Annotated in this window: 55 protein-coding genes (1 of these 55 running past the window's edge); 42 read left to right on the top strand and 13 right to left on the bottom strand. The window is 59.6% G+C overall.

Annotated features, from left to right (window positions below):
- Nucleotides 1–16 precede the first annotated feature (16 nt).
- Nucleotides 17–1,039 carry an aldehyde reductase gene (locus tag ASD36_RS16740; RefSeq protein WP_060505139.1) on the top strand — a complete coding sequence of 341 codons (1,023 nt, stop codon included), beginning with the start codon at nucleotides 17–19 and terminating at the stop codon, nucleotides 1,037–1,039.
- Nucleotides 1,040–1,042: 3 nt separating this feature from the next.
- Here the strand turns inward: ASD36_RS16740 and ASD36_RS16735 are convergent, their stop codons facing one another.
- Nucleotides 1,043–1,489, bottom strand: coding sequence for a hypothetical protein (locus ASD36_RS16735; protein ID WP_060505140.1), 447 nt, complete (start codon nucleotides 1,487–1,489; stop codon nucleotides 1,043–1,045).
- Nucleotides 1,490–1,739: 250 nt separating this feature from the next.
- Here ASD36_RS16735 and ASD36_RS16730 point away from each other — a divergent pair, with 250 nt between their 5' ends.
- Nucleotides 1,740–2,198, top strand: a complete 459-nt coding sequence (locus ASD36_RS16730) for a GNAT family N-acetyltransferase (protein WP_244489846.1) — start codon at nucleotides 1,740–1,742, stop codon at nucleotides 2,196–2,198.
- 105 nt (nucleotides 2,199–2,303) lie between these two features.
- On the opposite strand, the gene parE is transcribed toward ASD36_RS16730, so the two are convergent.
- A complete protein-coding gene (gene parE / locus ASD36_RS16725; RefSeq protein ID WP_060505142.1) occupies nucleotides 2,304–4,382 on the bottom strand; it encodes a DNA topoisomerase IV subunit B in 2,079 nt (692 codons plus the stop codon).
- A 241-nt stretch (nucleotides 4,383–4,623) separates the two neighbouring features.
- On the opposite strand from parE, the gene ASD36_RS16720 reads away from it, so the two are divergent.
- The 6 genes from ASD36_RS16720 (at nucleotide 4,624) to ASD36_RS16695 (ending at nucleotide 11,443) form a co-directional block, all read left to right on the top strand.
- Nucleotides 4,624–5,508, top strand: a complete 885-nt coding sequence (locus ASD36_RS16720) for a phospholipase (RefSeq protein ID WP_060505143.1) — start codon at nucleotides 4,624–4,626, stop codon at nucleotides 5,506–5,508.
- A 126-nt stretch (nucleotides 5,509–5,634) separates the two neighbouring features.
- Complete coding sequence (locus tag ASD36_RS16715; protein ID WP_060505144.1) at nucleotides 5,635–7,077, top strand: UbiA family prenyltransferase; 1,443 nt, start codon at nucleotides 5,635–5,637, stop codon at nucleotides 7,075–7,077.
- The gene (locus ASD36_RS16710; protein ID WP_060505145.1) at nucleotides 7,074–8,396 is read left to right on the top strand and encodes an FAD-binding oxidoreductase; all 1,323 of its coding nucleotides are present in this window, start codon (nucleotides 7,074–7,076) and stop codon (nucleotides 8,394–8,396) included. Before ASD36_RS16715 ends, ASD36_RS16710 begins: the two co-directional genes overlap by 4 nt.
- A 115-nt stretch (nucleotides 8,397–8,511) precedes the next feature.
- Complete coding sequence (locus tag ASD36_RS16705; RefSeq protein ID WP_037100781.1) at nucleotides 8,512–8,967, top strand: transporter; 456 nt, start codon at nucleotides 8,512–8,514, stop codon at nucleotides 8,965–8,967.
- Complete coding sequence (locus tag ASD36_RS16700) at nucleotides 8,964–9,974, top strand: NAD(P)-dependent oxidoreductase (RefSeq protein WP_060505146.1); 1,011 nt, start codon at nucleotides 8,964–8,966, stop codon at nucleotides 9,972–9,974. The genes ASD36_RS16705 and ASD36_RS16700 overlap by 4 nt, the downstream gene beginning before the upstream one ends.
- A 17-nt stretch (nucleotides 9,975–9,991) precedes the next feature.
- Nucleotides 9,992–11,443: an aspartate aminotransferase family protein gene (locus tag ASD36_RS16695; RefSeq protein ID WP_112834734.1), complete on the top strand. Its 1,452-nt coding sequence runs from the start codon at nucleotides 9,992–9,994 to the stop codon at nucleotides 11,441–11,443.
- A gap of 94 nt (nucleotides 11,444–11,537) precedes the next feature.
- Here the strand turns inward: ASD36_RS16695 and ASD36_RS16690 are convergent, their stop codons facing one another.
- Nucleotides 11,538–12,026, bottom strand: coding sequence for a RidA family protein (locus tag ASD36_RS16690; protein WP_060505148.1), 489 nt, complete (start codon nucleotides 12,024–12,026; stop codon nucleotides 11,538–11,540).
- A gap of 191 nt (nucleotides 12,027–12,217) precedes the next feature.
- Here ASD36_RS16690 and ASD36_RS16685 point away from each other — a divergent pair, with 191 nt between their 5' ends.
- Nucleotides 12,218–12,910 (top strand): TetR/AcrR family transcriptional regulator C-terminal domain-containing protein, encoded by a 693-nt coding sequence (locus tag ASD36_RS16685; RefSeq protein WP_060505149.1) that lies wholly within the window; start codon nucleotides 12,218–12,220, stop codon nucleotides 12,908–12,910.
- Nucleotides 12,911–12,937: 27 nt separating this feature from the next.
- On the opposite strand, the gene ASD36_RS16680 is transcribed toward ASD36_RS16685, so the two are convergent.
- From ASD36_RS16680 to ASD36_RS16670, 3 genes are all read right to left on the bottom strand, one after another.
- Complete coding sequence (locus ASD36_RS16680; protein WP_060505150.1) at nucleotides 12,938–13,486, bottom strand: OmpA family protein; 549 nt, start codon at nucleotides 13,484–13,486, stop codon at nucleotides 12,938–12,940.
- Between the two features lie 204 nt (nucleotides 13,487–13,690).
- A complete protein-coding gene (locus ASD36_RS16675) occupies nucleotides 13,691–14,269 on the bottom strand; it encodes a YceI family protein (RefSeq protein ID WP_244482291.1) in 579 nt (192 codons plus the stop codon).
- 80 nt (nucleotides 14,270–14,349) lie between these two features.
- Nucleotides 14,350–14,910: a cytochrome b gene (locus tag ASD36_RS16670; protein ID WP_060505152.1), complete on the bottom strand. Its 561-nt coding sequence runs from the start codon at nucleotides 14,908–14,910 to the stop codon at nucleotides 14,350–14,352.
- 205 nt (nucleotides 14,911–15,115) lie between these two features.
- Here ASD36_RS16670 and tpiA point away from each other — a divergent pair, with 205 nt between their 5' ends.
- From tpiA to ASD36_RS16655, 3 genes are all read left to right on the top strand, one after another.
- Nucleotides 15,116–15,886 (top strand): triose-phosphate isomerase, encoded by a 771-nt coding sequence (tpiA, locus tag ASD36_RS16665; protein WP_060505153.1) that lies wholly within the window; start codon nucleotides 15,116–15,118, stop codon nucleotides 15,884–15,886.
- 255 nt (nucleotides 15,887–16,141) lie between these two features.
- On the top strand, nucleotides 16,142–16,618 hold the full coding sequence (secG, locus tag ASD36_RS16660; protein ID WP_060505154.1) for a preprotein translocase subunit SecG: 477 nt from the start codon (nucleotides 16,142–16,144) through the stop codon (nucleotides 16,616–16,618).
- Nucleotides 16,619–16,762: 144 nt separating this feature from the next.
- The gene (locus tag ASD36_RS16655) at nucleotides 16,763–18,400 is read left to right on the top strand and encodes a CTP synthase (RefSeq protein ID WP_060505617.1); all 1,638 of its coding nucleotides are present in this window, start codon (nucleotides 16,763–16,765) and stop codon (nucleotides 18,398–18,400) included.
- A gap of 88 nt (nucleotides 18,401–18,488) precedes the next feature.
- Here ASD36_RS16655 and ASD36_RS16650 read toward each other — a convergent pair whose 3' ends face one another.
- Together ASD36_RS16650 and ASD36_RS16645 are read right to left on the bottom strand one after the other, a co-directional pair.
- Nucleotides 18,489–19,493, bottom strand: coding sequence for a methyltransferase (locus ASD36_RS16650; protein WP_060505155.1), 1,005 nt, complete (start codon nucleotides 19,491–19,493; stop codon nucleotides 18,489–18,491).
- Nucleotides 19,494–19,751: 258 nt separating this feature from the next.
- Nucleotides 19,752–20,150 carry a RidA family protein gene (locus ASD36_RS16645; RefSeq protein ID WP_060505156.1) on the bottom strand — a complete coding sequence of 133 codons (399 nt, stop codon included), beginning with the start codon at nucleotides 20,148–20,150 and terminating at the stop codon, nucleotides 19,752–19,754.
- A 154-nt stretch (nucleotides 20,151–20,304) separates the two neighbouring features.
- Between ASD36_RS16645 and ASD36_RS16640 the strand changes: the two genes are divergently transcribed.
- The 3 genes from ASD36_RS16640 (at nucleotide 20,305) to ASD36_RS16630 (ending at nucleotide 24,040) form a co-directional block, all read left to right on the top strand.
- Nucleotides 20,305–20,898 (top strand): TetR/AcrR family transcriptional regulator, encoded by a 594-nt coding sequence (locus ASD36_RS16640; RefSeq protein WP_060505157.1) that lies wholly within the window; start codon nucleotides 20,305–20,307, stop codon nucleotides 20,896–20,898.
- A gap of 750 nt (nucleotides 20,899–21,648) precedes the next feature.
- Entirely contained in the window at nucleotides 21,649–23,352 is a 1,704-nt protein-coding gene (locus ASD36_RS16635; RefSeq protein WP_060505158.1) for a GH32 C-terminal domain-containing protein, read from the top strand.
- 115 nt (nucleotides 23,353–23,467) lie between these two features.
- Nucleotides 23,468–24,040 carry a transglycosylase SLT domain-containing protein gene (locus tag ASD36_RS16630; protein WP_060505159.1) on the top strand — a complete coding sequence of 191 codons (573 nt, stop codon included), beginning with the start codon at nucleotides 23,468–23,470 and terminating at the stop codon, nucleotides 24,038–24,040.
- A 9-nt stretch (nucleotides 24,041–24,049) separates the two neighbouring features.
- On the opposite strand, the gene ASD36_RS16625 is transcribed toward ASD36_RS16630, so the two are convergent.
- Nucleotides 24,050–24,961, bottom strand: coding sequence for a LysR family transcriptional regulator (locus ASD36_RS16625; protein ID WP_060505160.1), 912 nt, complete (start codon nucleotides 24,959–24,961; stop codon nucleotides 24,050–24,052).
- Between the two features lie 139 nt (nucleotides 24,962–25,100).
- Between ASD36_RS16625 and ASD36_RS16620 the strand changes: the two genes are divergently transcribed.
- The 16 genes from ASD36_RS16620 to ASD36_RS16545 all read left to right on the top strand — a co-directional run bounded on the left by ASD36_RS16620 (nucleotide 25,101) and on the right by ASD36_RS16545 (nucleotide 39,954).
- Nucleotides 25,101–25,865 (top strand): SDR family oxidoreductase, encoded by a 765-nt coding sequence (locus tag ASD36_RS16620; RefSeq protein WP_060505161.1) that lies wholly within the window; start codon nucleotides 25,101–25,103, stop codon nucleotides 25,863–25,865.
- A gap of 36 nt (nucleotides 25,866–25,901) precedes the next feature.
- On the top strand, nucleotides 25,902–26,642 hold the full coding sequence (locus ASD36_RS16615; RefSeq protein WP_060505162.1) for an SDR family oxidoreductase: 741 nt from the start codon (nucleotides 25,902–25,904) through the stop codon (nucleotides 26,640–26,642).
- Nucleotides 26,643–26,780: 138 nt separating this feature from the next.
- Nucleotides 26,781–27,674 (top strand): VOC family protein, encoded by an 894-nt coding sequence (locus tag ASD36_RS16610; RefSeq protein WP_060505163.1) that lies wholly within the window; start codon nucleotides 26,781–26,783, stop codon nucleotides 27,672–27,674.
- Nucleotides 27,674–28,516, top strand: a complete 843-nt coding sequence (kdsA, locus tag ASD36_RS16605) for a 3-deoxy-8-phosphooctulonate synthase (protein WP_200954908.1) — start codon at nucleotides 27,674–27,676, stop codon at nucleotides 28,514–28,516. The genes ASD36_RS16610 and kdsA overlap by 1 nt, the downstream gene beginning before the upstream one ends.
- Nucleotides 28,517–28,649: 133 nt before the next feature.
- Entirely contained in the window at nucleotides 28,650–29,924 is a 1,275-nt protein-coding gene (eno, locus tag ASD36_RS16600; RefSeq protein WP_060505165.1) for a phosphopyruvate hydratase, read from the top strand.
- 134 nt (nucleotides 29,925–30,058) lie between these two features.
- Complete coding sequence (locus ASD36_RS16595) at nucleotides 30,059–30,367, top strand: septum formation initiator family protein (RefSeq protein WP_060505166.1); 309 nt, start codon at nucleotides 30,059–30,061, stop codon at nucleotides 30,365–30,367.
- Nucleotides 30,368–30,514: 147 nt separating this feature from the next.
- Nucleotides 30,515–31,561 (top strand): pyruvate dehydrogenase (acetyl-transferring) E1 component subunit alpha, encoded by a 1,047-nt coding sequence (pdhA, locus tag ASD36_RS16590; RefSeq protein ID WP_060505167.1) that lies wholly within the window; start codon nucleotides 30,515–30,517, stop codon nucleotides 31,559–31,561.
- Nucleotides 31,562–31,582: 21 nt separating this feature from the next.
- Nucleotides 31,583–32,965: a pyruvate dehydrogenase complex E1 component subunit beta gene (locus tag ASD36_RS16585; protein ID WP_060505168.1), complete on the top strand. Its 1,383-nt coding sequence runs from the start codon at nucleotides 31,583–31,585 to the stop codon at nucleotides 32,963–32,965.
- Between the two features lie 14 nt (nucleotides 32,966–32,979).
- Nucleotides 32,980–34,323, top strand: a complete 1,344-nt coding sequence (locus tag ASD36_RS16580; protein ID WP_060505169.1) for a pyruvate dehydrogenase complex dihydrolipoamide acetyltransferase — start codon at nucleotides 32,980–32,982, stop codon at nucleotides 34,321–34,323.
- A gap of 151 nt (nucleotides 34,324–34,474) precedes the next feature.
- On the top strand, nucleotides 34,475–35,116 hold the full coding sequence (locus tag ASD36_RS16575; RefSeq protein WP_112834678.1) for an SGNH/GDSL hydrolase family protein: 642 nt from the start codon (nucleotides 34,475–34,477) through the stop codon (nucleotides 35,114–35,116).
- Complete coding sequence (locus tag ASD36_RS16570; protein WP_060505171.1) at nucleotides 35,117–35,698, top strand: GNAT family N-acetyltransferase; 582 nt, start codon at nucleotides 35,117–35,119, stop codon at nucleotides 35,696–35,698.
- Between the two features lie 20 nt (nucleotides 35,699–35,718).
- Nucleotides 35,719–37,164 (top strand): dihydrolipoyl dehydrogenase, encoded by a 1,446-nt coding sequence (gene lpdA, locus ASD36_RS16565; protein ID WP_060505172.1) that lies wholly within the window; start codon nucleotides 35,719–35,721, stop codon nucleotides 37,162–37,164.
- Between the two features lie 90 nt (nucleotides 37,165–37,254).
- A complete protein-coding gene (gene lipA, locus ASD36_RS16560; protein WP_060505618.1) occupies nucleotides 37,255–38,232 on the top strand; it encodes a lipoyl synthase in 978 nt (325 codons plus the stop codon).
- Between the two features lie 65 nt (nucleotides 38,233–38,297).
- Entirely contained in the window at nucleotides 38,298–38,879 is a 582-nt protein-coding gene (locus ASD36_RS16555) for an AAA family ATPase (protein WP_060505619.1), read from the top strand.
- A complete protein-coding gene (locus ASD36_RS16550; protein ID WP_060505173.1) occupies nucleotides 38,869–39,453 on the top strand; it encodes an AAA family ATPase in 585 nt (194 codons plus the stop codon). Before ASD36_RS16555 ends, ASD36_RS16550 begins: the two co-directional genes overlap by 11 nt.
- Nucleotides 39,454–39,501: 48 nt before the next feature.
- Nucleotides 39,502–39,954 carry a type II toxin-antitoxin system RatA family toxin gene (locus ASD36_RS16545; protein WP_060505174.1) on the top strand — a complete coding sequence of 151 codons (453 nt, stop codon included), beginning with the start codon at nucleotides 39,502–39,504 and terminating at the stop codon, nucleotides 39,952–39,954.
- Between the two features lie 8 nt (nucleotides 39,955–39,962).
- Here the strand turns inward: ASD36_RS16545 and ASD36_RS16540 are convergent, their stop codons facing one another.
- Together ASD36_RS16540 and ASD36_RS16535 are read right to left on the bottom strand one after the other, a co-directional pair.
- Complete coding sequence (locus tag ASD36_RS16540) at nucleotides 39,963–40,463, bottom strand: CinA family protein (RefSeq protein ID WP_060505175.1); 501 nt, start codon at nucleotides 40,461–40,463, stop codon at nucleotides 39,963–39,965.
- Entirely contained in the window at nucleotides 40,460–41,674 is a 1,215-nt protein-coding gene (locus tag ASD36_RS16535; RefSeq protein WP_060505176.1) for a bifunctional 2-C-methyl-D-erythritol 4-phosphate cytidylyltransferase/2-C-methyl-D-erythritol 2,4-cyclodiphosphate synthase, read from the bottom strand. The genes ASD36_RS16540 and ASD36_RS16535 overlap by 4 nt, the downstream gene beginning before the upstream one ends.
- Before the next feature lie 245 nt (nucleotides 41,675–41,919).
- On the opposite strand from ASD36_RS16535, the gene dusB reads away from it, so the two are divergent.
- The 8 genes from dusB to hflX all read left to right on the top strand — a co-directional run bounded on the left by dusB (nucleotide 41,920) and on the right by hflX (nucleotide 52,059).
- A complete protein-coding gene (dusB, locus tag ASD36_RS16530; protein WP_060505177.1) occupies nucleotides 41,920–42,945 on the top strand; it encodes a tRNA dihydrouridine synthase DusB in 1,026 nt (341 codons plus the stop codon).
- A complete protein-coding gene (locus ASD36_RS16525; protein ID WP_060505178.1) occupies nucleotides 42,942–44,099 on the top strand; it encodes a nitrogen regulation protein NR(II) in 1,158 nt (385 codons plus the stop codon). The genes dusB and ASD36_RS16525 overlap by 4 nt, the downstream gene beginning before the upstream one ends.
- Entirely contained in the window at nucleotides 44,096–45,550 is a 1,455-nt protein-coding gene (gene ntrC / locus ASD36_RS16520; RefSeq protein ID WP_060505179.1) for a nitrogen regulation protein NR(I), read from the top strand. Before ASD36_RS16525 ends, ntrC begins: the two co-directional genes overlap by 4 nt.
- Nucleotides 45,551–45,772: 222 nt before the next feature.
- A complete protein-coding gene (locus tag ASD36_RS16515) occupies nucleotides 45,773–48,046 on the top strand; it encodes a PAS domain-containing sensor histidine kinase (protein ID WP_060505180.1) in 2,274 nt (757 codons plus the stop codon).
- Nucleotides 48,036–49,400: a sigma-54 dependent transcriptional regulator gene (locus tag ASD36_RS16510; protein WP_060505181.1), complete on the top strand. Its 1,365-nt coding sequence runs from the start codon at nucleotides 48,036–48,038 to the stop codon at nucleotides 49,398–49,400. Before ASD36_RS16515 ends, ASD36_RS16510 begins: the two co-directional genes overlap by 11 nt.
- 37 nt (nucleotides 49,401–49,437) lie before the next feature.
- Complete coding sequence (locus tag ASD36_RS16505) at nucleotides 49,438–50,301, top strand: D-amino-acid transaminase (protein ID WP_060505182.1); 864 nt, start codon at nucleotides 49,438–49,440, stop codon at nucleotides 50,299–50,301.
- A gap of 111 nt (nucleotides 50,302–50,412) precedes the next feature.
- Entirely contained in the window at nucleotides 50,413–50,655 is a 243-nt protein-coding gene (gene hfq / locus ASD36_RS16500) for an RNA chaperone Hfq (protein ID WP_018325164.1), read from the top strand.
- A gap of 78 nt (nucleotides 50,656–50,733) precedes the next feature.
- The gene (hflX, locus tag ASD36_RS16495) at nucleotides 50,734–52,059 is read left to right on the top strand and encodes a GTPase HflX (protein ID WP_060505183.1); all 1,326 of its coding nucleotides are present in this window, start codon (nucleotides 50,734–50,736) and stop codon (nucleotides 52,057–52,059) included.
- 62 nt (nucleotides 52,060–52,121) lie between these two features.
- Here the strand turns inward: hflX and mazG are convergent, their stop codons facing one another.
- Together mazG and ASD36_RS16485 are read right to left on the bottom strand one after the other, a co-directional pair.
- Nucleotides 52,122–52,955, bottom strand: coding sequence for a nucleoside triphosphate pyrophosphohydrolase (gene mazG / locus ASD36_RS16490; protein WP_060505184.1), 834 nt, complete (start codon nucleotides 52,953–52,955; stop codon nucleotides 52,122–52,124).
- Between the two features lie 5 nt (nucleotides 52,956–52,960).
- Nucleotides 52,961–53,548 (bottom strand): nucleoside deaminase, encoded by a 588-nt coding sequence (locus ASD36_RS16485; RefSeq protein WP_060505185.1) that lies wholly within the window; start codon nucleotides 53,546–53,548, stop codon nucleotides 52,961–52,963.
- A 244-nt stretch (nucleotides 53,549–53,792) separates the two neighbouring features.
- On the opposite strand from ASD36_RS16485, the gene cysG reads away from it, so the two are divergent.
- The 3 genes in view from cysG to ASD36_RS16470 are tightly spaced (at most 14 nt apart) and all read left to right on the top strand, a layout consistent with a single transcriptional unit that may run on beyond the window.
- Nucleotides 53,793–55,247, top strand: a complete 1,455-nt coding sequence (cysG, locus tag ASD36_RS16480) for a siroheme synthase CysG (protein ID WP_060505186.1) — start codon at nucleotides 53,793–53,795, stop codon at nucleotides 55,245–55,247.
- A gap of 1 nt (nucleotide 55,248) precedes the next feature.
- Nucleotides 55,249–55,563, top strand: a complete 315-nt coding sequence (locus ASD36_RS16475; protein ID WP_060505187.1) for a DUF2849 domain-containing protein — start codon at nucleotides 55,249–55,251, stop codon at nucleotides 55,561–55,563.
- A gap of 14 nt (nucleotides 55,564–55,577) precedes the next feature.
- Nucleotides 55,578–56,409 carry the start of a nitrite/sulfite reductase gene (locus ASD36_RS16470; protein ID WP_060505188.1) on the top strand. 842 nt of this gene lie beyond the right edge of the window, so 832 of the gene's 1,674 nt are visible here — the first part of the coding sequence; it begins with the start codon at nucleotides 55,578–55,580; the stop codon falls past the right edge of the window.

The following is a 56,409-nucleotide window of genomic DNA, read 5'->3' as shown; positions in this document are numbered from 1 at the left end:
GGTGCGGAGTGTGGCAATGAAGAACGATACGACAAGGCCGGTCGTTGTGACGGGCATAGGCGGTTTCCTCGGGGGTCACGTCGCCGCGTCTTTGCTGCGTGCAGGCTACGAGGTTCGCGGAACCCTGCGGTCGATGAAAAAGGCGCAGGCCATCGAGGCGGCGATCCGCTCGGTTGACGGCGCAATTCAGGGAAAGCTCTCCTTCGTTGTCGCGGATCTCACGGTAGACGCCGGATGGGATGATGCCCTTACAGGAGCTGGGCACGTCATCCATACCGCGTCACCTTTTCCCTCACGCGTTCCCAGGCATGAAAATGACCTCATTCTGCCGGCGCGGGAGGGAACGTTGCGCGTGCTGCGCGCTGCAAAGAACGCCGGTGTCAGCCGCGTGGTTCTGACATCCTCCATTGCCGCCATCAGCTATGGGGCGGGCAGGGCGCCTTTTTCGGAGACGGACTGGACCGATGTCGATGGCGTGCTTGCAACGCCCTACTACAAGTCGAAAACGCTGGCCGAACGCGCCGCCTGGGCCTTTGCACACGAACAAGGCCTTGAACTCGCCGTCGTCAATCCGGGCATGATCCTTGGACCCATCCTAGGCTCGGAGACAGGAACGTCGGTCGGTGTGGTAAAAAGCCTGTTGAAAGGCCGCTATCCCGCCATGCCGGATTTCAGCGTGCCTGTCGTCGACGTGCGCGATACCGCAGAGGCGCATGTTCTTGCCATGACGATACCAAAGGCTGCGGGCGAGCGCTTCATCATTGCGGGCGAGGCGCTGTCGATCAAGCATATTGCCCGGGTCTTGAAACGGGACTTTCCAGCCTACGGGAAAAAACTGCCGAAATTCGTTTTGCCCAACTGGTTGGCGGGCGTTGCCTCGCGCTTCGATCCCGGCCTGAAACTGATCGTCGCCGAACTCGGCCGCGACCAGCGCGTGTCGCATGAAAAGGCAAAGCGTCTGCTCGGCTGGAGGCCGCGTTCAGGGGACGAGGCAATCCGCGCCAGCGCTGAAAGCCTGATCGCTGCCGGGCTGGTATAGGGTTTACTTTGTAAACTTCCGGGCCACCCAGGAATAGCCGTCCTCGATATAGTGGACGGGTTTGGTCACCGCATTGCGCAGGTCCGAGGCGTCGGGCAGAGCTCCTGTCACCATCGCCAATGTCCGGCGCGGCAAGCTAGGCTGTTTCTGTTCGGTCGTGGGTGGTGTCGGGACGGCATCCTTCGTAACGGCATGCGCCTGATCGAGAGCAGGCTGCGTTGCGGGCACAGGCGCGGGATCCTTGGCGTCTGCCATCGTGTTGCCGGATGTTTCGCAGACCGCGACGATCACCGGATAATTGGCGTTGGAGAATTTCGGCAATTGTTTCTGTGATTCCGCATCGCAGACGGCAATGCTCTGCCACGTGCCGCTGACGGTCGAGACGTAGTGGCACTGGCTGACGCTATCGTCGCAGCCGAGAATTGTCATGACGATCAGGGCAGGAACCATCGTGGATATCTCTCCAATTCGGTGAAAAATCGTTCTGTAAGGAGCGATTCTGACTTCGCTGAACTAAGGGCCCGTTTGCTCCGGAAGTAAGGCAAAGTGGGGAAGGCTTGGAAACAATTTGTTTCTGCCGGTTGCTCTGAGTGAGGTTAGCCGCCGTACATGGCCAGATTTTCCGTCTGTCGTTTTCACTACCGTACTTTTAGGATTGACTGGAAACGGGATGAATCGATCTGCGAAGGAACAACGCCAAGTGACTCTGACCATTGAAAAAGAATCGCCGCGCCAGCCGGGCGTCCAGAACTTGCTTGATCAATCCGATGCCTACGCGCAATCGCTTTATCCGGCCGAAAGCAATCACCTTGTCGATGTCTCGACGCTGGAAAAACCGTCCGTCTCCTTTTTCGTCGCCCGCCATGAGGGAGAGGTCGTCGGCTGTTGTGCGCTGGTGGATGCTGGTGATGGCAGCGCCGAGATCAAGCGCATGTTCGTCGATCCGCAGGCACGTGGCCTGAAGATCGGCCGCAAGCTGCTCGAGCATCTCGAAGGCCATGGCCGCGGCGCCGGACTGTCGGCCATCCGGCTTGAGACCGGCATCTATCAGCCGGAGGCGATCGGCCTCTACAAGACCGCCGGCTATGTCGAGATTGGACCGTTCGGTTCCTATCAACCGGACCCGTTCAGCCTGTTCATGGAAAAGGCCATCGCCTGACGCAGAGCGAGGTTACTTCAGGGAAAACCGTTTCCGCTCCGTGAGTTGGAGCGGAAAGCTGAATCAATTCCACAATGTGTTGAATCGATCTGCGAAGGCTTTGAGCTAGATATCCAGGTTGTCGGCAAACACGGCACGTTCCTGGATGAAGCGGAAGCGGGCATCGGCCTTGGTGCCCATCAGGTTGTCGACGGCTTCGCGCGTGCCTTCGAAATCCACCTCGTCGATGGCGACTTTCAAGAGCGTGCGCTTGGAAGGATCCATCGTGGTTTCCTTCAACTGCGCCGGCATCATTTCGCCAAGACCCTTGAAGCGGCCGATCTCGATCTTGCCGCGGCCATTGAATTCCGTCTCGACCAGTTCCACCCGATGCGCGTCGTCGCGGGCGTAGAGCGTCTTTGCCCCTTGGGTGATGCGGTAAAGCGGCGGTACGGCCAGATAGAGATGTCCGCCGCGAACGAGTTCCGGCATTTCCTGATAAAAGAACGTGATCAGCAGCGAGGCGATGTGGGCACCGTCGACGTCGGCATCGGTCATGACGATGACGCGCTCATAGCGCAGGTCTTCCTCACGGTACTTGCTGCGCGTGCCGCAGCCGAGCGCCTGGACGAGATCGCTGATCTGCTGGTTGGCGCCGAGTTTTTCGCGGCCAGCACTGGCAACGTTGAGGATTTTTCCGCGCAAAGGCAGGATCGCCTGGTTGGAGCGGTTGCGCGCCTGTTTTGCCGAGCCACCAGCCGAATCGCCTTCGACAATGAAAAGTTCGGCCCCTTCGGCCGAATTCTGCGAGCAGTCGGCAAGCTTGCCCGGCAGGCGCAGCTTGCGCACCGCCGATTTGCGGGTGACTTCCTTTTCCTTGCGGCGGCGCACACGCTCGTCGGCGCGCTCGATGACCCATTCCAGCAGCTTGTGGGCTTCTTGCGGGTTATCGGCAAGGAAATGGTCGAAGGGATCGCGAAGCGCGTTCTCGACGATGCGCTGCGCTTCGACGGTCGCCAGCTTGTCCTTGGTCTGGCCGACGAATTCCGGTTCGCGGATGAACACCGACAGCATACCGGCGGCCGAGATCATCACGTCTTCGGTGGTCACAATCGCCGCGCGCTTGTTCTGCGTCAGTTCCGCATAGGCTTTGAGGCCCTTGGTGAGCGCGATGCGGAAGCCGGCTTCGTGCGTGCCGCCTTCCGGTGTCGGAATGGTGTTGCAATAGGAATGTACGATGCTGTCGCCACCATACCAGGTGACGGCCCATTCGAGCGCGCCATGGCCGCCGGTCTTTTCGGTCTTGCCGGCAAAGATTTCGCGGGTGACGGTGAATTCCTTGCCCATCGTTGCCTGCAGGTAATCCTTCAGGCCTCCGGGGAAGTGGAACACCGCCTTGTCCGGCGTATCCGTACCTTCGATCAGCGAGGGATCGCAGGACCAGCGGATTTCGACGCCGCCGAACAGATAGGCCTTCGACCGCGCCATGCGGAACAGCCGGGCGGGATCGAATTTGGCATGCGATCCGAAGATCTCCGGATCCGGATGGAACTTGACCTTCGTGCCGCGCCGGTTCTGCACGTCGCCCAGTTCTTCGAGCCCGCCTTGCGGAATGCCGCGCGAAAAGCGCTGACGATAGAGTTTGCGATTACGGGCAACCTCAACTTCGAGAATGTCCGACAGCGCGTTGACGACCGAGACGCCGACGCCGTGCAGACCACCGGAGGTCTCGTAGACCTTGCTGTCGAATTTGCCGCCCGCATGCAGGATGGTCATGATCACTTCGAGCGTCGACTTGCCCGGAAATTTCGGATGGTTCTCGACCGGAATACCACGGCCGTTATCGGTCACCGACAGGCAGCCTTCGGCGTCGAGATGGACGTCGATGAAATTGGCGTGTCCGGCAACAGCTTCGTCCATCGAGTTGTCGATGACTTCGGCAAACAGATGGTGCAGAGCCTTTTCGTCGGTGCCGCCGATATACATGCCGGGACGGCGGCGCACAGGTTCCAGCCCCTCCAGCACCTCGATTGCCGAGGCGTTGTAATCGCCGGCATCGGCCTTCAGCGCCGCCGGGGTACTGCTGCGCTGTTCCGCCACCGGCGCGGCGGCGGGCGTGGCAACAACCGGCTTTGGCACGACGGGATCCGTCGCAGGCTTCGGTACCAGGGGCATTGCTGAAAAGAGATCGTTGCTGTCGGTCATAGTCTGTTTTGATGTCTTTCCGTGGTGGCGGCTTCAGGCCCGGCCCAAGGTTCGGACTGAGCCGTCAGGAATGTCTGCACGAATCGCTGGAATTCTGCCAAATTCCCAGCGCGAGAGCGACCAGGCCAGCCCAATCACTCAGCCGCGCGCGTCAACACGCCGATCGTGCCTTCAATAGCCCCAACTGTTGCTTTGCGGAAGGTCCGATGGCAAGGCTTGGATCAAAAGAGGAACATTCCGGATGCACCTGTCCACAACTCATTTGACCTTTCGTGCCTTTTTTGCCGCAATCGTCATGGCCGCCCTGGTTTTGCCGGCACAGGCCGCGCCGCTGAAGCCCTTTAAGGACGAGCTGTTTTCCTATGGAACGGTGCTGGAAACGGAGGATGGCGGCGATTACCGCGTCGTCGATTACGACAAGATGCGCGATATCCACGCTCGTGACACCGAGCCGGAACGCCGGGTAAGGCGAACCTATGTGTCGCTCGGCGTCAAGAGCGCGCAGGTCAACGAGACGCTCGATCTCGCCACCCGGCCGCTGGATGTGCTGCGGGTGGGTGCTGCGAGGGGCGCGACATTCACCGTCATCTTCATCCATGGCCGAGGCGGCGACCGGCGGCTCGGCGCCAATGACTGGTCGTTCGGCGGCAATTTCAACCGGCTAAAGAACCTCGCTGTCGAAAATGGCGGCGTCTACTATGCCCCGAGCATGCGCTCCTTCGATGATGCGGGCGTCGCCGATGTCGCTGGATTGATTGCCTATGCCCGGCAGCAATCCCCTGGCCGACCGGTCGTGCTCTCATGCGCCTCGATGGGCAGTTTCATCTGCTGGGGCCTCACCCGCAATCCGCAGGCTGTTGCAGACCTCAAGGGCATGATGATCATGGGCGGTCCCTCTGATGCGGCTTTCAGCAAGAGTGCCGCCTACAAGAAGAAACTGCCGATATTCTTCAGCCATGGCGGCGCCGATACTGTCTATCCCGTGTCCGGCCAGATCGCGTTCTACCGCTCGCTGAGGAAAGCGAACTATCCCGCCCGCATCGTCCTTTTCCAGACAGGGTCGCACGGCACCCCCGTCCGTATGACGGACTGGCGCGATGCACTGAACTGGATCGGGCTGGATTGAAACACCGAATATATCCGGGATTCATTAACCAACGCAGCAGTTTGAAACCTTAAGGCGAGCGCTGTTTGCACTTTCGAAAGCTGAACATGGGACTGTCCCGGGTATATTTTATCGGGGTTTGATCTTATGGATGCTCGGACAGAAACGCGGCATATTCCGCTATGCGTCGATCTTGACGGCACATTGCTTGCTGCCGACACGCTCTGGGAGGGCGTGGCGATCATTCTGTTGCGCAATCCGCTGATGCTATTTGCAGTTCTTATCTGGATGACGAAGGGCAAGGCGCGGCTGAAATACGAGGTTGCCGCACGCTCCGGACGCCAGGCGGCCGACTGGCCCTATCGCGAGGCGGTGCTCAAGCGTCTGGCGCGCGAGCGCGAAACCGGCCGGCAGGTCATTCTGGTCACCGGTGCCGCCGAAAGCGTGGCGCTTGGGGTTGCAGCTCATACCGGCGCTTTTTCCTCCGTCCTGCACAGCACCACGGACGTCAACCTCACCAGCCGCCGCAAGCGGGAAAAACTGATCGAACAGTTCGGCGAGGGCGGTTTCGACTATATGGGCAACAGCCGCGATGACGTGCCGGTGTTTGATGCCGCCCGCAAGGCGATTGTCGTGGCGCCGGATGCCGCCGCCGAAAAATGGCGCCGGGCACATGATGCCGAAAAGCTCGATCTCGGCAAGGCGAGCCCGTTGGCAGCCCTGAAATCGATCCGCGTGCATCAATGGGCAAAGAATGTGCTGATCGGCGTTCCGATGGTCCTCAACCACGACATCTTGCACATGGATGCGGTGGTCAACGTCATCCTGGCGTTCTTCGCCTTCAGCTTCCTTGCCTCTGCTGTCTATGTGGTCAACGATCTGTCGGATCTCACCAGCGACCGCCGTCATCCGAAGAAGCGCAACCGGCCGCTGGCAAGCGGCCAGATGTCGGTGCCGATGGGGCTGATGATAGCGCTGTGCCTGCTCCTTGCCTCGCTCTCGCTGACGGCTGTGCTGCCGTACGATTTCGCCCTCGTACTCGGTTTTTATGCCTTGGCGACGACTGCCTACACGTTTGTGCTCAAGCGCAAGCTCTTGGTCGATGTCTTCACACTGGCCGGGCTCTATACAGTTCGCATCATCGCCGGTGCTGCTGCCACAGGCACGGATCTGTCCTTCTGGCTCCTGTCGTTCTCGATCTTCTTTTTCCTCAGCCTGGCGCTGGTCAAGCGCTATGTCGAGCTCGATGAATATGACGGCCGCGACGGCAACCAGGTGCCGGGGCGCGGCTATATGGCGGTCGATTTCGAAATGGTCGGACAGGCCGGTGTTTCTTCGGCCTTTGCCTCTGCACTGGTTCTGGCGCTCTATATTCACAGCAAGGAAATGCAGGAAATGTACAGGCTGGATTGGGCGCTGTGGCCGCTCTGCCCGCTGGTGCTCTATATGCTGCTGCGCATCTGGATGCTGGCCCGCCGCGGCATGCTGCATGAGGATCCTGTGGTGTTCATCATGCGCGACTGGCGCAGCCTCGTCACCATGGCGCTCGGCGCCATGTTTGTGCTCGCCGGTGCTTTGGGAACGCCATGACCCCCGCCGAATTTGACAGCTGGGGCCGGATCGATTGCCGCGCCCGGCAGTCCGTATCGCCCGATGCCTATGAGAACCTGCGTGAAACTGCGGCGCCCGGCGCTTTCCTGCCATTCGGCAACGGCCGGTCCTATGGCGACAGTTGCCATAACGACGCGGGCAGGCTGATCGAGAGCCGGGTACGCACCCGCATCCTCGGTTTCGATCCGGGAACCGGCATCATTTCCTGCGATGCCGGCGTCACGCTTCGCTCCATTCTCGAAACAGCGATCCCGCACCGGTTTTTCTTGCCGGTGACGCCGGGAACCGCGTCGGTCACGGTTGCAGGGGCCGTCGCCAATGATGTGCACGGCAAGAACCATCACGCCCGCGGTACTTTCGGCAAGCATGTGCTTGGCCTGACATTGTTGCGGTCGAGCGGCGAGGTACTGACCTGCTCGGCAACGGAAAATCGCGACCTGTTTTTTGCCACCATCGCCGGCATGGGCCTGACGGGGCTGATCCTGTCGGTCGACCTGCAGCTGATGAAGGTGCCATCCGCCCACATCCAGCAACACGCCATCCGCTTCGATAGCCTGAATGAATATTTCGGCATGGTCGAAACCGTTGATGGCGAGCACGAATATTCCGTCGCCTGGATCGACCAGTTGGCCACCGGAAAGAGGACGGGCAGGGGTGTGCTTCTGGCCGGTGATCATGCCGATGCCTCCTGCGAATTTCCGGACATGCCGAAGGCGAGACGATTGTCGGTTCCGTTCGCGCCGCCGTTCAATCTCTTGAACACGCTGACGCTGAAGGCATTCAACGAACTTTACTTCCGCAAGGAAAAGCCGGGCGAAACGGTCAAGACGGTGAAATGGCCGGGTTATTTCCACCCGCTGGATGCCATCGGCAACTGGAATCGGCTTTATGGCCCCAAGGGCCTTTACCAGCACCAGAGCGTCTATCCAGCGGGCAATGCGCCTGAGCTGACGGCACGGTTGCTGGAGACTGCCCGCGCGGCCGGCCACGCCTCTTTCCTCACAGTGTTGAAGAAGTTCGGCGAGCAGATTTCAGGCGGATTTTTGTCCTTCCCGAGGCCGGGTTTTACGCTGACTTTGGATTTCGCCAATCAGGGTGAAGAGACCCTTAAGCTTCTCAACCGGCTGGACGCCATGGTTGTCGAGGCCGGTGGTGCCATCAATCCCTACAAGGATGCGCGGATGAGCCCGCAAACCTTTGACTTCTCGTTCCCGCGCTGGCGGCAGCTGGAAGCTTTGCGCGATCCGGCAATGGTTTCGAATTTCTGGAAGCGGACGGCCCTTTCTTTGCCGAAATGAGAATGGGCTTTGCCAAAATGAGAATAGGAACAATTTGAATTAAATAAACGCCCGATTTTCACGGAATATACCGCTCTTGCGTGTAGGTATCGCGACGGGAACAGGGAGCATCGACATGAAGTATATCGTATTCATTCTCTTCACCGTGATTACCAACGCTGCGGCACAAGTCATGCTAAAACAGGGTATGCTTTCGCTCGGTCCGTTGAGCTTCACGGCTGATACTTTCATTGCCCGTATTTTCCAGGTGGTTTTCAACCCCTGGGTCTTCGCCGGACTAGCCACCTTCGTCATTTCGATGGTGTCGCACCTTTACGTACTATCGAAGGTGGAACTCTCCTTCGCCTATCCATTTCTGAGCCTTGCCTATGTGGCCGTGGCCGTCTTTGCCTATTTCGTCTTCCACGAGGATCTGAACGCCTGGCGCATCGCCGGCATCGGCTTCATCTGCGTCGGAACCATTCTCATCGCCCAGTCCGGCCTGTCAGGGGCTGGCATGTCCTCGCACGAGGACCAGCCATCGCTTGAAGCTGCGGGCACAAAAACAGTAAAAATCGGGAGCGCATCATGAAACATATCATTTTTGGCGGTGACGGCTTCGTCGGGCGCCATCTGGCGGAACGCCTGGTTCACGAGGGGCAAGAGGTTCTCGTTGCCGATATCGTCAAGTCCGACCTGCCGCATTATGCCCGCGTCCGTTTCGTCCATTGCGATGTCACCAATGCAGAAGATGTCATGAAGGTCGAGATCGGACCGGACGACATGGTCTACAACATGGCGGCGAAGATGCTGTCGCCGCTGCAGGTGCGCTCCAAGCGCTGGCAGTTCTTCTGGCCGGTCAATTATTACGGTGCTGAGAACATCATGAAGGCGACGGCAAAGTCCGGCGCCAACCGGCTGGTGCAGTTCACCACCGACATGATCTATGGCCACACGGTGATGTCGCCGCAGACCGAGGCGCATCCGGCCAAGCCGCTGGGTGAATACGGCAAGTCGAAATGGGCAACAGAGCAGCTTGCCGCCGAATGGCGCAAGCAGGGCATGAACATCTCGATCTTCCGCCCACGCCTGATCATTGGCCCCGGCCGTCTGGGTATCCTGGAAAAGCTGTTCAAGCTGATCGACGCCAACCTGCCGGTGCCGATGATCGGTTCGGGCAAGAACCCCTACCAGTTCATCTCGGTGTTCGATTGCGCCGAAGCCGCCCGTCTCGCCTGGAAGGGCGGCGTGCCGAACGAGGCCTATAATCTTGGTTCCGACAATCCGCCATCGGTGAAGAAGCTGCTCGGCGACCTGATCGTTCATGCCGGTTCGAAATCGTTCCTGTTGCCGACGCCTGCCTTTGCGGTGAAGGCAACGCTCGCTGCCTTCGATTTCGCCAATCTGCCGATCATGGATCCGGAACAGTATCTGATCGCCGACGAGATGTGCATCCGCGAAACCGGCAAGCTCAAGAAGGAGCTTGGCTGGAAGGCCGAGTACAATGACGGCGCCATGCTGATCGCCGCCTATGACGAATACCGCGCCAAGAAAGCCGGCAAGACCTTCGCGCACGCAGCCGCCGTACCGGCCGAATGAATCAGGAAACAACGACCATGCTCGACAAAACGCACCGCGTCGCCGTTGACGCCCCCGCCCTCGATGGCGGCATCAAGAAGCCCAACCTGATGACGGTCGAACAGGCCAAGGACATGAGCGTCGCCGACATGACGACGCTGTTCAAGGATCATCTGAATCCGGGGCAGCTTCATTTCATGAAGCTGCTCGGCTTCAACAAGATCAAGATCGAGACCGCCGAGGGCATGTATTATGTCGACCAGAATGGCCGGAAGATCCTCGACTTTTTCGGCGGCTTCGGTTCGCTGGCGCTCGGCCATAACCACCAGCGCCTGATCGCTGCGCGAAAACAGTTCCAGGACGAAAACCGCCACGAGATCGCCATTGCCTTCATGTCGCAATATGCGGCGGCGCTCGCCAAGAACCTCGCCGAAATCGCGCCGGGTGACCTCGACATGGTGTTCCTCGGCTCCTCCGGCTCGGAGGCCATGGAAGCCGCCATCAAGCTTGCCGAGCGCGTCGCTGGCCCGAAGCGGCCACGTATCGTCTATGCCGAGAACTCATTCCACGGCAAGACACGCGGCGTTCTGTCGATCACTGACGGCCCGCTCTATCGGGGTGATTTCCAGCTGCTCGACAACAACGTCAAGGTGCCGTTCGGCGACATCGAGGCGATCCGCCGCGCTTTCGAGAGCGATCCGACGATCGGCGTGCTTGTGCTGGAAACCATTCAGGGCGGTGGCGGCATCAATATCGCACCGCCGGAGTTCTGGCAGGAGGTTCGCGCGCTTTGCAACAAGCATGGCGTCATCTGGGTGGCCGATGAGGTGCAGTGCGGTGTCGGCCGTTCCGGACGTTTCTTTGCCTTCGAATATGCAAACGTCGTGCCCGATATCACCGCGGTCGCCAAGTCTCTTGGCGGTGGCAAGACGGCGATGGCTGCCATGATCGCCCGCCGCGAAATCTACATGAAAGCCTATGGTACGCCGAAGACGGCGATGATCCATGCCCATGCCACGTTCGGCGGTATTGGCGAGGCATCCATCACGGCGATCGAGACCTTGAACGTCCTCTATGACGAGGACCTGATCGAGAATGCCGCCGTACAGGGTGAATACCTGCTGGAACGCCTGACTGCGCTGAAGGACAAGTATCCGAAGATCATCAAGGACGTGCGCGGGCAGGGCCTGATGATCGGGCTGGAGTTCCAGGATTTCAGCCAGACGCTGCCGCTCGTGCTGCGGCCGGTGGTTGCCGTGCTGGACGACAAGCTGAAGGGCTCGCTGTCGGGTTTCATCGGCGCGCTTCTGCTGCGTGATTACGATACGCTGGTGGCTTTCACCGAGTATAACCGTAACGTCATCCGGCTCTTGCCGCCGCTGATCTGCGAACGCCAGCATGTCGATCAACTCTGCGACGCCCTCGACGACCTGCTCGGCCGCGGCATCATCCGCATCGTCAAGGATTTCGTCGGCAGCCAGTTCGGCTGATCGTCCGGGACAGGATTGAAATTGCATTGCGGGCGCGCGGCTGGCAGCTGCGCGCCCGCTTCACTTTCGGTTCGAGCGACCGGTCGGAAGTGCTTTAGTCAAGCAAAACGACGGCCTCGACCTCAAAGAGCATCGGGTCAATTGCAAGTTTGGGGACCGGAATCAGCGTCTGCGCCGGCAGCGTTTCGCCGAACATCTCCTTGATGTTCCGGGTCAAGACCTCAAGCTTGGACATATCGTGATCGACCACGAAGACCGTCAGCTTTGCGACCTGATCCGGCTTTGCGCCGAGTGCATCAAGGGCGGCGCGCAGATTCGCATAGGCCTGCTTAACCTGAACGGCAAAGTCAGGCGACAAGGCTCCCGTACTGTCCTGCCCTCCCTGTCCGGAAATATAGGCGACCCGGCCTTCGCGGGGCACGATCACCGCCGTGCTGTAGCCATTTGGCGTCGGGTCGTAGAGGTTCTTAGGATTGACGATGGTCAACCTGCGATCGCTGTCGTTTGCTGCCGCCGCAGTCGAAATTCCCGCAGTCATGATGATGAGCCCTCCGATAAGCAGATGCTGGATTGCGCGTGACATGATTTTCTCTTGGTTGCGCTGACCACGAGCAACGTACCCTCGCGTCTGCAGGATTGGATTTTAACGCATTGCGAACTGACTCGTACGTTGTACGATAAAATCGCATCGTACAACGTACGAGTCAATCCGTCAGAATAGACATGCGCTGTATTGTCGGCTTACATCGGCATTCTGATCGGTGAGGAAGACGGATGGCAGGCAAAGGCAGCGGCGCGCAGAGCAAACGGCCTCAACAGACAGATATGTCGATCCAGCCTGCGGCTGAGCGCGGCGAGCCGTCTCTCTCCCTGGAGCGGATCGTCGCCACTGCGGTAGAACTGCTGGACGCTGAAGGCATCGGCGGATTGAAGATGCGCCGGCTGGCCGACCGGCTCGGAGCGGGCGCCATGAGCCTCTATTGGCACGTCGCCAACAAGGAGGAACTCGTTGATCTGGCCCTCAACGCGGTGTTCGAATATCGCGGATCGTCGGCAACGGGCAAGGCTGAAGATTGGCGCCAGGAAGCCATTCACATGCTCGAAGACTGGCGCGCCAGCATGTTGCGCCACCCTTGGTCAGCATCGTTGTTGCCGCAACGAGCCCTTGGCGCAAACATCCTCGGCCGGTTGGAGTTGCTGAGCAAGACCTTGGCCAGAGCCGGTGTCGCCGACGCAGATCTGAACGCGGCGATATGGTCGCTCTGGAACTATGTGATCGGCGCGACCATCACTCGGGCGAGCTTCGACCTCTCGGAAGAGGACAGGACGGCAGGGCATCAGCGACTGACACGTCTCAGCGAACACTACCCGACAATCGAACGCTCGCGTCTGCTGCTGGACAACGATTGGGATGGCGTTTTCAGGAAAGGTCTCGACTTCCTGCTGGATGGCCTCGTTCAAAAATGAGGCTGGTAGTTGTCGAATCTCCACGCACTATTTGAGCGTCGAAATTTCGACCCGGCGATTGCGCCCGTCTTCGGGATCGGCCGGAAAGAGCAGGGCGGTTTCGCCAAATGCCCGCAGAACCAGCCGTCTCGTATCGATCTTGTAATGCGTCAACAGATACCGCGTCGCTGATGCGGCCCGCGCCCGGCTGAGGTCGAGATTGTCAGCGTCGGTGCCGGCCGCATCCGTATGACCGCCGATCACGAACCGGTAGGAAGCAAGCTCGCTGGATTGCAGCGCTGTGCCGGCAGTGTCGAGAAGGCGCTCTGCCTGTGGTGTCAGTTCAGCCGAACCGAAGTGAAAATTGACCGCGAGATTGACCGTCGCCAAAAGCCTGTCGCCGTAGCTGTTGACTGTTTCCAGATCCTTGGCGCCAACGATCTTCAATCCCCGGGTTTTCTCCTTCTGCGCCAGGGCCGGGTTGAGCGAGCGGATCAGCAGATCCGGTGTTGCCGTGGTCAGCACGTCCTGCGCCGAAGCCACCGCCGGAAACAGGCCGAGACTGAACACAAGAGATTGGAAAAAAGCATACCGCATGTGACCGCCCCGGATTTCCAGGCCATGAAATAACTGAAGAATAAGCAATGCTGCAAAGAGTAGAATTGCGCCTAATACGCCGTCAATTCCCAAACAGGGAGCGGCGGCTTCAATGCATCTTGGGCCGCAAGCGGCTGGCTCACATGTTCCCGCAGGAACAGTTTACGGGCAGTATAACGGCGCAGCCTGGCGGCATCGGAAAGGCTAGTGTTTTTGCCCGTTCACCATCATGTCGAACTCGACGATATTGGAATAGATCGGTATTCCGACCGACATGTCGTAGCGGGTACGGAAGACCCCGCCCTGGATGTGAAATCCGATGACGCGCCGGTTCCATTTGGTCAGTGTCGCATCGAAATGTTCGGTTCGGGTCGTTCCCTTGGCCGTCAGGTTGCCTTCGATCTGTGCCGTGTCCTCGCCGGTACGGGTGATCCTGGTCGAGCGGAAGACGATTTTCGGGTAGGCTGCGGTATCGAACACGGCGGTGGAGCGCAGGAAGTTCTCGATGCGCGGTTCGCCGGTCTGAACGGTTTCCGGATAGAGCGAGAATTCCACCACGGATTTGCCGATGTCGCCGCTATCCAGCTGGAAGGTGCCGGAGAATTTGGTGAATTTGCCGGAAATGCCGCCGCCGCCGACCTGTCCGACCTTGAAGTTGATCTGTGACGATCCGTCGATATCGTAGCGGCCGGCCGCGTCATCCAGCGTCGGCGCCTTGGCTTGAGACAAGGCCGGATGAGCCACGAGACCCGCAAGTGTCATCAATGCGGCGGTGATTACCATTGAATGCGCAGACATTTTTATGGTCCTTCCCAATTGCCCGGTTTTCGCCGTGTAAGACGCACGATGCAGCGGAAATATTCCTAGCTGCGGCGGCTGCGCAGCATGCGGACAAGCACCGCGTCGTGGCGGATGAAGTGATGGTGGAGGGCCGCCGCCGCATGCAGCAACACAAGTGCTGCAAGGCCGTAGGCGAGAATGGCGTGGGCGGTTGTCCACACGGTTTCGGCAACGGCGGATTTCTCCAGCGGCAGATGCGGGATGACGACGAGATTGAAATAGAAGCTCGGAATATCGAGCGTCGAGACTGATGCGAGTGCCCAGCCGGTTATTGGCACCGCCAGGGTCAGGCAGAGAAGCAGGCTGTGGACGGCAAAACTCGCCTGTCTTTCCCGGATCGAGAGCCCCGCAACGGCCGCCGGATGCCGGCCCGCCAGCCACCAGAGAACGCGGATGATACAAAGGCCAAGGGCTGTGAACCCGAAGGACTTGTGCCACTGGAAAAGGTCGAACTGCAACACCGGGTCAATGCTTGGCAGGGTCATGGCGTAACCAAGCACCAGCAACCCGGCGATCAGGACGGCAATCGTCCAGTGAAGCAGAATGGTCACCCACCCGAACGTATCCGGCCCGTTGCGCAGCATCACCGATCTCCGGCTGTCAAAAGCACTGGCCGAATCATCGCTCTTTCGCGCGGTGCGGACAAGCCGGTCAGCCTTCACGGTTTCGATACCGGCGCTTGGAAAACCGGCCGCAGCGTGGCTACCAGGTTGCCGGTAAGCTTTTCTTTGCCCGGCTTATTTGCTAGGGCCTTTGCCGGGAAAAGGACAATGCCCTTAAGGAGACGACATGACGCCCGAGGTAAAACCGCTTGTTGCCGGAAACTGGAAAATGAATGGTCTGCGGGCGTCGCTCGATCAGATCAAGGCGATGGCGGAAGGCGTCAAGGGCGATCTGTCTGCAAAAGTCGAGACGCTGATCTGCCCGCCCGCGACGCTGCTCTATGTGGCAACGGCGCTGTGCGACGACAGCCCGCTGCTGATCGGCGCGCAGGATTGCCACGAAAAGGTGTCCGGCGCCCATACCGGTGACATCTCCGCCGAAATGATCGCCGATTGCTTCGGCACTCATGTCATCGTCGGCCATTCCGAACGCCGCACCGACCATAAGGAAACGGATGCTCTCGTTCGCGCCAAGGCCGAGGCTGCCTATGCTGCCGACTTGATTGCCATCATCTGCATCGGCGAGACCGGTGATGAGCGCAAGGGCGGCCAGACGCTGGACGTCCTGAAGCGCCAGCTCGCAGGCTCCATTCCGGACAGCGCCACCGCTGAAAACACCGTGATTGCCTATGAACCGGTCTGGGCGATCGGCACCGGCCTGACGCCGACGGCAGCTGACGTCGAGGAAGCCCACGCCTTCCAGCGCGCAGAGCTCGTCGCGCGCTTCGGCCCGGCCGGCGCCAAGATGCGCATCCTCTATGGCGGCTCCGTCAAGCCGGGCAATGCTAGGGAATTGATGGGCGTTGCCAATGTCGATGGCGCACTGATCGGCGGGGCAAGCTTGAAAGCCGACGACTTCCTCGCCATCTACCGGGCGTATGACGAACTCACGGCCTGATCCCGGCGACCATTCCTGAAATTTCTGTCCGTCTATCTCTGGTATTAAGTCCATGGAGAGACGGGCAGGGGCTTTTAATGCGCGGTGGCTTGGTATATGCAGCCGCAACACTAATCTTTGCCGCCTGGAGCGGACGCAGAAACTTGCGTTGCAATTTCGATGCGTCTCCCATGCCGGACGATCACTCGATCGCGTTTCAGATCAGGCTTTCTCATGAAGCCGGGCGAGGCGTGATCTAAGGCAGGACTGGACAAAATGCAGACCGTATTGCTTGTCATCTATCTCATGGTTGTGCTGGCGCTGATCGGCGTCGTGCTCATTCAGCGCTCCGAAGGCGGCGGCCTTGGCATCGGCGGCGGCTCGGGCTTCATGTCCGCACGCGGCACCGCCAACGCGCTGACCCGCACCACGGCGATCCTTGCAGCTTTGTTCTTCGTGCTGGCGCTCGGCATGGGCATTCTCGCCCGCTACCAGCCGAACGCCACCGACGTTCTCGACCGCATCCCGGGCACGACCAACAACGGCAACGGCGTGCTTGATTCGCTCGGCGGCGGCACAACACCGCCAGCTGGCGAGACGCCTGCCCAGACACCGACGCAGACACCCGCACAGTCCGGCGCCGCCACCCAGACGCCTGCGACCACTACGCAGACGCCGGCAGCAACCCAGACACCTGCGACGACCGAAACAAAGCCGGCAACGTCCGGTTCGGAAGTCCCAAGCGGCCAGTAAGGCTCAATGCAGATATAATCGCCGGCGGAAGCCAGTCTTCCGCCGGTTTTCTTTTGTTTGAATTTTGCCACCCGAACCTTTTGAACGAAAAAATTCTGAAAGATGAATTTTTCGGTGGCGGAATCATTTTTGAAACGGTATCCGGTGAAGCCCATGGCGCGATATGTATTCATCACTGGCGGCGTGGTTTCTTCCCTTGGCAAAGGGATAGCCGCAGCTGCTCTCGGAGCGTTGCTGCAGGCCCGGGGTTACCGGGTGCGGCTTCGCAAACTTGACCCCTATCTCAACGTCGACCCGGGCACCATGAGCCCGACGCAGCACGGCGAAGTGTTCGTGACTGACGATGGCGCGGAGACGGATCTCGATCTCGGTCACTACGAGCGCTTTACCGGCCGCTCGGCGACCAAGACCGACAACATCACCACCGGCCGCATCTACAAGAACATCATCGACAAGGAACGCCGCGGCGATTATCTCGGCGCCACTGTCCAGGTCATCCCGCACGTCACCAACGAGATCAAGAACTTCGTCACCGAAGGCAATGACGAGTTCGATTTCGTCATCTGCGAAATCGGCGGCACTGTCGGCGATATCGAGGCGATGCCGTTCATGGAGGCGATCCGCCAGCTGAAGAACGATCTTCCGCGCGGCACCGCGATCTATCTCCACCTGACGCTGATGCCTTACATCGCAGCTGCAGGCGAATTGAAGACGAAGCCCACCCAGCATTCCGTCAAGGAACTGCAGGCGCTCGGCATCCACCCCGATATCCTGCTGGTGCGCGCCGACCGCGAAATCCCGGAGGCAGAGCGCCGCAAGCTGTCGCTGTTCTGCAACGTCCGTCCGTCCGCCGTCATCCAGGCGCTCGACGTCGCGTCGATCTATGACGTTCCGATCGCCTATCACAAGGAAGGCCTCGACAACGAGGTCCTGGCCGCCTTCGGCATCGAGCCGGCACCGGCGCCGCGCATCGAAAACTGGCTCGAAGTCGCCAACCGCATCCGCACGCCGGAAGGCGAGGTGACCATCGCCATCGTTGGCAAGTACACCGGCCTGAAAGATGCCTACAAGTCGCTGATCGAGGCGCTGTATCACGGCGGAATCGCCAACCGGATCAAGGTCAAGCTTGAGTGGATCGAGTCGGAAGTCTTCGAAAAGGAAGATCCGTCGCCCTATCTCGAGAAGGTCAACGGCATCCTCGTGCCCGGCGGTTTTGGCGAGCGCGGCTCCGAAGGCAAGATCCAGGCGGTTCGTTTTGCCCGTGAGCGCAAGGTGCCATATTTCGGCATCTGCTTCGGCATGCAGATGGCAGTCGTTGAAGCGGCCCGCAATCTCGCTGGCATCGAAAAGGCGTCCTCGACTGAATTCGGCAAGACCGAAGAGCCAGTCGTCGGCCTGATGACCGAATGGGTCAAGGGCAACGCGCTGGAGAAGCGCGCAGCCTCCGGTGATCTCGGTGGCACCATGCGTCTCGGTGCCTACAAGGCCAGCCTCAAGAAGGGCACCAAGATCGCCGATATCTACGGCTCGACCGATATTTCCGAGCGTCACCGCCATCGCTACGAAGTGAATGTCGATTACAAGGATCGGCTGGAAGCCTGCGGCCTGGAATTCTCCGGCATGTCACCGGACGGCGTGCTGCCGGAAACTGTCGAGTACCCTGATCACCCATGGTTCATCGGCGTCCAGTACCACCCGGAACTGAAAAGCCGCCCGCTCGATCCGCACCCGCTGTTCGCGAGCTTCATCGAAGCGGCGGTGGAGCAGAGCCGGTTGGTCTGACAAGATTCGGCGTTAGCCAGTAACTCACCATGAGTTCAGATACATAAACCGCTCGCAACAAACCGTTGCGGGCGGTTTTTGTTCGTAGCTACGGTTTTCTCGCCGAGATCAACTGGCTTCCCGATGGCATGGTATCGAATGCAATGTCGACGAAGCCCGCTTCCGACAGCCAGTAACGGTATTCGCGTCGGGTATACGACGCGCCTTCCGGATAAAGATTCATGAAGGTCAAATCGTAGAAGACGGCCTCCAACGGTGACACCCGGTCATCGTTGAGAATGCCGACACCGCTGATCACTATTCTTCCGCCTGACTTGAGGCTGGCATGGGTGTTGCGAATGGCTTTGGCCGCCTCGTCGCGTGATAGCACCTGGATCACCGCCTTTAGAATGGCAAGGTCGTGGGGAGTGCTCGACGGTGTCTCCACGATATTGCCGGCCTCGAATCTCAATCCATGGGCGAGTGGTTCTCCTGCCAGAAGTTTCTTCGCAAGTATTATATTCGCCGGAAATTCGAGCAGGGTAACTTGAAGGCCAGGCTTGGTCTCACGCAGTCCGATGAGGGAATGGCCAGGCCCGCCACCGATATCGATGGCCGAGTGCACGCCTTCGAAGTCGATCATGTCCGCCAGCCGGCGTCCGAAGGCCAATGCACTTGGCGCCGTTCCACGGAAGAATGCCAGTGCTTCCTCGGGATCTGACGTGGCGAAATCATGTTTCGCGGCGGGACGTGCCTCGCGAATAGATGTGGCGGTCATCAGATCTGCACGCCAGAGTTCATCGAGAAGTTGGTGCTCCTCGCCGATATAGCCGGGTTCTCCCTGGACAAGGTACGCGGCCGCCTCCGGACCATTGCAAAAACCTGTGTCGTGGATTTCCAGAAGGCCAGCCGAAACCAAGGCATACAGCAATCGCTCGAGGCGGCGCGGATCGACATTCAGAGCGCGCGCCACATCTGCTGCCGTGAGGGTAGTGTCGCCAAGTACAGTAAACACGCCGAGTATCACGCCGGCATGCAGGGCGAATGCCGGAGCAATGGATGCTTGAAGAGATTGGATGAGAGTGGGTTGCGGAATTGCATTCTTCAACGTCATCGCAAACGCCCTCGACAGAAGAAAACTCCGGTAACTTTATTGTCGTGCAATGGCTCTGTCGAGCGCTTGTTCGGTGGACGGTGAGACCGGGGGAATGGTGCAGAAGATAACTGTGGCAGCAGCTATGCCGGTCTTTCGTTGAGTGCAATCCATGCGCCGATTGGGTAATCCGAGGGCCGATATCGGCCCTCGCCGGGAATGTTGAGCACACTATAGTGCGTGAGTTTTCAATTGGATCGAGTTTGCCACGGCGGGAAATCACGCGTCGGTTGGAATGCGCGCGATAACCTTGATCTCGAAATCGAAACCGGCGAGCCAATTGACACCGATTGCGGTCCAGTTAGGGTAAGGCGGCTTGCTGAAAACCTGTTGCTTGACGGTCATGATGGATGGGAACTGGTTTTCGGGGTCAGTGTGAAACGACATCACATCCACGATATCATCGAATGTGCATCCGGCTGCGCCCAGCGTGGCCTCAAGATTTTTAAAGGCTAGTCTGACTTGCTGTTCAAAATCAGGTTCAGGCGTTCCATCGGTGCGGCTGCCGACCTGCCCGGATACGAACAGAAGGTCACCGGATCGAATGGCAGCAGAATAACCATGCTCCTCATAGAGAGCATGTTTGTTCGGGGGGAAGATTGCTTGGCGTTGTGTCATTTTCATCTCTCGTAATGGGATGGGACCGCATTTGGTGAGCGGCGCTTTGTACTTCACAGGTCATGCTATTTCATATACGGTGCGTATACGAAATAGCAGCATGCGCCTCGCATGTCAATTTCGTATACGAAGCGTATATGAATTTGAGGATAAGATGGCCAACCGGCGCCTCGAGATGATGGAAGAAAACCGCGTCAAGCTGATTGCGGCCGCACGCAGGGCCTTTGCCGAAAAAGGATATTCAGCCGCGTCAATGGACGATTTGACCGCTGAAGTTGGTCTGACGCGTGGCGCCCTCTATCATAATTTCGGGGACAAACGGGGGCTTCTGGCGGCAGTTGTCGAGCAGATCGATTCTGAAATGGCTTCGCGCGCGCAACAGATCGGGGCAGGGGCGGGAGGCGATTGGCAGTGTCTGCTGGCCGAAGGTGCGGCCTATATCGAGATGGCGCTGGATCCTGAAGTGCAACGCATCGTCTTGCGCGATGGTCCTGCCGTCTTGGGTGACCCGTCGCAATGGCCGAGCCAAAGCAGTTGTCTACAGGCGACCCGGCAAACGGTAGAGCGATTGATTTTACAAGGAGTTCTTAAACCTGTGGATGCCGAAGCCGCCGCCCGCCTTCTCAGTGGGGCAGCACTCAATGCTGCGCTTTGGATCGCTGCCAGTGACGATCCGCAGGACGTCCTGCCGAAGGCTGTCGAGGCATTCCAGTCCCTGGCCACGGGTCTTCTGGTGAGGCTCGCATAAACGGCCCTTGCTCGCGCCAATTCCAAACCAGCGCGCCATCTCAAAGAAAAATTATCCCCGCAAATCCCCGCCCTGAAAAACCGTGTGATGATCATGGGGTTCTGTCACGGATACACCGCAAGACGTTTGCGGCGAGGCAGGGCTGGCGCTCCACGTGAAGCCTCACCGTCTCCTGCAAGGAGGCTGCGAACGTCAGGCGGACCGGAAGGAGAGCCCCCGGAAAATGGATTCCCCCTGTCCTTCTGGGGCGGGTGTGCCTGTGTGGCACGCATGCCGGGNGAACGTCAGGCGGACCGGAAGGAGAGCCCCCGGAAAATGGATTCCCCCTGTCCTTCTGGGGCGGGTGTGCCTGTGTGGCACGCATGCCGGGATGAGGATCGTGACGTACCGGAACCGTGATGCTGAACGCCGGAACCGGAAATCTATGTCGCGTCGATCGTCCCGGGTCAGAGGATCCGCAGTCGGGGTCTGTAGGGAGGAGAGCTCCCGAGAGAACGCCAAACGGGGCGCTGGAAGGCGTCAATTAAATTTACTCATTAGAGGCGGTTTCCAGTGCCCCGTCCGATTGAGTGCATGTTTTTTCAAAACCACGGCGGACACCGCGCGGGGATGCTTTTGCTGTCCGCTACGCCGGATCGTTGTCTTTACATCCAGCAGTTTGGCACTAGGTCGCTTGAATGGCTTTTGGGAAAAGCCTGCATCGTTTCTTCATTCGGGAGGCCGCTGCGGGCCGGAAGAAGGAGCGCGGGAATGGCGGATGAAATCACCACGGAAACACTGAAGGTCTTGCGCGCCGACGTGCCGCTCAGCGCCACGCTGCATGTCTGGCTGAAGGCGCTGACGCCCGATGCACCGGGCACGATGGCGTTCATGCTCGGCGGCGACAAGATCGGCGAAGTCTCCGTCAGCAATGCCGAGGAATATGTGTTCCGTACCTTCGTCGCCACCAGCGGCGGTGCGCTCTCCTGTGTCTACGACAGGACGACGACGGCGGTCTCCGTCGCCTATTTTTTCAACGCCGCCGAGGTGGTGGAAAAGGGTATTACCGTCATGCACACCAGCGCCGCCAATGCGCCTGCCCCCGTGCCGCATGGCTATCATTTTCGCCCGCCCTTCGGCTGGATGAACGATCCCAATGGCTTTGGCCGTTTCGCCGGGCGCCCGCACCTGTTCTATCAGCATTACTCCCATGGCCTTCGCTGGAACACCATGCACTGGGGCCATGCGGTGTCTAAAGATTATATCCACTGGCATCACATGCCGGTCTTCCTGTTTCCCTCCGAAGACCTGACGGCGCGGCCGGACCGGAGGGGCGGGGCCTTTTCCGGTTCCGCCATCCCGATTGAGAATGACGGCGGCATCCGCGTCTTCTTCACCGAACAGGTGATCGATCGCACGCCGGAAACCCAAGTGCAGCTGACCGCCACCTCGCACAACATCATCACCGCCAGCCAGGCGGAAATCATTCTGCCCAATCGCCCGGCGGGCCTTGGCCTGACGCTCGATTTCCGCGACCCTTACGTCGTCAAGGGGCCGGACGGCCTGTGGAAAATGGTGCTCGGCAGCCTCAGCCAAAAAGGCGGCGTCATCCTTCTTTATGAGACCGATGATCCCACCGGCGCCGATGGCTGGCGTTTTACCGGAACGCTGCTGCTGGAGGAGCGGTTCGGCACCGCCGTCATCGAGTGCCCCTGCCTGCTGCCGCTCGATGGCCCGGCGAATGATCCGAAGACCCGTTGGGGCCTGATCTACGGATTGATGAACAGCACCCATGCCGATACCGGACGCAAGAACCTGACGCTGATTGCGGTCGGACATTTCGACGGGGTTCGCTTTCTGACGGATTTCGAGCAGGAACTGGATTTCGGCACCGACAACTATGCCTTTCAGGCTTTTGTCGATGACGGCGCACCGGTCGGCATCGGCTGGCTCGCCAATTGGGCGGATGTCTCCCACACGATCGATTTCCCAACCGCGATGACCCTGCCAAGAAACCTGCATCTTCAGGACGGCGCGGTGCTGACGCCACCGGTTTCGGCGGTCGAGAGCCTGCGCAACGGTGTAATCGACGAAACCAGACTTGTGACCGGCGAAACCGTTCGTCTGGAAACCGGCGCCGTCGAAATCCTGCTGGAACTGTCCTGGCCCGGCGCGCCCTTCGTTCTCCATTTCGATCATCCCGATGTGGATCTGGCGCTGCAACTTGATGCGGAGGGCCTGTCCATCCTCTACACCCTCCCGGGCGTCGTCACCCTGCCGCGCTACATCGCCCGCGGTGCCCGTCCCGTCAGTCTGCGGATTTTCCTCGATGCGGGCTCGATCGAGGTCTTTGCCGATCATGGCCGCTGGGCGGGAACGAAACGCATCGAAGGGTTCGAGCCGGTTCGCTCGGCACGTCTGGAGGCCGAGAAGGGTTACGTTACGTCAGGCAAAATTTTGGCGTTGAAACTATAGGCTTTTCCGTTCGGAATCGGTCGGAGACGGGTAAAAGGGCCGTCCCGATTTATCTAAAAACCTCTCTTTAACGTTTACCGGTTAGTAATCTCTCTGAAAGTGAGAGACTTGAGCGATGCGTATTGCGTTTATCGTCGCCCTTCTGCTTCTGGCCGGTTGTGCGAGTGCCCCAAGGGATACCCGGAATGCCTGCGCGATTTTCGAGCAGCGTGACGGCTGGTTCAACAATTGGCAGCGCGCCGCAAACCACGCCGAGCGTCAGTATGGCGTGCCGGTGCATATCCTGATGGCGACGATCTACACCGAATCCGGTTTCCGCCCGAATGCCCGGCCGCCCCGCACCAAACTGTTCGGCTTTATCCCGTGGAAACGCCAATCGACCGCCTACGGCTTCTCGCAGGCGCTGAACGGCACATGGTCGGAGTACAAGCAATCGACCGGCAACCTTTTGGCGCGGCGGACGAAATTCTCCGACGCGATCCACTTCGTCGCCTGGTATCACAACAAGAACAGCCGCAAGAACGGCATTGCCCGCAACGACGCCTACAATCTCTATCTGGCGTACTATCTCGGGGATGCCGGCTACAGAAAAGGCGGCTGGCGCGGCAATACCCAGCTGCAGAAGGCAGCCCAGCGCTCGGCAAATATCGCCAATGCCTATGCTAAGCAGTTGCGTTCCTGCAATTGAGCAGCGTGCTTAATTTGAGAAAGCTGGATCCCAATACGGCGGGCTGCCGAATGCGGCCCGCAGATGATCGGCGATCGCCCTTAATTTGACAGATGGACGCCGTCCTTCAGGGTGCGCGATGTGGATATATTCAAGCTCCGGCTGGACGCCGATATCGATGGTCTCGAGTTTGCCTGCAGTAACGTCCGCACCAACGATGAACATCGGAATGAGCGCAATACCGAGGCCCGCAATAGCCGCGTCGCGCAGCATGTCGCCATTGTTGAGGCCGAGCCCCATCTTGCCGCGCACGATCACCGTGCCGCCGATGCTGGGAAAGCGCCAGTCGGCAACGCCGCGATTGGTGTAGAAGATGCCGCGATGCTGTTCGAGTTCCTCGATGGATGCTGGCTTGCCGTTGTCCCTGAGATAGGCGGGTGAGGCTACCAGCACGCGCCGGCTTGGCGCCAGGCGCCAGGCCATCAAACGTGAATCGGCGATCGGCCCGTTGCGCACGACGGCATCGTATCCATCGGCTGCGGCATCAACCCGCCGATCATCGAGATCAAGCGTCAATTGCACATCGGGGTGTGCGGCTAGAAACGGATAAAGCGCCGGGCCGAGATGCATGCGGCCGAAGGTGACTGGCGCCGAGATGCGCAACGGCCCGGAAATTGTCCCGCGCCGTTCGGCCATGTCGGCGGTGGCCTCGTCGATTTCCTGGACGATCCGGCTGGCGCGCTCCAGAAAGGCCGCGCCATCCTCGGTCAGCGTCAGCTTGCGCGTGGTGCGATGAAGCAGGCTGGCGCCAAGGCTGCGTTCCAGTTCGGCAAGCCGCTCGCTGACCACTGATTTCGATAGCCGAAGCCGCCGGGCCGCCTCGCTGATCGATCCGCTTTCTGCCACCGCGACGAAACTTGTTATGCCATCGAGCTTCATCATTGTTCGGTTTTTCCGGATGCGAGTTCCATGATTTGCAGACTAATCAGAACGTTGGAATAAAGCCATATTCGCCTCAAGCAAACGGCATGAAGAGATAGCCACATGGCGTCTCAACCGCTCTGCCAAAGAGGAAGAGATCATGGAACGCCTGTCCAACAAAGTTGCAATCGTCACCGGTGCCAGCGCTGGCATCGGCCGCGCCACGGCAAAGCTGTTCGCAGCCGAGGGTGCAAAACTCGTCGTCGGTGCCCGCCGCCAGAGCGAACTTGACGCGCTCGTTGCCGAAATCAGGGCTGATGGCGGGCAAGCCGTCGCTCTTGCCGGTGATGTCCGCTCGGAAGATTATGCCAAGGCGCTCGTCGCACTTGCCGTCGAAAAATACGGCCGCCTTGACGTTGCCTTCAACAATGCCGGAACGCTCGGCGAAGCCGGCCCATCAACCGGCGTCTCCGAACAAGGCTGGAATGACGCTATCGCCATCAACCTCACCGGTTCGTTTCTCGGTGCGAAGCACCAGATCGCTGAAATGGTCAAACACGGCGCAGGTTCGGTAATCTTCACCTCGACCTTCGTCGGCTACAGCTTCGCGTTCCCGGGTGTTGCTGCCTACGCTGCCTCCAAGGCTGGCCTTATTGGCCTGACCCAGGCACTGGCCGCCGAATTCGGTCCGCAAGGCGTGCGCGTCAATGCCATCCTGCCAGGTGCTGTCGACACGGACATGTATCGCGAGATGAACAATACGCCTGAATCGCAGTCCTTCATCACCAACCTGCATGCGCTGAAGCGGGTGGCTACCCCTGAAGAGCTTGCCCGCTCGGTGCTTTATCTCGCCTCGGACGATGCGGCGTTCGTCACAGGGACGGCATCGCTCATCGATGGCGGCGCCTCGATCACCCGCACTTGAGCCAGTTCGCCGAACGGCAAAGAGAAGGAATTCATCATGTCACGCTTGCAGAACAAGACGGCCCTGATCACCGGCGGCACCAGCGGTATCGGCCTTGAAACCGCCCGCCAGTTTATTGCCGAGGGTGCCCGCGTTGCCGTCACTGGCACCAGCCCTGCCACCATCGAGGCGGCCCGCGCAGAACTGGGGGAAAGGGCATTGGTCATTCAGGCCGATGCCGGCAACGCCGCTGGACAAAAGGCGGTCGCGGATGCCGTGAAGACCGCGTTCGGTCATCTCGATATCCTGTTCGTCAATGCCGGTGCGGCTGATTTCCGGCCGATCGAACAGTTCGACGAGGAGGCCTTCGATCGCTCCGTCGCGATCAATGTCAAAGGTCCGTTCTTCCTGATCCAGGCGCTTTTGCCGATCCTTGCCAATCCGGCCTCGATCGTGCTCAACACTTCGATCAACGCCCATATCGGCATGCCCAATACCAGCGTCTACGCGCTTACCAAGGCCGCCTTGCTGTCCTTTGCCAAAACCCTGTCGGGTGAACTGATCGGCCGCGGCATTCGTGTCAACGCCATCAGTCCCGGCCCGGTCGCAACGCCGCTCTACGGCAAGCTCGGCATGTCGTCTGCGGATACCGAGGCCATGGCTGCGGCGAAAATCCCTGCTGGCCGCTTTGGCAACCCTTCCGAAATCGCCAAGGCTGTGGTTTTCCTCGCCTCTGACGAATCGACCTATACGGTCGGCAGCGAATTGGTCATCGATGGCGGCATGAGCAATCTCTGACGATCTCCCACATGGCCCGGTGTTTCACTATCGGGCCATGCCTATACAATCGACACAAAGTTGAAGTTTCAACATTTCCTTGAAATCGACGGTCAAAACGGGCAAAGCACCAGCCAACGACCAGTTTCAGGGAAAATCATGAGCGTTGCCTCCCGTACACCCCGTCTGCTCGACCATCTGGTCCTGCCGGTCATCGATCTGGCAACCGCCAGGCGTCGCTACGAGCAGCTTGGTTTTACCGTCGCTGCGGATGCGCTTCATCCTTTCGGAACCGAAAACGCCTGCGTGTTCTTTTCCGACAAGACCTATCTTGAGCCACTGGGTATTGCCCAGCGCGAGGATTGCGAAGCAGCGGCGCTCGCCGGCAATGCCTTTACCGCTCGTGATCAGGCTTACCGGTTCCGTCGTGGTCAAGACGGGTTTTCCGCAATCGTGGTCAGCAGCGATGATGCAAAGGCCGACCATGCCCGGTTCCAGGAAAGAGGCATTTCGGCAGGTAACATGCTGGAATTTTCGCGGCCGATGAAACTGCCGGATGGTTCCGAAGCTGTTGCCAGTTTTCGCCTGTCGTTTGCCGCCGACCTGCGCGCACCGGATTTCTTCTTTTTCAGCTGTCAGCGCGTCAAGTCGCTGCCTTCCGACCGCGCAGCGTTGGAAAGTCACGCCAATGGGGTGACCGGCCTTGCCGAGGTGGTTTTGTCGGAGCCGAACCCGACCGATTTCCAGTATATCCTTCAGGAGGTGGTCGATGAGCGCGAAGTCTCGGCGCATTCCTTCGGCATGGATATCGAAACCCGCAATGGTGTGAAAATTTCCGTCCTCAATCAGGCCGGCATGTCGGGCTTCTTCGACAAGACGACGTCGGGCCATTCGCGCGGCCTGCGCGGCCGGGCCATCGTCTTCAAGGTTGCCGATCTGGCCGTGACCGAGCATTTTCTTACCGCCAACGCGGTAGACTTCATCAGAAAAGACAATCGCCTGCTCGTTCCGGAAGCACCGGGGCAGGGCGTCATCTTCGCATTCGGAGAATAATCATGCAGACCAATGCAAACGTCGTTGCCGGCAGCGGCGCCAATCAGGTGGTGTTTTCGAATACGCAGAAGCTGTCGCTGATTGCCGGCCCCTGCCAGATGGAAAGCCGCGACCACGCCTTCATGATCGCCGGCACGATGGTCGAACTCTGCAAGTCGCTCGGCCTTGGCTATGTCTACAAGTCGTCCTTCGACAAGGCCAACCGCACGTCGATCTCCGGCAAGCGCGGCATCGGCCTGGAAAAGGCGATGGAAATCTTTGCCGACCTGAAGAAGGAATTCGGCTTTCCTGTTATCACCGACATCCACACGGAAGAGCAGTGCGCGCTGGTTGCGCCGACCGTCGATATCCTGCAGATCCCGGCCTTCCTCTCACGCCAGACCGACCTTCTGGTTGCCGCTGCCAAGACCGGTCGCGTCATCAACGTCAAGAAGGGCCAGTTCCTCGCCCCCTGGGACATGAAGAACGTGCTTGCCAAGTTCACCGAAAGCGGCAATCCGAACGTTCTGCTCTGCGAACGCGGCGCCTCCTTCGGCTATAACACGTTGGTCTCGGACATGCGCTCGCTGCCGATCATGGCGAGCCTTGGCGCGCCGGTGATCTTTGACGCCACCCATTCCGTGCAGCAGCCGGGCGGGCAGGGCGCATCGTCGGGCGGTCAGCGTGAGTTCGTTGAGACCCTGGCTCGTGCGGCCGTTGCCGTCGGTGTCGCCGGTGTGTTCATCGAGACGCATGAGGACCCGGACAATTCTCCGTCCGATGGCCCCAACATGGTCTACTTGAAGGATATGCCGCGCCTGTTGGAAACGTTGCTGGCATTCGATGCGGTCGCGAAACGCTGAGTGCGGGTTTTGTGAATTTTTCTTGAAGGCCGGGCGCTGGCTGCGATTGCTCAGGCCCCGCCATTGTAATTTCCGGTCCATGACTTATGACAGGGCCATCCTCCACCACCATGTTTGAAGCAGGGAAGAGATCATGACTGCAATCATCGACATCATCGGCCGCGAAATTCTCGACAGCCGGGGCAACCCGACCGTCGAAGTCGACGTCCATCTCGAAGACGGCAGCTTTGGCCGCGCCGCCGTTCCCTCGGGCGCTTCCACCGGCGCACATGAAGCTGTCGAACTGCGTGATGGCGACAAGCGCTATCTCGGCAAGGGTGTCGAAAAGGCTGTCGAAGCCGTCAACGGCGAAATCTTCGAAGCCATCGGCGGCATGGATGCCGAAGACCAGTTGCACATCGATGCAACGATGATCGAGCTGGACGGCACGGCCAACAAGTCGCGTCTTGGCGCCAACGCCATCCTCGGCGTTTCGCTCGCTGTTGCCAAGGCCGCCGCGGAAGCCTCCAACCTGCCGCTGTTCCGCTATGTCGGTGGCCCGAACGCCCGCCTTCTGCCGGTGCCGATGATGAACATCATCAACGGCGGTGCGCATGCCGACAACCCGATCGACTTCCAGGAGTTCATGATCATGCCGGTTGGCGCCGACAGCCTGCGTGACGCGGTTCGCATGGGCGCGGAAGTCTTCCACGTTCTCAAGAAGGAACTGTCGGCCAAGGGTCACAACACCAATGTCGGCGACGAAGGCGGCTTTGCTCCGGGCCTGAACAGCGCCACGGAAGCGCTCGACTTCATCATGAAGTCGATCGAAAAAGCTGGCTACAAGCCGGGCGAAGACATGTTCCTCGGCCTCGATTGTGCCTCGACCGAATTCTTCAAGGACGGCAAGTATGTCATGGAAGGCGAGGGCCGCACGCTCGAGCCGGGCGCAATGGCCGAATACCTGGCCGAACTGGCTGCCAAGTACCCGATCGCTTCGATCGAAGACGGTATGGCTGAAGACGATTGGGAAGGCTGGAAGACGCTGACCGATCTCGCGGGCAAGAAGTGCCAGCTGGTCGGCGACGATCTGTTCGTCACCAATTCCTCGCGCCTGCGCGACGGCATCAAGATGGGCGTCGCCAACTCGATCCTCGTCAAGGTCAACCAAATCGGTTCGCTGTCGGAAACGCTCGACGCCGTCGAGACTGCACACAAGGCTGGTTATACCGCCGTCATGTCGCACCGCTCGGGCGAAACCGAAGACTCGACCATCGCCGATCTCGCCGTTGCCACCAATTGCGGACAGATCAAGACCGGTTCGCTGTCGCGCTCTGACCGGCTTGCCAAGTACAACCAGTTGATCCGTATCGAGGAACAGCTGGGCCCGCAGGCAAAATATGCCGGCCGCTCGATCCTGCGCGGCTGATCCGCACAAGCATCGCAATGATGAAACCCGCGTCTGGAAACGGACGCGGGTTTTTCGTTGCCGGCTTTATGGTCAACGGTCGGTTAATCAATGGCTGGTAGCGTGTTTAAGTATTGCGTATCAGGGCATGATCTATGTGGACCAAACACCATAAAAAACGGCAGCTGGGGCGGTTTGTCATGCCGCTCATCACTATCGCGTTCCTTAGCTATTTCGGTTATCATTCCATTCATGGCGACTTTGGGCTGAAGGCGACGGAGACGTTTGACCGGCAGCGCATCGAGCGTCAGGCACGGCTGGATGAGCTGACCGCAAAGCGTCAGGTGCTGGAAAAGGAAGTTGCTCTGCTCAGCGACGGCTCGCTTGAGCGTGACATGCTGGACGAAAAGGCGCGGTTTGGGCTGAACATGTCTCGCAGCGACGAAATCGTTATTTTTCACTGAGTTGCCACATTAACCGGAAACAGGTTAATTCCAAATACTCTATTCTTATCAATGGTTTGATGGGAATATAAGCCATGCAAATATGGCATTGCTGTGATCGCATTCTTTCCCTATGGTACCGCAAAAGCCAACCATAGGGAGGATTGAATGGCACCGCGAAAATCCGCGTCCGTTTCCAGTCGCAAGGCAGCTGCAAAGCCAGCTAAAAAGGACTTCACCAAGGGCACGATCGCCGAGTTCGATCGCGATACCGATCTGAAGGCCTATCGCGAAATGCTCCTCATCCGCCGTTTCGAGGAAAAAGCGGGCCAGCTCTATGGCATGGGCTTCATTGGCGGTTTCTGTCACCTCTACATCGGCCAGGAAGCTGTCGTCGTCGGCATGCAGATGGCGCTGAAGGAAGGCGATCAGGTTATCACTGCCTATCGTGACCACGGTCATATGCTCGCTTGCGGCATGAGTGCACGTGGCGTCATGGCCGAGCTGACCGGTCGCCGCAGCGGGCTTTCCCGCGGCAAGGGTGGCTCGATGCACATGTTCTCCAAGGAAAAGAATTTCTACGGCGGCCACGGCATCGTCGGTGCGCAGGTCTCGCTCGGCACCGGTCTGGCCTTTGCCAATCGCTACCGCGGCAATGACAACGTTTCGCTTGCCTATTTCGGCGACGGCGCCGCCAACCAGGGCCAAGTCTACGAGAGCTTCAACATGGCGGCTCTCTGGAACCTGCCGGTCATCTACATTGTCGAGAACAACCGCTATGCCATGGGTACGTCGGTGTCGCGCGGCTCTGCCGGTCACGATTTTTCGCAACGCGGCGTAGCGCTCGGCATTCCCGGCTTCCAGGTTGATGGCATGGACGTACGCGCCGTCAAGGCGGCGGGTGATGAAGCTGTCGAGCATTGCCGGGCAGGCAAGGGGCCGATGATCCTCGAAATGCAGACTTACCGCTACCGCGGTCACTCGATGTCCGATCCGGCCAAGTACCGCTCCAAGGACGAAGTGCAGAAGATGCGCTCCGAGAACGACCCGATCGAAAAAGTAAGGGTGCGCCTGCTGGACAACGGCTGGGCGAGCGAAGACGAGCTGAAGGCAATCGACAAGGAGGTTCGCGACATCGTTGCCGACAGCGCCGATTTTGCCCAGGCCGATCCGGAGCCGGATGTATCCGAGCTCTACACCGATATTCTGCTTTAAGACCGGGACGAGGAAAACATCATGCCTATCGAAATTCTGATGCCCGCTCTGTCCCCGACGATGGAAGAAGGCACGCTCAGCAAGTGGCTGAAAAACGAAGGTGACAAGGTCACTTCCGGCGACGTGATCGCCGAAATCGAAACCGACAAGGCGACCATGGAAGTGGAAGCCGTTGACGAAGGCGTTATCGGCAAGCTCCTGATTGCTGCCGGCACCGAAGGCGTCAAGGTGAATACCGCGATTGCAGTCCTGCTGCAGGACGGCGAGAGCGCCGGGGATGTTGCCGCGCCGAAGGCCGCGGCACCTGTTGCTGCAGAGCCCGCCAAGACCGAAGCACCGGCAAAGTCGGAAGCATCCGCGCCCGTTCCGGCCCAGCCGAAAGCTGACATTCCCTCCGACCCGGATATTCCGGCCGGTACCGAAATGGTCTCCACCACCGTGCGCGAAGCGCTTCGTGATGCGATGGCCGAAGAAATGCGCCGCAGCGAAGACGTCTTCGTCATGGGCGAGGAAGTCGCCGAATACCAGGGCGCCTACAAGATCACGCAGGGGCTGCTGCAGGAATTCGGTCCCCGCCGCGTTGTCGACACGCCGATCACCGAACACGGCTTTGCCGGTATCGGCGTCGGTGCTGCGATGACCGGCCTGCGCCCGATCGTCGAGTTCATGACCTTCAACTTCGCCATGCAGGCGATCGACCATATCATCAACTCGGCGGCAAAGACCCTCTATATGTCCGGTGGACAGATGGGCGCTCCGATGGTGTTCCGTGGTCCGTCGGGTGCTGCTGCCCGTGTCGGCGCCCAGCACTCGCAGTGCTATGCCGCTTGGTACAGCCATATTCCAGGCCTCAAGGTCGTCATGCCGTACACGGCCGCTGACGCGAAGGGTCTGCTTAAGGCTGCGATCCGCGATCCGAACCCGGTGATCTTCCTCGAAAATGAAATCCTCTACGGTCACTCCTTCGATGTGCCGAAGATGGACGATTTCGTCCTGCCGATCGGCAAGGCGCGCACACATCGCGTCGGCAAGGATGCCACCATCGTTTCCTTCGGCATCGGCATGACCTATGCGGTCAAGGCTGCAGCGGAACTGGAGAAGGAAGGCATCGACGTCGAGATCATCGACCTCAGAACCATCCGTCCGATGGACCTTCCGGCGGTCATTGAATCGGTCAAGAAAACCGGCCGTCTGGTCACCGTCGAGGAAGGCTTCCCGCAGTCCTCCGTCGGTACCGAAATTGCCACCCGCGTCATGCAGCAGGCCTTCGATTATCTCGATGCGCCGATCCTGACGATCGCCGGCAAGGACGTTCCGATGCCTTACGCCGCCAACCTTGAAAAGCTGGCCCTGCCGAATGTCGGCGAAGTCGTCCAGGCGGTAAAGACCGTCTGCTACAAATAAGGGAGGGTGAAGAGATGCCTATCAACATCACCATGCCAGCCCTTTCGCCGACCATGGAAGAGGGCAACCTCGCCAAATGGCTGGTTAAGGAAGGTGACAAGGTCTCCGCCGGTGACGTTCTCTGCGAGATCGAGACCGACAAGGCGACGATGGAAGTCGAAGCCGTCGACGAAGGCACCGTGGCCAAGCTCGTCGTTGCAGCAGGCACCGAAGGCGTCAAGGTCAATGCCGTGATCGCCATCCTCGCTGCTGATGGAGAAGACATTGCTGCTGCCGCTTCCGGCGGCGGTGCGGCACCGGCTGCGAAGGCCGAGCCTGCCAAGGCTGAAGCCGCACCGGCAAAAACAGAAGCGGCACCAGCCGCTGCTCCGGCCCCGGCTGCCGCACAGGCATCGGCTCCGGCGTCATCCGGCATGCGCACCTTCTCATCGCCGCTGGCCCGCCGTCTGGCCAAGGATGCCGGGATCGATATCTCGGCTGTTGCCGGCACGGGCCCGCATGGCCGCGTGATCAAGAAGGATGTGGAAACTGCCGTTGCCGGTGGTGGCGCAAAAGCTGCACCTTCCGCTGCTGCTCCGGCAACCGCGGCCGCATCTGCTTCGGCACCACTTGCCAAGGGCGCGTCCGACGAAGCTGTTCTCAAGAACTTCGCCGAAGGCTCCTACGAACTCGTGCCGCATGACGGCATGCGCAAGGTGATCGCCAAGCGCCTGCAGGAGAGCAAGCAGACCATTCCGCATTTCTACGTCTCCGTCGATTGCGAACTGGATGCGCTGCTTGCGCTGCGTGCGCAGCTCAATACGGCAGCGCCGGAACGGGACGGCAAGCCAGCCTACAAGCTCTCGGTCAACGACATGGTCATCAAGGCGCTTGCCTTGGCCCTGCGCGACGTTCCGGATGCCAACGTCTCCTGGACCGAAACCAACATGGTCAAGCACAAGCACGCCGATGTTGGTGTTGCCGTGTCGATCCCGGGTGGCCTGATCACGCCGATCGTCCGCAGCGCCGAGCTGAAGAGCCTGTCGGCCATCTCCAACGAGATGAAGGATCTCGGCGCCCGCGCCAAGAGCCGCAAGCTGAAGCCCGAAGAGTTCCAGGGCGGCACGACGGCTGTGTCGAACATGGGCATGATGGGCGTCAAGAATTTCGCCGCTGTCGTCAATCCTCCGCATGCAACGATCCTTGCGATCGGGGCCGGCGAGGAGCGGGTCGTGGTCAAGAAGGGCCAGATGGTCGTTGCCAATGTCATGACCGTGACGCTGTCGACCGACCACCGTGCCGTCGATGGCGCGCTTGGAGCCGAACTGCTCGGCGCGTTCAAGCGCTACATCGAAAGCCCGATGGGCATGCTGGTCTAAGTGAATTTTCCCTCCCCCTCGCGGGGAGGGTGTCCGCTTACGTCCGTGAGCGAAGACTCTTTCACGCGACGGCGTCGCGTGACTTGATTCCTGTGACAAGTACAGGGAAGTTTAGGTTTTCGGGTCATTGGCTCGCTGAAGGTCGATCTTGATGAAAACAGTCCTCTGCTATGGTGACAGTCTGACCTGGGGATATGACGCCGAGACCGGCGGGCGGCATGCCTTGGACGACCGCTGGCCAAGTGTCCTGCAGAAGGCGCTGGGCAGCGGCGTGCACGTGATTGCCGAAGGTCTGAACGGTCGCACGACGGCTTACGACGACCATCTGGCTGATTGCGACCGCAACGGCGTGCGTATCCTGCCGACCGTCTTGCAGACCCATGCCCCGGTCGATTTGGTTATTCTTCTGCTTGGCACCAACGATATGAAGCCCTTGGTGCATGGAACCGCTTTTGGCGCGGTGAAGGGCATCGAGAGACTGGTCAAGCTCGTCTGGCACCACAGCTGGCCGGACGTTCAGGCCGAAGCGCCTGAAATCCTGATCGTTGCGCCGCCGGTGATCTGCGAAACGGCGAATGCTAATTTTGCGGCGATGTATGCAGGCGCTATCGATCAGTCATCGATGCTGGCCTCGCTTTATGCCGATCTGGCCGACGAACTCGGTTGCGGATTTTTCGATGCCGGTTCGGTGGCGCGGACAACGCCGCTCGATGGGGTGCATCTGGACACGGAAAACACACGCGCCATCGGACGCGGCCTTGAGCCGATGGTCCGGATGATGCTCGGGCTCTGAATGACGGCGGCCTTGCATTTGCGGGCGGCGGAACGGTGGGATGCGGCAGATCTGGCCATCCTGGTCGATATCGCCTCGCATGGTTTTGCGACCTGGCTTTGGCACGGCGCCGTGATGCGCGGAACCAAGGATACCGCCATGGAGCAGGGGCGGTCGCGGATGCGGATGGATGACGAGCCGGGCGCCTGGAAAGATGCGACACTGGCCGAATGGAACAATGAGATTGCCGGCGTTTCGATCGGCTACGATCTGGATGAGACCGTGCGCGAGATGATCGCGCCGCATCCGGTGATCAAGCCGTTGCTGGAGTTGCAGGTCATGGTGATCGGCAGCCGGTTCATCGACAGTCTGGGTGTCTACCGGCACCATCGCGGCAAGGGTATCGGACGGGCACTGTTGACCCACGAAATCGATAAGGCCAAGGGCAGGCAGGTCAGCCTGATCACCGAAAGCCATAATGACACGGCGCTGGCGCTCTATGCAGCCAACGGATTTGCGGAGAAGGCGAGGCTTGCAGCCGTGCCGCTCTTTGAGGATAGCAAAAGGCATGAATGGGTTTTGCTGGCCCGGAACATGACCTAAGGAAGAGGCAGGAAACAAGAATGGCAAACTCCTACGACGTCATCGTGATCGGTTCCGGCCCCGGCGGCTATATCGCGGCCATCCGCGCAGCCCAGCTGGGCCTGAAGGTAGCCGTGGTCGAGCGCGAGCATCTGGCCGGCATCTGCTCCAACTGGGGCTGTATCCCGACCAAGGCGCTGCTGCGCTCTGCCGAAGTACTGCACCTTGCAGAGCACGCGAAGAACTATGGCCTGACGCTCGAAGGCAAGATTTCGCCGGATCTGCAGGCCATCGTCAAGCGTTCACGCGGCATTGCCGAACGCATGAATGGCGGCGTCGCCTTCCTGATGAAGAAGAACAAGGTCGACGTGATCTGGGGCGAGGCCAAGCTCACCAAGGCCAACGAGATCGTCGTTGCCAAGACCACCAAGGCGATCGTCCAGCCGCAGGGTCCGATCCCGAAGAACACTTTGGGCGAGGGCACCTACACCGCCAAGCATATCATCGTCGCCACCGGCGCCCGTCCGCGCGCGCTGCCGGGCATCGAGCCGGATGGCAAGCTGATCTGGACCTATTTCGAGGCGATGAAGCCGGAAGAAATGCCGAAGTCGCTGCTGGTTATGGGCTCCGGCGCCATCGGCATCGAATTTGCCTCGTTCTACCGGACCATGGGCGTCGATGTGACCGTGGTTGAGGTCATGAGCCAGGTCATGCCGGTCGAGGATGCCGAAATCTCCGCCTTCGCCAAGAAGCAGTTCGACAAGCAGGGCATGAAGATCATCCTTGATGCCAAGGTGACGAAGGTCGAGAAGGCCGCCAACTCGGTGACGGCCCATGTCGAGAAGAAGGACGGCTCGGTCGAGAAGATCACTGCTGACCGGATGATTTCGGCTGTCGGCGTCCAGGGCAATATCGAGAACCTCGGTCTCGAGGCGCTCGGCGTCAAGACTGATCGCGGCTGCATCGTCATCGACGGTTACGGCAAGACCAACGTGCCGGGCGTCTACGCGATCGGCGACGTTGCCGGCCCGCCGATGCTGGCCCACAAGGCAGAGCATGAAGCCGTCATCTGCGTCGAAAAGATCGCCGGCCTGCCGAACGTTCATCCGATGGACAAGCTGAAGATTCCGGGCTGCACCTATTGCAACCCGCAGGTTGCCTCCGTTGGTCTGACGGAAGCCAAGGCCAAGGCCGAAGGCCGCGACATTCGCGTTGGCCGCTTCCCGTTTGTCGCGAACGGCAAGGCGATCGCGCTTGGTGAAGACCAGGGGCTGGTGAAGACCATCTTCGACAAGAAGACCGGCGAACTGCTCGGTGCGCATCTGGTTGGCGCCGAAGTCACCGAACTGATTCAGGGTTTTGTCGTTGCCATGAACCTCGAAACAACCGAGGAAGACCTGATGCACACGATCTTCCCGCACCCGACGATTTCGGAAACGTTGAAGGAAAGCGTGCTCGATGCCTATGGGCGTGCACTGAACGCTTGATTGTGCTAGGGCTCGCCTCCATCTGAAGGCGGGTCACTCTGTCTGGCCCGAAGGGCGCGCTGTTGCGCTTGAAGCAAAAATGGAAGCATGATGGTCACGATCCTCGACCGAACCACTCTTGATCCCGATGCCCCGCGCGTTCGCCACCCGGAAAAGGCCCATAAGCCCGATACCGAGATGCTGCGCAAGCCGGAGTGGATCCGCGTCAAGGCGCCGACCTCGAAAGGGTATGCTGAAACCAAGTCGATCGTGAAGGAGCACAAGCTTGTCACGGTCTGCGAAGAGGCGGGCTGCCCGAATATCGGTGAGTGCTGGGACAAGAAGCACGCGACCTTCATGATCATGGGCGAAATCTGTACCCGCGCCTGCGCCTTCTGCAATGTCTCCACAGGCAAGCCGAACGCGCTGGATATGGCCGAGCCGGAGAACGTTGCCAAGGCCGTCAAGCAGATGGGCCTGTCGCACGTCGTCATCACCTCGGTCGACCGTGACGATCTGGCCGACGGCGGCGCCGAGCATTTCGAAAAGGTGATCTGGGCCATCCGCGCCGCATCTCCATTGACGACCATCGAAATCCTGACACCCGACTTCCTGAAGAAGCCCGGTGCGCTGGAGCGCGTCGTCGCCGCCAAGCCCGACGTCTTCAACCACAACATGGAAACAGTTCCGGGCAACTATCTGACGGTTCGTCCGGGCGCCCGTTACTTCCATTCGATCCGGCTTCTGCAGCGGGTCAAGGAACTCGATCCGACGATGTTCACCAAGTCCGGCATCATGGTTGGCCTTGGCGAAGAGCGCAACGAAGTGCTGCAGTTGATGGACGATCTGCGCACGGCGGATGTCGACTTCATGACCATCGGCCAGTACCTGCAGCCGACCCGCAAGCATCATCAGGTCATGAGCTTTGTCACGCCGGAAGAATTCAAGTCCTATGAGACCGTCGCCTATACCAAGGGCTTCCTGATGGTTGCCTCCAGCCCACTGACCCGCTCGTCGCACCATGCCGGCGACGATTTCGCCCGGCTGAAGGCAAACCGCGAGAAGAAGCTGGCGGTAGCCGCCGGATAATCCTTGGCAGGTTGCCAATCTGGATTTGAACTTTATGGTGCGCGGCTCACATGTTTGGAGCCGTCATGCCCTCCTATATTCCGGACACCGAAGATGCCTTGCCGCGTTTGCGGCAGGCAAGCCGCATCCTGGTGATCGGCTGCTCAGGCGGCGGCAAGAGCACGCTGTCAAGAAAGCTGTCCGAAAAACTCGATCTGCCTTACGTCTCGATGGACCGGGATTTTTTCTGGTTGCCCGGCTGGATCAAGCGGCCGAAAGCCGAAGAGCGTGCTCTGATCGCAGCCTGTGTTGCGCAGGATCGCTGGATCATGGACGGCAGCGGACCCTCCACATTTGACCTGCGGTTTCCAAGAACCGATCTGGTTGTCTGGGTTCGGGTACCGCGGCGCGTCTGCCTTTGGGGACTTGTCTGCCGGGTCGCGTCGAGCTTTGGCCGCGTGCGCCCCGACATGGCTCCGGGTTGTCCTGAACAGCTGCCGGATCGTGAATTCCTCTCCTATATCTGGAATTTCGAACAGCGCGTTTCCCCCGTGATTGTCCAGATGCTTGACCGTTACGCGCAGGAGATTCCCGTCCTGACACTGAAAAGCCGCCGGGACATACGTGCATTGACCCAGACCCTGCAGGAAGCCAGCAATGTCGAATAAGCGTTTGAATGTTGAACGGACGGCGGAGGCCCTTCGGACCGCCGATCGCGTTCTCATGATCGGTTGTTCCGGTAGCGGCAAGAGCACTTTGGCGCAGGCGCTTTCCAGACTGTTTGTGCTTCCGTATGTCTCCATGGACCGCGACGTTTTCTGGATGTCGGGCTGGATACCGCGCCCGAGAGCCGACGCGCTTGCGATTGTCGAGCGGGCAGTGGAGCAACCACGATGGATCATGGACGGCACAAGCCCTGGCACTTTGCCGCTGCGCCTGCCGCGCACCGATCTCGTCATCTGGATGCGTCCGCCCCGCCATGTTTCGCTTTATGGTGTCATCAGCCGCTGGGTCCGGTTGCGCGGCAAGACACGCCCGGAAATGGCCGCGAACTGCCCTGAGCGCCTGACGCTGGAATTCCTGTCCTACGTCTGGAATTTCGAGAAGACGGAAAGCCCTGAGATCGAACAGAAGCTGGCGGATTATGGTTCTGACGTGCCGGTGTTCATTGTCCGGTCGCACGGCGAAACACGACGCCTGCTGAAGCATGTCGCTCATCACGCGTCTTCTTCTCGCGCTTGATACCAACCACATCTTGTTTTTCGCGAAATCATTGAATATCTGAACGCCATGCCACAATTCGAGACCCGCCGGCCCGTCAAGCATTCACCCGAACAGATGTTCGATCTGATCGCCGATGTTGAAAAATACCCGCAATTTCTGCCGCTTTGCGAGGCGCTGACCGTGCGTTCGCGCAAGGAGCGTGACGGCAAGGAGCTGCTCGTGGCGGATATGACCGTCGGCTACAAGGCGATCCGCGAGACGTTCACCACACAGGTTCTGCTCAACAAAGCCGAGCGCGTGATCGACGTCAAATATATCGATGGACCGTTCAAATATCTCGACAATCGTTGGAGTTTCGAAGCGTTGGGTGAGGGCGGCTGTTCCGTCAACTTCTTTATCGACTACGAATTCAAGAGCCGTATTCTCGGCGCGCTGATGGGGTCGATGTTCGACCGGGCATTCCGGATGTTTTCCGAAGCGTTCGAGAAGCGCGCCGATACGATCTATGCGACCGTATAGCGGAAACGTCAGCTTGCTGCTGCTTCTTCCAGCATATCAAGTGCCGTGCGCACCGTGGCCAGCCTGACCGCGTCGCGGCCGATATCGCCGTAGCGCATTTCGCGGTGAAGAACGTTGCCGGCACGGCTGGTTGCCGCCAGATGCACCAGTCCGACCGGTTTATCGGCCGATCCGCCCCCCGGACCGGCAACGCCGGTGACGGCAACGGCCAAGTCCGCCTTCGAGTGGCTGAGTGCGCCGCGCACCATCTCGATTGCCGTCTGGCGCGAAACGGCGCCGTGCGTTTCAAGCGTCGCCGTGTTGACTCCGAGCATCTGGATCTTTGCATCGTTGGAATAGGTGACGAAGCCGCGATCGACCACTGACGAGGAACCCGGAATTTCCGTCAGAACACCGGCGATCAGGCCGCCGGTGCAGGATTCGGCCGTGGCGACCATCAGGCCACGTTTCGAAAAGGCGGCGATCAGCCGGTCTGCCTTGGCTGCGATATCCTCCGGCCATCCGCTCATTTGATGCCTCCCGCATAGACAACCGTTGCTGTGGCGATTGCTGCAATGCCTTCGCGGCGGCCGATGAAGCCGATTTGCTCGTTGGTCGTCGCTTTGACCGAGCAGCGATCCAGCGAAATGCCGAGCATATCTGCGAGGTTTTCCCGCATCGCCAGCCGGTGTGGGCCGATCTTCGGGGCCTCGGCAATCAACGAGACATCGGCATTCATGATCGTGCCCCCCTTGTCGCGGACGACTTTTGCCGCGTGTTCCAGAAAGATGCGCGAGGCGGCGCCCTTCCATTGCGGATCGGACGGTGGAAAATGATCGCCGATATCGCCCGCACCGCAGGTGGCAAGCAGGGCGTCGGTCAAGGCATGCAGGGCGACGTCGGCATCGGAATGGCCGAGCAGTGTCTGGTCATGCGGCATGAAGATACCGCAGAGCGTCACGCCGTCGCCATCGACCAGCTGATGTACATCGTAACCATTCCCGGTTCGGACGTCCGGGAGTGCGTTCCGGTTCAGTTTTTCATCGGCCATGGTAATATCCCGTTTGATCGTCAGTTTCACATTGTCGACCGATCCTTCGATCAGCGTCACGGGCATTCCGGCCCATTCGGCGATCGAAGCGTCATCGGTAAAATCGGCGCGGCCGGAGGCGGCGGCGTTGATATGAGCTTCCAGGATCGGCGCGAAGCGGAAGCACTGGGGCGTCTGGGCGCCGTAGAGGCCTGCTCTCGGCACCGTCTCCAAAACCTTTCCATCCGCAGACCCACGTTTCAACGTATCGGCAACCGCGACCGCCGGCAGCAGGGCATCGGCACCTTCGCTCAACGTTGAAACACAGCGGTCAAGCAGAGCATGGTCGATGAACGGCCGCACGGCGTCATGAATCATTACGTGGGTGATGTCGGCCTGTTCCAGCGCTTTCAGTCCCGCCAGCACCGAAAGTTGCCGCGCCGGCCCGCCATGGACGAATGTAATGTTTGAAGTATCGCCTGACACAAGATTGCATGCCTGAGCAAACAGAGCTTCGTCATCGGGATGAATGACGACGACGATCGCCGTTTTCCTCGGCCATGTCGCAAAAACGTCAAGCGTATGGGTCATAACCGGCAGCCCGCCGATCGGGCGATATTGCTTCGGCCCGTCTTGCGGCGAGCCTGCGCGTTCACCCCGCCCGGCAGCGACAATGACGACACCACAGGAAAACTGTTCTTTTGCGTGCATCTTCTATATGGGTTCCTGCAAATAGGCCGCCGCCCGGGCTCGATAGCGAGCACACGGACAGGTCTCTCGCTCCAGACTCAGTCAAATATCAGGCGCATGCCGGTCCGGCAGGCGAAGCTTCAAATCGTTGTGGTGATTTACCGCGAAGGGTGAGGCTTTACCAGTTGTTCGGGAAATTTTGTGGCGAGGCTCTGAAATCGCTTGGCAAGTTCGCCAAGTATGTCTAAAAATAGTGCAGAATAGAGATGTGCTCGAAAGATAATCATTTGCAGGTACCGGATTTGTCCTCCCCGTTCCGGGTTGGCGGGCTCTCCTTTAGAAACCGTGTCGTGCTTGCGCCGATGTCGGGTGTGACGGATTTGCCCTTCCGGCAATTGGCCTGGCGGTTTGGCGCGGGCTTGGTCGTCACTGAAATGGTAGCAAGCCGCGAACTGGTCGGCAACGCATCGGAAAGCTGGTCTCGGCTGAAGAGCTCGGGCATCGATCCGCATATGGTGCAGCTGGCTGGACGCGAGGCCTACTGGATGGGTGAAGCGGCGAAGATCGCTGCGGACAACGGCGCGGATGTCATTGACATCAATATGGGGTGTCCGGCCAAGAAGGTGACGGGTGGCTATTCCGGCTCGGCGCTGATGCGCGATCCCGATCATGCCCTGTCACTGATCGAGGCAACGGTGAAGGCCGTCGATGTGCCCGTGACGCTGAAGATGCGCCTGGGCTGGGACGAAAACTCCATCAATGCCCCGTTGATCGCCAAACGGGCGCAGGATGCTGGTGTTCAGATGATCACCATTCATGGCCGCACCCGCATGCAGTTCTATAACGGCCATGCCGATTGGGATGCGATCCACGCCGTTCGTGATGTGATTTCCATACCATTGGTCGCCAATGGCGATGTGGCAACGCGGGAAGACGCCAACGAAATTCTCCAGCGTTCCGGCGCCGAGGCGGTGATGATCGGGCGCTCCAGTCAGGGGCGGCCCTGGCATGCGGGCGTGCTTGCGAGCGCAGTTGAACATCCGGGTGCCGCGGAGATCGCTGAAATCGTGGCGGAGCACTACGGTATGATGCTGGAGTTCTACGGAACCGATATCGGCCTTCGTCATGCGCGAAAACATCTCGGCTGGTATCTCAGCCGATTTGCGCCGCAGCTTGCTGCGCAGGAGAAGGCGGCAATCATGACCTCCACTGATCCTGCCATCGCCTTGTCCGGCGCGGTGGCCGCCATTGCGGCAGGGTGCGCCTTGGGCGAAGAAAAGGATGCAGCATGACCGACAAGATAGGCGATGATGAGCGCAAGGCCGTCAATTCGCTGCCGATGGCGGTTCTGAATGCCATCCAGAACCCGGTGATCCTCGTCGACGAGAAGGGTCTCGTCGCCTTTGCGAACTGGGAGGCGGAGGCATTCTTTGGCGCCAGCGCCAATTATCTCGCCCGCCACGATATCAGCGCCTTCATTCCATTTGGCAGCCCGCTTCTGACGCTGATCGAGCAGGTCCGCGAACGGCGTGCCGCCGTCAACGAGTACCGGGTCGATCTGAGTTCGCCGCGGCTGGGCGCCGACAAGCTTGTCGATCTCTATGTTGCGCCGGTTCTGTCCGAGCCGGGTTCCGTCGTGATCGTCTTCCAGGAACGCTCGATGGCCGACAAGATCGACCGGCAGCTGACCCACCGCGCAGCTGCCCGCTCGGTGACGGGACTGGCCTCGATGTTGGCCCACGAGATCAAGAACCCGTTATCGGGTATCCGCGGTGCAGCCCAGCTGCTTGAAACATCGGTCAACGATGAGGACCGGGCGCTGACGCGGCTGATCTGCGATGAGACGGACCGCATCGTTTCGCTGGTCGATCGCATGGAAGTGTTTTCCGACGAGCGGCCGGTCGATCGTCACCCGGTTAACATTCACTCGGTGCTCGATCACGTAAAGGCCATCGCCAAGGCTGGCTTTGCCCGGAAGATCCGGATTACCGAGAATTACGACCCGTCTCTGCCGCCGGTCTATGCCAATCGCGACCAACTGATCCAGGTGTTTCTCAACCTGATCAAGAACGCGGCGGAAGCGGTTGCCGATAAGCCGGATGGCGAGATCATGCTGACGACGGCCTATCGGCCCGGCATCCGCCTATCGGTTGCCGGAACGCGGGAAAAGATTTCGCTGCCGCTTGAGTTCTGCGTCCATGACAACGGACCGGGTGTGCCCGCCGATCTGGTGCCGCATCTGTTCGATCCGTTCATTACCACCAAGACCAACGGCTCCGGCCTCGGCCTCGCCCTCGTCGCCAAGATCATTGGCGGCCATGGCGGCATCGTCGAGTGCGACAGCCAGTCGAGCCGTACGACATTCCGTGTTCTGATGCCCGCGTCGAAAGGCCCGACCGCCGAAGACAGCGAGCCTCTGGCTATTGTAAAAGGACAATCCCGATGACTGGCGCCACTATCCTCGTCGCTGATGACGACGCAGCCATCCGTACCGTTCTCAACCAGGCGCTGAGCCGCGCCGGTTATGACGTTCGCATCACCTCCAATGCAGCGACGCTGTGGCGGTGGATATCGGCCGGCGATGGCGATCTTGTTGTGACCGACGTTGTCATGCCCGACGAAAATGCCTTCGATCTCTTGCCGCGCATCAAGAAGGCGCGGCCGGATCTGCCGGTTCTGGTAATGAGCGCCCAGAACACGTTCATGACGGCAATCAAGGCCTCTGAAAAAGGCGCCTATGATTATCTGCCGAAACCATTCGATCTGACCGAACTGATCGCCATCATCGGCCGCGCTCTTGCAGAGCCGAAGCGCAAGCCGGTCAAGCACGAAGACGACACGCAAGATGGCATGCCGCTGGTCGGCCGCTCTGCCGCCATGCAGGAAATTTACCGCGTCCTTGCTCGGTTGATGCAGACTGATCTGACGCTGATGATCACCGGCGAATCCGGTACCGGCAAGGAACTGGTTGCCAAGGCGTTGCACGATTACGGCAAGCGCCGCAACGGTCCTTTTGTTGCGATTAACATGGCGGCGATCCCGCGCGACCTGATCGAATCGGAATTGTTCGGCCACGAGAAGGGCGCCTTCACCGGCGCGCAGAACCGTTCGACCGGCCGCTTCGAACAGGCCGAAGGCGGCACGCTGTTTCTTGACGAAATCGGCGACATGCCGATGGATGCGCAGACACGTCTGCTGCGCGTGTTGCAGCAGGGCGAATATACGACGGTCGGCGGCCGCACGCCGATCCGCTCCGACGTGCGCATTGTTGCTGCGACCAACAAGGATCTGAAGCAGTCGATCAACCAGGGCCTGTTCCGCGAAGATCTTTACTACCGGCTCAATGTCGTGCCGCTACGGCTGCCGCCGCTGCGCGACCGCGCCGAGGATATCCCCGATCTCGTCCGCCATTTCGTCCAGCAGGCCGAAAAGGAAGGCCTCGATGTCAAACGCTTCGATCAAGAGGCGCTGGAGCTGATGAAGGCCCACCCGTGGCCCGGCAACGTGCGTGAACTGGAAAACGTCGTGCGCCGCCTGACTGCACTTTATCCACAGGACGTCATCACCCGCGAAATCATCGAAACGGAGCTGCGTTCCGACATTCCCGACAGCCCGATCGAGAAGACGCCGGGCCGATCGGGATCAATGTCGATTTCGCAGGCGGTGGAGGAGAATATGCGGCAATATTTTGCCGGATTTGGCGAGGGGCTGCCGCCGGCCGGCCTGTATGACCGTGTGCTCGCCGAAATGGAATATCCGCTTATTCTGGCTGCCCTGACGGCAACGCGAGGTAACCAGATCAAGGCGGCCGACCTGCTCGGCCTGAACCGGAACACCCTGCGCAAGAAAATCCGCGAGCTTGGGGTTTCGGTTTACCGCAGCTCACGTAGCGCTTGACTTGCCTCACAGAAGCGTTGCATTTTCGCCACAATATGTTGCTTAGAAAGCACACGGATGACGGTGATTCTTTCCGCTCGTCATCCGCCGGATCTGGCCTCCTTGCATTGGAAAGCAGGGAGTCGATCGGGTCATGGCGGTCAATTTCTTGACCATGGCGCGTAAAAAAAATGCCCGCCGCTTTCCGATCGAAAGCGAGCCGGGGCGGGGGATGCATTTCTGATGGCCGAAGGGCTGATTGAGCCGATGGCGAAAGACGACGTTGCCGTGATCGGCCATGACCGGCGTGCATCTTTCGCATTGCCAGGTCTGTTGCTGGCAACCGGAGCCCTGGTCTGCGCGATCATATCGCTGCTGATTCTACTCGGGCTTACCCCGATCAGGCCGGAAACCAATGTCATTATCGGTTCGGCGGCGATCAATGCGTTGTTTGTCATCGGACTGCTGTTTCTGATCGGCCGGGAGATCCTGCGCCTATTGAAGGCGCGTAGCCGAGGCAGGGCGGCAGCACGGCTGCATGTGCGCATCGTCGCGCTGTTTTCGATCGTTGCAATCACGCCGGCAATCCTGGTGGCGATCTTTGCCAGCATCACGCTCGATGTTGGTCTCGACCGCTGGTTTTCCCTGCGCACGCAATCGATCGTCAGGTCGTCGCTTGACGTGGCGCAGGCCTATATGATGGAAAATGCCAGCTACCTGCAGGGACAGACCGTCTCCATGGCCAATGACCTGGAGCGCAACCGCCAGCTTTACAGCCTCGACCGCACGGGCTTTATCGAGTTGATGACACGCCAGGCCCGTGGGCGCGGCATGCTCGGCGCTTTCCTTGTCCGTGGCGATGGTTCGCCAATCCTTCAGGCCAATATTCCGACCGAGCGGCCGCTGCCGGCCATTCCGAAGGATGCGCTGTTGAGCACCGTATCCGGCCAGCCGACCCTTATTCCGCCTGGCGTGACCAACCTTGTCGGCGCGATCATCCCGATCGACAATATCGAAGGTGCTTATCTCTATACCGTGCGCAGCGTCGATCCGAAGGTCATGCGCTCGATGCGGCTGATGGAGGAGAATACTGCCGAATATAAGAATCTCGAGGCTGGCCGGACATCGTTGCAGGTGGCGTTCGGGGTGCTTTATCTCGGTTTCGCTCTGATCGTGCTTCTGGCGGCGATCTGGACCGCTATTGCGGTTGCCGACCGTATCGTCCGCCCGATCCGGCTTCTGATCGGAGCCGCCGATAGCGTGGCCAGCGGCAATCTGAATGTCATCGTGCCCGTGCATGCAGTGGATGGCGATGTCGGCAGCCTTTCGCGCACCTTCAACAAGATGATCGCTGAAATCCGTACGCAGCGCGACCAGATCCTTGAGGCGAAGGATGAGATGGATGACCGGCGGCGGTTCATCGAGGCTGTGCTTTCAGGCGTGACGGCAGCCGTAATTGGTGTCGAGGATGACCGGCGCATCACCATCGCCAATCCGTCCTCGGAGCATTTCCTGTCGCGTACGACGCTGGAACTGGTCGGTGAAAAGCTTGCTGATGTAGCGCCCGAGATCGAGCAGGTCCTCAATGAGGCCGCCAGCCGCCATCGCAACGACTATCGCAAGCAGATCAACATCATGCGCGGTGGCACCGAGCGGACGTTGAATGTGCAGGTAACGCGCGAGGAATCGCACGACGCCAAGGATTCCTACGTTATCACCGTCGATGACATTACCGACCTCGTGATCGCCCAGCGCTCGACCGCCTGGGCCGACGTCGCCCGCCGCATCGCCCATGAAATCAAGAACCCGTTGACGCCCATCCAACTGTCGGCCGAACGGCTGAAGCGCCGCTATGGTAAGCAGATCAACCAGGACGATCGCACGGTGTTTGACCAGTGTACGGATACAATCGTCCGCCAGGTCGAGGATATCGGCCGGATGGTTGATGAATTCTCCGGGTTTGCCCGCATGCCGAAGCCGACCAAGGAAAAGGCCGATCTGCGCAACATCCTCAAGGATGCAATCTTCCTGCGCGAGATGGGCAATACCCATGTGACCTTTATCCGCGATCTCGGTGAAGAACCGCTCGACGGCACGTTCGATAGCCGCATGCTGGGCCAGGCCTTCGGCAACATCATCAAGAACGCGGTCGAGGCGATCGAGGCCTTGCCGGCAGACGCTGTTCGCGGCGATCGAAAGGTGATGGTGCGGTCACGATTGAATGAAACGAGCGGCCAATTCGTTGTTGATATTATCGACAACGGTCGGGGACTGCCGACCGAAAATAGACACCGTATTCTCGAGCCCTACATGACGATGCGCGAAAAAGGCACCGGCCTTGGCCTCGCGATCGTCAAGAAGATCATCGAGGACCACGGCGGGCAATTGGAACTGCATGACGCACCCGCCGATTTCGATCGCGGCCAAGGCGCCATGATTCGCATTATCTTGCCGCCGGCCGGACAGAGCAGTGGCACTGAAGACAGACAAGACAAGGATACTTCCTATGGCGGCTGACATTCTGGTTGTGGACGACGAAGAAGACATTCGCGAGATCGTCTCCGGCATCCTGTCCGACGAAGGGCACGAAACCCGTACCGCGTTCGACAGCGACAGCGCGCTTGCCGCCATCAGCGATCGCGTGCCGCGCCTTGTCTTCCTGGATATATGGATGCAGGGCAGCCGGCTCGATGGCCTGGCGCTTCTCGACGAGATCAAGAGCCGCTATCCGGATCTGCCGGTGGTGATGATTTCGGGTCACGGCAATATCGAGACGGCCGTTTCGGCAATCCGCCGTGGCGCCTATGACTTCATCGAAAAGCCCTTCAAGGCAGACCGGTTGATCCTGATTGCCGAACGGGCGCTGGAAAATTCCAAGCTGAAGAAGGAAGTCTCCGAGCTGAAGAAGCGCTCCGGCGATCCCGTCGAGCTGATCGGAACCTCGGTTGCCGTTTCTCAACTGCGCCAGACCATCGAGAAGGTTGCGCCGACCAACAGCCGCATCATGATCAACGGCCCATCCGGCTCCGGCAAGGAGCTGGTTGCCCGGATGATCCACCGCAAGTCTTCGCGGGCCGGGGGTCCGTTCGTGGCGTTGAATGCGGCGGCGATCACGCCCGATCGCATGGAAATTGCGTTGTTCGGCACTGAGGGAACTCCGGGCCAGCCGCGCAAGACCGGTGCGCTTGAGGAAGCCCATGGCGGCATGCTTTACCTCGATGAAGTCGGCGAAATGCCGCGCGAGACGCAGAACAAGATCCTGCGTGTTCTCGTCGATCAGCAGTTCGAACGGGTTGGTGGTTCCAAGCGCGTCAAGGTCGATGTCCGCATCATTTCCTCGACTGCCTACAATCTGGAAAGCCAGATCGCCGAAGGCGCTTTTCGCGAGGACCTCTATCACCGGCTGGCGGTGATCCCCGTACGTGTGCCGCCGCTGGCGGAGCGGCGTGAGGACATTCCGTTCCTAGTCGACATGTTCATGCGCCAGATCAGTGAGCAGGCGGGTATCCGCACCCGCAAGATCGGCGACGATGCGCTGGCGGTACTGCAATCACATGACTGGCCGGGCAATATCCGGCAGTTGCGTAACAATATCGAGCGGTTGATGATTCTCGCTCGCAGCGATGGTCCGGATACGGCGATCTCGGCCGACATGCTGCCGAGCGAAGTCGGCGACAGCCTGCCGAAAATTTCGGCGCAGGGCGATCATCACATCATGACGTTGCCGCTGCGGGAAGCGCGCGAAATGTTCGAGCGGGATTACCTGATCGCACAGATCAACCGTTTCGGCGGCAATATTTCCCGCACCGCGGAATTCGTCGGCATGGAGCGCTCGGCGTTGCATCGCAAGTTGAAATCGCTCGGCGTCTGAAAAACGCTTCCATCCTTTCGAGACGGATCATCAATCTATGTCGCGCATTGCCTATGTCAACGGCGCCTACCAGCGCCATAGTGAAGCTGCTGTCCATATCGAGGATCGCGGTTTCCAGCTCGCCGATGGCGTCTACGAAGTCTGTGAAATCCGTCACGGATACATCGTAGACCTGACGCGCCATCTCGACCGGCTGGACCGGTCGTTGAGCGAACTGCGCATGGCATGGCCGATGACACGCGCCGCGCTCATCCTGATCATCCGCGAAGTGGCGCGACGCAATCGTGTGAAAAACGGCCTGTTCTATCTGCAGGTCACGCGTGGCGCCGCGCGGCGCGATCATGTTTTTCCGGCAGCGGATACCCCGTCCACCATCGTGGTGACGGCCAAGCGGACCGATGCGTCGGTGATTGCCAAAAAGAATGCATCCGGCATCAGCGCCATCACGGTGCCGGAGAACCGCTGGGATCGCGTCGATATCAAGTCTGTCGGATTGCTGCCGAACGTGCTGGCCCGGCAGGCCGCCAAGGAGCAGGGCGCCCAGGAGGCAATCTTCGTCGAGACCGATGGCACGGTGAAGGAGGGGGCGGCGACCAATGTCTGGATTGTCGACAAGGAGGGCCGATTGCGGACGCGCCACGCCGAACACGGCATTCCGCGCGGCATTACCCGCACGACCTTGAAGGACGTGACTGCCGCGATCGGGCTTGAAATCGTCGAACAGGCGTTTTCCGTCGAGGACATGCTGGAGGCCCGCGAAGTCTTCATCACGGCAGCCACCAGCATCTGTTTTCCGGTCGTTGCCGTTAACGGTAAAACCATCGCAAACGGTCATCCGGGCAGCGTGTCACAGAAAATTCGTGAAGCCTTTTTCGACATTGCGGAAAAGACCGCGATTTGATACCAAATCCGGGGGGACGCTTAAAAGACCAGTTTTTTTCAGCGTTCGGGCTATTCAGATCGTATAATCAACCGGTTAAATCGGACCGGACAATAAGAAAGAAGCGGCGCTATGGCGGAACGTTCTCAGAACTTGCAGGATCTTTTTCTCAACACCGTCCGCAAGCAGAAGATATCTCTGACGATATTTCTTATCAATGGTGTGAAACTGACGGGCGTTGTTACGTCTTTCGACAATTTCTGTGTGCTTTTGCGGCGTGACGGGCATTCCCAGCTCGTATACAAGCACGCGATCTCGACAATCATGCCGGGCCAGCCGATGCAGATGTTCGAGAGCGAAGAATCCGCATCCTGACGGGATACAAGACACATTACCAAACGTGATACCAAATCGGCGTCGATCATCCCGGAGCTTGAAAAGCTTCGTGATGACATGCGCGCCGTTGTCATCGTCCCAGTCCTGAAAAAGACGGGCAGACAGAACGCCGAGATCATTGCCGCCACCTCGACGCGCAGCGATGAAAGCCGGCTGGAAGAAACGATCGGTCTGGCACTCGCCATTGATCTCGAAGTCGTGCACGGCATGATCGTGCCTGTCGCCCAGCCGAAGCCTGGAACACTGCTCGGCAGCGGCAAGATCGAGGAGATCGGCCATCTGCTCAGCGAGCATAATGCCGGTCTCGTGATCATCGATCATCCGCTGACCCCGGTTCAGCAGCGCAATCTGGAAAAGGAATGGAACTGCAAGGTCATCGACCGGACCGGTCTCATCCTGGAAATCTTCGGCCGCCGTGCGTCCACCAAGGAAGGCACGCTGCAGGTCGAGTTGGCGCATCTGAACTATCAGAAGGGCCGTCTTGTTCGCAGCTGGACCCACCTGGAACGCCAGCGCGGTGGCGCAGGTTTCATGGGCGGTCCGGGTGAAACCCAGATCGAGGCCGACCGCCGGCTTTTGCAGGAAAAGATCGTCAAGCTCGAGAAGGAGCTGGAGCAGGTGCGTCGCACCCGCCAGCTCCACCGCGCCAAGCGCAAGAAGGTTCCGCATCCGATCGTCGCCCTCGTCGGCTATACCAATGCCGGCAAGTCGACGCTGTTCAACAGGATCACCGGTGCGGGCGTTCTCGCCGAAGACATGTTGTTTGCGACGCTCGATCCGACGTTGCGCCGGATGAAGCTGCCGCACGGCCGCATGGTCATGCTGTCCGACACCGTCGGTTTCATTTCCGACCTGCCGACCCATCTGGTTGCTGCCTTCCGTGCGACGCTGGAAGAGGTGCTGGAAGCCGACCTGATCCTGCATGTGCGCGATCTCTCCGATCCGGATAATCAGGTGCAAGCGCAGGATGTCATTCGCATTCTCGACGATCTCGGCATCGATGAGAAGGCTCGCTCCGAGCGCATCATCGAGACCTGGAACAAGATCGATCTCTTGGATGCCGATGCGCATGACAGTCTCGTCCAGAAGGCAGAGAACTCGGAAAATACCGTTGCTGTTTCGGCTGTTACGGGCGAGGGCGTCGATCACCTTCTCGACGAGATCAACAAGCGTCTGTCTGGTGTCCTGATGGAATGCAATGTCGTGCTGCCGGCCAGCAAGCTGAAATTACTGTCCTGGATCTACGAGCACACGATGGTTGATGGCCGGGAAGACCTGGAAGACGGTTCGGTCAGCCTTGATCTCCGCATGACGCCCAGCGAATCGGAAGAACTCGACCGGCGGCTCGGCAATGGCCCAAAAGCCGCGGCACAGGACTGGTAGTCCTTGAAATGAGTGTTGACGTAACGGCATGCCGTTACGTCACGTCAATGCGCAGCAGAATGTCAGGTCAGCTGCCGCTCGATCGCCTTTGCCGCCTGCCAAAGGTCTTCCATCCGCTCAAGCGTAGCGTCCTCAAGCGTTTCGCCAACGGCCTCCAGCTCCGTCTCGATATGCGCAAAACGGCGCCGGAATTTGGTGTTGGTGCCGCGCAATGCCATTTCGGGATCGGCGCCGACATGGCGGCCGATATTGACCACGGCGAAGATCAGGTCGCCAAGTTCGTCCGCTACCTTTGCCTTGTCGTTCGACGCCAAAGCCTCGCGCAGTTCGGCTATCTCTTCCTCGATCTTGTCGAGGATCGGTTCGGGCGAAGACCAGTCGAAGCCGACCTTGGCAGCGCGCTCCTGCAATTTCAGCGCCTCCACGAGCGCCGGGAAACTGCGCTGGACGGAACCGAGATGTCCCTTGTTGACATCTTCTGGTAGGCCGCGTTTCGCCCGCCGCTCGCGGCGCTCGGCCTTTTCCGCCTGCTTGATAGCGTCCCACTGGAGTTTCACTGCTTGCGGCGTGTCCGCATCGGACCGTGCAAACACATGCGGATGGCGCCGGATCATCTTTCGCGTGATCGCTTCCACCACGTCGCCAAAAGCGAAATCGCCAGATTCCTCGGCCATACGGGCGTGAAAAACCACCTGCAGCAGGAGATCGCCGAGCTCGTCGCAGAGATCGTCCATGTCAGCGCGCTCGATGGCGTCAGCAACTTCATAGGCTTCCTCAAGCGTATAGGGCTTGATGGTCTCGAAGGTCTGGACAATGTCCCAAGGGCAGCCCGTCACCGGCTGGCGCAGGGCTTCCATGATGTCGAGCAGGCGGTTGATATCCTTGGAGGGCTGCATGGGGCTCAATTCAGCGGAATGGCGTTGTCGTCCTTGCCGGCCTGATAGTCATCCGACAGCGATTGGTATCGTGCACGGATGCGCTGATCCTGCGCCCGCAGCTTTGCCTTGTCGGTTTCATCCGATGTTGCCACCAGATCGGCGATCGATGCCGAGCGCCAGAAAGCGTTGGTCTTGGCATAACCACCGGGATCGAGCCGGAAAACCTCTTTCAGGATTTTCAGGTCGTGCGGGATCGAGAACGCGTCGCGCGAATCTTCATGGCTGAACAGATAGTAGAAATTGTCGAAGCCTGCCCAGGTGATCGCCGACAGGCACATCGAGCAGGGTTCGTGGGTCGACAGGAAGATCAGGTCCTTGGTGTCAGGCTTTTCCGCGCGCTCGTAGAAGCGCTTCAGCGTATGCACTTCGCCATGCCAGAGCGGATTTTCCGTTTCGTTGTTGGTTTCGGCAATCACCAGCGACAGATCCGATTTGCGCAGGATCGCCGCGCCAAAAACCTTGTTGCCGGCAGCGACACCCTGTTCCGTCAGGGGCAGGACATCGGATTCGATGACGGTCAGCAGGCGTTCTGCAAGCTTGGAATTGTTCATCAGGTCATGGCTCCGGACAACAGGGTTTGTGGCATTTAGCGGATTTCGGCCGTCATAGGCAATGCTTGCAGACTCGATCTTGCCGCGCTCGATGGCTGGATCGCCGGAGAGATTTGCTCAAATTACGCTGGAGTCGAGCAAAAGAATATCCGCCTGCAAAGGCTTCGGAATTTCTGTTTCTTCAATGTTCGCCTTATAAAGGGGATATTCCGCAGAACCTGTAAAAGGATCAGAATCCCACGTTATGACCGAGCAACTGACCGTCTTTCCGGCCTTCTTCCGCGTTGCGCAGAAATGCGTGGCGGTGTTTGGCAATGGCGACGAGGCGTTTGCCAAGGTGCGGTTGCTGTTGAACACGCAGGCGCGGATCGTTGTCTATGCGGATCAGCCCGAAACAGATTTTGCGGCGTTTCTCTCCGCCAATGCCATAGGGCTTGTGCAAGAGCGTTTCGAGGCGAGCCAGGTCGATCGCGCGACACTGGTCTTTGCTGCGACCGGCGATGCCTTGCAGGACCGTTTGATCGTGGCCGCCGCCCGCGCTCAGAAAATTCCGGCCAATGCGGTCGATCAGCCCGAATTCTGCGATTTCCTGACGCCGGCGCTGGTTAATCGTGCGCCGGTTGCCGTTGCTATAGGTACGGAAGGGGCAGGCCCGGTGCTGGCGCAGATGATCCGCGCACAGATCGACCAGCTGCTTTCTCCCTCGCTTGGTGCGCTTGCCTCACTGGCGCAGGCTTACCGTGATACGGCTGACCGCGTTCTGCCGCGTGGTGTTTCTCGCCGGGTTTTCTGGCGCCGCTTCTTTTCCGGCCCTGTTGCCGACCAGGTCTCGCTCGGAAACGTCACTGAAGCTCGCCGCGAAGCATCGCGGTTGCTGCAGTCGGTCGATCGCGTTCCCGGTCACGTCTGGCTGGTTGGCGCTGGTCCGGGTGCCGAAGACCTTTTGACCCTGCGGGCGCAGCGCGTGATGATGGAAGCAGACGTGATCGTCTATGATGCGCTGGTGCCGCAGGCGATCGTCGATATGGGCCGCCGCGACGCCGAGCGTCTGTCTGTCGGCAAGCGCAAGGGCTGCCATTCGAAATCGCAGGACGAAATCAATCAGTTGCTGGTGCGCCTCGGCCAGGACGGCAAGCGTGTTGTCCGGCTGAAATCGGGTGATCCGTTGGTCTATGGCCGTGCGGGGGAAGAAATGGCGGCGCTTCGCGAAGCCGGTATCACCTACGAGATTGTCCCCGGCATCACGTCTGCCTTTGCGGCTGCCGCCGATTTCGAACTGCCGCTGACGCTGCGCGGTGTTGCCTCCTCGCTGATCTTTACCACCGGCCACGACCTGACCGGTGACGTTCTGCCCGATTGGGCGCGTCTTGCCATTTCCGGCGCCACCATTGCCGTCTATATGGGCCGCACGGTGGCAGCCTCCGTTGCCGCGCGCCTGATCGAGGCTGGTTTGCCGCAGGAGACCACTGTTGCGGTGATCGAGAATGCCAGCCGCGCGGAGCGCAAGCTGTTGCATGGCACGCTCAAGGATCTGCCGGACCTGCAATATCGCTACGAGCTGGATGGTCCGGTCATGGTGATCATCGGCGATGCGGTTGCGGGTGCGAATTTCGAGCGGTCTGAGCCGCTTGTCGCCCAGAAGAATACCGGCACCAAAACTGTGGCGGCGCACAAACAGACTGACGAAGTGAGGAACTGACATGGCCGACAAGGTACTGACCGCAAACCGCCTGTCCGACGGCATTTCCGTCTGGCTTGATGCCTCGGGCAATTGGGTGGAATCGCTGCAGGACGCCTTTATCGCTCGCCATGCCGAAGCGGTCACAGCTTTGGAAGCAACTGGCAAGGCCGCCTTTGCCGATAACAAGGTGGTTGACGTGAACGTTATCGATATTGAAGAAGTGGCAGGCGTGCTGCGGCCGTTGCGTATGCGTGAACGCGTCCGCGCCGAAGGCCCGACGATCGACTATGCACCGGGATACAAGGGGCTGAGCGGCCCCGTGCACGCGGCTTAAGGAAAAGAAGACCGATGTACCGTTACGACGAATTCGACCATACGTTTGTTGCCGGCCGTGTCGCGCAGTTCCGCGATCAGGTAACCCGCCGCCTCTCCGGCGAGCTCGCTGAGGATGCCTTCAAGCCACTCAGGCTGATGAACGGCGTCTACCTCCAGCTTCACGCCTACATGCTGCGCGTTGCGATCCCTTATGGCACGCTGAACAGCAAGCAGATGCGTATGCTCGCTCATATCGCCCGCAAATACGATCGCGGTTATGGCCATTTCACCACGCGCCAGAACATCCAGTACAACTGGCCAAAGCTGTCGGACACGCCGGATATCCTGGCGGAACTGGCGTCTGTCGAAATGCATGCCATCCAGACGTCGGGTAACTGTATTCGCAACGTCACCGCTGACCATTTTGCCGGTGCCGCTGCTGACGAAGTCGCCGATCCGCGTCCCTACGCCGAAATTCTGCGCCAGTGGTCGTCCGTTCACCCGGAATTCTCTTTTCTGCCGCGCAAGTTCAAGATCGCCGTCACGGGCGCCGAGCGCGACCGTGCGGCTATTCAGGTGCATGACATCGGCCTGCACCTGAAGAAGAACGACAAGGGCGAGATCGGCTTTGCCGTTTATGTCGGTGGCGGGCAGGGACGTACACCCATGATCGCCAAGAAGATCCGCGACTTCCTGCCGGAAGAAGATTTGTTATCCTACACGACAGCGGTCATGCGCGTGTACAACCTGCACGGCCGCCGCGACAACAAGTACAAGGCCCGCATCAAGATCCTCGTGCACGAAACGGGTGCCGAAGTTCTGACCGGTCAGGTTGAGCAGGAGTTCCTGCAGCTGAAGAATACTG

This window comes from Rhizobium sp. Root1334 (genome assembly GCF_001426665.1).
Classification (GTDB): Bacteria; Pseudomonadota; Alphaproteobacteria; order Rhizobiales; family Rhizobiaceae; genus Pararhizobium.
This window is presented reverse-complemented; position numbering and strand designations above follow the sequence as displayed.

Coding starts and splice junctions, on each gene's coding strand:
- ASD36_RS16595 (WP_060505166.1), top strand. CDS start 30,059: ATGTGGACCAAACACCATAAAAAACGGCAGCTGGGGCGGTTTGTCATG.
- ASD36_RS16685 (WP_060505149.1), top strand. CDS start 12,218: ATGGCAGGCAAAGGCAGCGGCGCGCAGAGCAAACGGCCTCAACAGACA.
- lpdA (WP_060505172.1), top strand. CDS start 35,719: ATGGCAAACTCCTACGACGTCATCGTGATCGGTTCCGGCCCCGGCGGC.
- dusB (WP_060505177.1), top strand. CDS start 41,920: ATGTGCTCGAAAGATAATCATTTGCAGGTACCGGATTTGTCCTCCCCG.
- ASD36_RS16550 (WP_060505173.1), top strand. CDS start 38,869: ATGTCGAATAAGCGTTTGAATGTTGAACGGACGGCGGAGGCCCTTCGG.
- hfq (WP_018325164.1), top strand. CDS start 50,413: ATGGCGGAACGTTCTCAGAACTTGCAGGATCTTTTTCTCAACACCGTC.
- ASD36_RS16575 (WP_112834678.1), top strand. CDS start 34,475: ATGAAAACAGTCCTCTGCTATGGTGACAGTCTGACCTGGGGATATGAC.
- ASD36_RS16735 (WP_060505140.1), bottom strand. CDS start 1,489: ATGGTTCCTGCCCTGATCGTCATGACAATTCTCGGCTGCGACGATAGC.
- hflX (WP_060505183.1), top strand. CDS start 50,734: ATGCGCGCCGTTGTCATCGTCCCAGTCCTGAAAAAGACGGGCAGACAG.
- ASD36_RS16645 (WP_060505156.1), bottom strand. CDS start 20,150: ATGACACAACGCCAAGCAATCTTCCCCCCGAACAAACATGCTCTCTAT.
- ASD36_RS16535 (WP_060505176.1), bottom strand. CDS start 41,674: ATGCACGCAAAAGAACAGTTTTCCTGTGGTGTCGTCATTGTCGCTGCC.
- ASD36_RS16630 (WP_060505159.1), top strand. CDS start 23,468: ATGCGTATTGCGTTTATCGTCGCCCTTCTGCTTCTGGCCGGTTGTGCG.
- ASD36_RS16635 (WP_060505158.1), top strand. CDS start 21,649: ATGGCGGATGAAATCACCACGGAAACACTGAAGGTCTTGCGCGCCGAC.
- ASD36_RS16525 (WP_060505178.1), top strand. CDS start 42,942: ATGACCGACAAGATAGGCGATGATGAGCGCAAGGCCGTCAATTCGCTG.
- ASD36_RS16740 (WP_060505139.1), top strand. CDS start 17: ATGAAGAACGATACGACAAGGCCGGTCGTTGTGACGGGCATAGGCGGT.
- cysG (WP_060505186.1), top strand. CDS start 53,793: ATGACCGAGCAACTGACCGTCTTTCCGGCCTTCTTCCGCGTTGCGCAG.
- ASD36_RS16540 (WP_060505175.1), bottom strand. CDS start 40,463: ATGAGCGGATGGCCGGAGGATATCGCAGCCAAGGCAGACCGGCTGATC.
- ASD36_RS16505 (WP_060505182.1), top strand. CDS start 49,438: ATGTCGCGCATTGCCTATGTCAACGGCGCCTACCAGCGCCATAGTGAA.
- lipA (WP_060505618.1), top strand. CDS start 37,255: ATGGTCACGATCCTCGACCGAACCACTCTTGATCCCGATGCCCCGCGC.
- tpiA (WP_060505153.1), top strand. CDS start 15,116: ATGACGCCCGAGGTAAAACCGCTTGTTGCCGGAAACTGGAAAATGAAT.
- ASD36_RS16615 (WP_060505162.1), top strand. CDS start 25,902: ATGTCACGCTTGCAGAACAAGACGGCCCTGATCACCGGCGGCACCAGC.
- secG (WP_060505154.1), top strand. CDS start 16,142: ATGCAGACCGTATTGCTTGTCATCTATCTCATGGTTGTGCTGGCGCTG.
- ASD36_RS16620 (WP_060505161.1), top strand. CDS start 25,101: ATGGAACGCCTGTCCAACAAAGTTGCAATCGTCACCGGTGCCAGCGCT.
- ASD36_RS16580 (WP_060505169.1), top strand. CDS start 32,980: ATGCCTATCAACATCACCATGCCAGCCCTTTCGCCGACCATGGAAGAG.
- pdhA (WP_060505167.1), top strand. CDS start 30,515: ATGGCACCGCGAAAATCCGCGTCCGTTTCCAGTCGCAAGGCAGCTGCA.
- ASD36_RS16475 (WP_060505187.1), top strand. CDS start 55,249: ATGGCCGACAAGGTACTGACCGCAAACCGCCTGTCCGACGGCATTTCC.
- ASD36_RS16705 (WP_037100781.1), top strand. CDS start 8,512: ATGAAGTATATCGTATTCATTCTCTTCACCGTGATTACCAACGCTGCG.
- ASD36_RS16670 (WP_060505152.1), bottom strand. CDS start 14,910: ATGCTGCGCAACGGGCCGGATACGTTCGGGTGGGTGACCATTCTGCTT.
- ASD36_RS16610 (WP_060505163.1), top strand. CDS start 26,781: ATGAGCGTTGCCTCCCGTACACCCCGTCTGCTCGACCATCTGGTCCTG.
- ASD36_RS16690 (WP_060505148.1), bottom strand. CDS start 12,026: ATGTCACGCGCAATCCAGCATCTGCTTATCGGAGGGCTCATCATCATG.
- ASD36_RS16715 (WP_060505144.1), top strand. CDS start 5,635: ATGGATGCTCGGACAGAAACGCGGCATATTCCGCTATGCGTCGATCTT.
- ASD36_RS16545 (WP_060505174.1), top strand. CDS start 39,502: ATGCCACAATTCGAGACCCGCCGGCCCGTCAAGCATTCACCCGAACAG.
- mazG (WP_060505184.1), bottom strand. CDS start 52,955: ATGCAGCCCTCCAAGGATATCAACCGCCTGCTCGACATCATGGAAGCC.
- ASD36_RS16625 (WP_060505160.1), bottom strand. CDS start 24,961: ATGATGAAGCTCGATGGCATAACAAGTTTCGTCGCGGTGGCAGAAAGC.
- ASD36_RS16695 (WP_112834734.1), top strand. CDS start 9,992: ATGCTCGACAAAACGCACCGCGTCGCCGTTGACGCCCCCGCCCTCGAT.
- ASD36_RS16555 (WP_060505619.1), top strand. CDS start 38,298: ATGCCCTCCTATATTCCGGACACCGAAGATGCCTTGCCGCGTTTGCGG.
- parE (WP_060505142.1), bottom strand. CDS start 4,382: ATGACCGACAGCAACGATCTCTTTTCAGCAATGCCCCTGGTACCGAAG.
- ASD36_RS16700 (WP_060505146.1), top strand. CDS start 8,964: ATGAAACATATCATTTTTGGCGGTGACGGCTTCGTCGGGCGCCATCTG.
- ASD36_RS16650 (WP_060505155.1), bottom strand. CDS start 19,493: ATGACGTTGAAGAATGCAATTCCGCAACCCACTCTCATCCAATCTCTT.
- ASD36_RS16680 (WP_060505150.1), bottom strand. CDS start 13,486: ATGCGGTATGCTTTTTTCCAATCTCTTGTGTTCAGTCTCGGCCTGTTT.
- ASD36_RS16640 (WP_060505157.1), top strand. CDS start 20,305: ATGGCCAACCGGCGCCTCGAGATGATGGAAGAAAACCGCGTCAAGCTG.
- ntrC (WP_060505179.1), top strand. CDS start 44,096: ATGACTGGCGCCACTATCCTCGTCGCTGATGACGACGCAGCCATCCGT.
- ASD36_RS16710 (WP_060505145.1), top strand. CDS start 7,074: ATGACCCCCGCCGAATTTGACAGCTGGGGCCGGATCGATTGCCGCGCC.
- ASD36_RS16675 (WP_244482291.1), bottom strand. CDS start 14,269: ATGGTAATCACCGCCGCATTGATGACACTTGCGGGTCTCGTGGCTCAT.
- ASD36_RS16485 (WP_060505185.1), bottom strand. CDS start 53,548: ATGAACAATTCCAAGCTTGCAGAACGCCTGCTGACCGTCATCGAATCC.
- ASD36_RS16570 (WP_060505171.1), top strand. CDS start 35,117: ATGACGGCGGCCTTGCATTTGCGGGCGGCGGAACGGTGGGATGCGGCA.
- ASD36_RS16585 (WP_060505168.1), top strand. CDS start 31,583: ATGCCTATCGAAATTCTGATGCCCGCTCTGTCCCCGACGATGGAAGAA.
- ASD36_RS16515 (WP_060505180.1), top strand. CDS start 45,773: ATGGCCGAAGGGCTGATTGAGCCGATGGCGAAAGACGACGTTGCCGTG.
- ASD36_RS16720 (WP_060505143.1), top strand. CDS start 4,624: ATGCACCTGTCCACAACTCATTTGACCTTTCGTGCCTTTTTTGCCGCA.
- ASD36_RS16510 (WP_060505181.1), top strand. CDS start 48,036: ATGGCGGCTGACATTCTGGTTGTGGACGACGAAGAAGACATTCGCGAG.
- eno (WP_060505165.1), top strand. CDS start 28,650: ATGACTGCAATCATCGACATCATCGGCCGCGAAATTCTCGACAGCCGG.